The following is a 57,671-nucleotide window of genomic DNA, read 5'->3' on the forward strand; positions in this document are numbered from 1 at the left end:
TCAAAATTAAAGGTAAATTAATAGAGCGTATATTTTAAAAATACAGGTTTTTCTTTAACCCATAGCCAGCCTGATACATGTCTTTTGTAATATTATGCGTAGATTTTAATTCAATATATATTAAATAATATTCTTTAATAATATTAATCAAACTACCAACAGTAAACAACATTATTAGTTAGCTTGGAAAACCAGTGAAATTGTGTATCAAGCGTTTCTCTTTGTCGACGACATATAAAAAAACGGCCTACCCCGCGGTTTGATAATAAGAGCCGTAGCGTTTATTCAAATATCCATTGGTTAGCGGCCGTCTTAACAGCTCTTGCAAACAAATTTTATCTGACCCAACCATTACATCAGCTGCATTACGGGTATAAAGCTTGACCAATTGAATTTTTTGAAGGTCTTGGATCAAGATAAGCGCTAGGGCAGCCTAAACGCTCATACAAATCCCAATTAACCTGCGCAACGCGAAAAACATTGTCAACCAATCTACCATACATAAATTATCTTTTCTGACTATTACAAACTAGACATTTATTTATTCTTTCAAAGTTAATCTCGCCCCATGGTTTTTTCTAAGGCTCATCTAGATTTACATACTGTTTATCTATCGTTTCAAATGGTTTTATAATTCATAAATATAGGCAACAACGCCACGATAAATAGTTAATAATATTTTACAAGTTAATTTACTCCTAATAATAACTAAATAATATTTACCAGCTTATTTTTGATTGATTGCGGAGCCTTCCACCAAACCCAAGCCAGGAATAATAAAAAGTAAACTATAATATACCCAACAATAAATAAATTAATGTCACTAATTTGATGGCTAATATACATTCCAACAACCAAAAAAATCAGGGGAATAAATAGCATTCGTAAAAGTACGCTAAAACTACCTGCCAAACTGGATAGTAGAATAAAATCTATAAGCACACGAAATGTAAATGCTATCGCCGCACCCATAAGACCAAAATTGTTTAATCCAAAATATAATAGAATAAAGTAAGGAATCACTTCAAACAAGTGACACTTAGCAACCAAACCTGGTTTACCTCGCGCTTGTAATTGAGCATACGGAACTCTTGCAAAACCATTCACCCAAAATCCAAATAATAATACCTGCCCAACTAATGCTGAATCATCTGCAAATTCTTCACCAACCCACCAGATAAGAAATGGCTTAATAAAAAGAATACACAATGCAATGATGGGCGTCATAACAACAATCAAAATATTCATGGCCTGATTTGCCAGAATATTGTCCTCTGTAGAATTAACTACTGAAAACCTAGGGAAAAGCACTGAAGTTAATGCGCTAGGAATCAATGCCGTTCGCTCAGCCAACTGAAAAGGCACTGTGTAATAAGTTACCGCTTTTGCCCCTAAAGTACTCCCAATAATAATTCGATCAAGAATCACCATCAGAGGACCAACAATTGACGTTACAGTTACCCAACCGCCAAATCGGAGCAACAGCATTGCTTTTGTGTAATCGAATAAAACCGGATATCCAAGAACAATATGTCGAGTACATCGCTGAAATAATGCAATGACAGTTAAAAACCTCGCAAAAAGTACCGAAGGCAGTAGGTATCCGAGATCCACACTTATATAGTTCGCCACTATAAGAGGCATTAATTGAAATATTAACGTCCCTATTGCCGAGACCAAGTTTAACTCAAAAAAGCGTTCACGGCCTTGAAGTGCCCCTGTTAAGGTTCCAGAAAGAATTGCTATCGGTAGCGCTAGTACTAACCAAGGTATCGCATTATATATTTCGAGACGCAACCCCTCATCAACTTTAAAAAAGGCATCAAAAAAATAATAAGAAATCGGCCATACAAGCAAACCACCCAGCACTCCCAAAGCTAAATTTAATAAAAAAGCTGTCCAAAAAATATCAGCTCTTTCTTTATCGCTGGCATCACGACTTGCGGCTATTTTTTGGGCAGTTGCACGCCCCAACCCAAGATCGAATAGTCCAAAATAACCTAGTAACAACCAGACAATAGCCAAAATACCGTACCGAGCTTCTCCAATCAGTCCGATATAAAGTGGTATTGTTATTAAAGATGATAATAATGGAACAAAAGAACCCATTAAATTATAAAAAGTATTAAGTCTTATGCTCATTACCAACCCACTAAATCAGGAAACATGAATGAATTAATATGGATAAATAACTCGCTTAACAACTAAACACCAGCACATTCTAATGATTTAAATAATTTATTCATATCTCCTATCCTCATTAATTCATTAGAATATTTTTTCGAAAAATCCAAGTGATTCGACAAATAAACACCATCCATAACATTATTAAAAATATCTTCTAGCTCCATTTGTGATTCAGCAGTTAAATCACATCTTCGCATCAATTTATTTAAATAACCATTTTCAAGATATTGCACTGGCAAACCCCCATAAAAAGGCACTTCCAATAAAACAGTTGAATATAGTGAAATAACTATTAAATACTTAGACAAGACTTCACCAAGAAGACCTGCATGAATAGTAAACTTTCTATCGCCAATATAGCTCAATATATCCGGCAGAATATTGTCACTCGGATGCGGGCGCAATGCGATTGCATCATAATATTTATAACAGACATCAATTACTATTTTAAATTGTGAAAGTAACTCTTCCCTGGCTATACTAACATCTGCCGGCTGCAAAACCAGTAACGGAATCTTGTTTTTTTCTGTTGCTAAATAATTAACCTGTTCTACATAATCCAAACGACCCACACACACTGTATTTAACCCTGGAACACGCTCCTGCAAAATATTAGAATAATATTCAGACCATGTAAAATAGCGATCAACAAAAATAGGGAAATAATTTTCAACTACCGCCCCATGCTGGATACAGGAAGTCTTTATGCCATTTTTTTTTGCAGTAGACACAGCAAGCTTCGTAAAGGGATTTTTCTCGTTAAAAACAATTACATCTTTAATATAATGCGTATTATTTTCTATATATCTAGTTATACATTCAAAATTACTCATTGCAGTAACCTGAGAAATATCTGGTATCTTTTTATATTTTTTAGCGAGACATAGAAACCGAAACAACCCAAATAGTACCGTAGTAAATTGCCACCCTACCATACTATTTTTCAGAGAATTATCTGAACCCTTAAGTCGGGTAATAAAATGAGCAGACACAATACACTTGAAGTCCAATATTGAATTGGCTTCTAAAATTAACCTTGAAATAGAAATTGACGCCGGACCATCTACCACTAATAAATAATATGGCTTTGCTGGCTTCTCATCAAAAAATCTAAGATAGCGAATGAAATTTAATAGTTTGATAATTTTACGCATTTATAACCATTATCTACAAACCATTATTTTGCTTATCACACATGCATTCCATCCAGCATACGCGCATGACACTTATGCCACTCATCAGCCATGCTTGCATTCCAATAATTTTCAAAACAAGGCGTTCCAAGCGTATAGTGAATTAAATTTGCACTATAATTATCTTCATACTCAGTAGTTAACCAATTCCATTCTTTTGGCAATTCTCCTATCTCTTCATCATTCAACCAGCTAAATCGATGTAAAAAAGCACCATGTTGTCGCATCACAAACTCAGGTATTAAAACCCTATGCTTGGGATGTGAACAATTCCATAAAACTAAACTTGACCAATTTTTTCTGGGATAATCCAAATTTTTATTGCCCAAATATTTATTATGCTCTTTTGTTTTATAATCATGCTTAACACATAACAAGGCCTTACTTTCATCACGTAGAGCCCATAATTTTGCGATATCCTCACGACAAATCATATCCCCGTCTGCAAAAATAGCCCAACCCTGATAATCGCATAAAAAAGGTGTCAGAAAACGAGAATATATAAACGTATTGCTTCCATCTGTGTGAGTTTCTTTATACGCACTCAGCGAGTTTAATACTAACGGTACAAATGAAACAGGTTGTGTAGACTTTTCCAAAATACTTTGACAGAATGTGTGGTAAGCAACAGCCTCCCTCTGATCAAAACCAATTAATATACGAATCATGAAAATACCTTTGATTTTTTATTTAAACAATAAGGCCAGTCAAATAATAGCAATAATTTTAAAACCACAGTAAAAAATACAAACAGCCCATTAAAATTTAACGCCACTTTCTATCGCTTAAACTGACATATGAAAATTATTTTTAATATATACAAAAAAGCAATTTCTACTTATAAATCTATAAAATACAGAAATAACCAGATAGAATACTTCAGAACACTCAGAGTTACATTTGGTGAAAACTGCCGTCTTGTCGGTAAAAATGATTTTGGTCGCGAACCTTTTTTAGTCTCAATAGGAAATCATGTCAGCATTACCACAAGCACATTTATAACTCATGATGGAGGTGCTTGGGTCTTTCGCGAACTAAAACCCACCATCGATATCATCAAACCTATCAATATTGGCAACAATGTATTTATTGGTGCTGATTGTTTGATTCTTCCATGAGTCACAATTGAGGATAATGTCGTATTGGGTGCTAGAAGTGTAGTTACCAAAGATTTGGCAAAAATGCTGTATATGCAGGTACTCCAGCAAGATTTATTAAATCAATTGATGACTATTGGACCGGTATTGAACCATACATTTTAAATACCAAAGGTTTATCAAAAAGCGACAAAGATGCTTTTTTAATAAAGCTCTACAGAAGCACTGAAGACCAACAATAGCTTCTAACACCAGTTCAACCTAATTCTATAGCTAAAAAGTGATAAACTTCAGTGTCCCAGCCAATTAATCGTGTTCATTCCAAAAACAGCAAAATTATCACAAATGTTAGTTGCTTCACCCATGTAAATTCACCCAGAATTTCACAATCATAATTCAATCGCCGCCTTCACTATTCGTATTGAAGAAAAAACCAGCTAACCGCGATATTTTCAATCTACAATAAATTTCTCAGCTTTTACTCCGATAAAATCCTCAATGTCAATTACCCGATCAATTTATTCAGCCTAGCTCAATTCGACTAACAAGGTATTCACTGCCATAAAAGACTAAGATCACATTAATCAAATCATTGGTGGGTCAAATAAGTTATAGCCATGTAATATAATAATCGCCACTATGGAATTACCACCAACCCGCACAGCAAGCCACCTAAGCCAAAATCCTTTTATAGATAGTATTCATAAAAAAATTTTGCAATTTTATTTCTTGATCATCACTAAAACCGCCGGTCTTGCGCCAAACAAGGAACGCGGCCAGATAAGTCATAACAGACATTACGACCAAGAATGGCGACAGCACCAAAATTAAAACCGATGTCACCAGCAGCATTCGGGCGAATATAGTAGCATAGACCACCAAAATTCTCGCCCCCCCAATGCGATATGCATCCGAGGATATTCTTTAGCCATACGAGACAAATCCAGCTTTACGACAGTCGATAATACCAAGCCGCCGCAGATGTCGGTCAAAATTGATCCATAGCGATTACCAAACATTTTAATGGCAAAATAATCCAAACCGTAAGTACTGGCAAGATCACCACATTTACATGCAAGGATGTCATCACAACCGCTGTGGCTGTCGCCAACCTTTTATGACCAAATACACGGTAATTTCGGGAAGTTATTTTTGACGGAATCCTTAATATCTTGTAGCTCAATCATGTTTTCATGCATGTCAACAGTTTGCTGAATATAAACGTTGTCAGCACTGCTCATGCTATTTTGTCAGCGTCCAGACATTATCCAAAGTCGCACTTCGCTGCCTTTCTCGCCGGACATCGTTTTGCTCCCAGCCATCAATGCTGGCACGAATATCAGCAATCACTTTGCCGGACAAATAATAACTGTGCTCGACGATGCCATGCACAATCGGCGTGCAATCGATTTGCTGTACTTTGTTATGTAACAAAGCAGGATGCGCCGCACCAGTCCCGCCTAATCGCTCCGGGTTGCCTTTACTGTAGTCGGAAATCACCATCGCCGTATCTTCCTTGTTATGGTAAATCGATACGTTACGTGCAATCTGGTCGACTTTTTCCAGCCCCTGCCCTGCTTCCAAAGCATTATCATCCACATCAGCGGCGCATAAAAAAACCTGCTCAAACATACGCGGCAAACTATTCCCCGGGGTAAAATCCGTGACTCTGGCCAACGCACTTTGCAGCATATAATTACCCATGGAATGACAAAGTAAATGAATATCCTGACCGCACAAAGTCTTGCCACCTTTTTTGGCACGATCACGTAAATCCGCTAAAAAATCACGCAATTTTAAAAAACCACGCCCCACCGCTGCGCCAGAGCCATCAGCCTCAGAACGATCCGATTTATAAGATACCCAAGGCAACGCCATGCCATCTGACGGCCAACTAAACAACACCACTTTGACTTGTTGCTTGGTATCTCGTTGAGGCGATTGTTGCAGCATCAATTGCAGAGCCAAAGCAGAACCCACCGCATCACACCAGCTGACATTGAAACCATGGATATAAATAAGTATATCGCTATGGTTTTCCATATCTTTCATGATATCGGCAAACATGGCTTTTGACCCCAACTTGACTTCATCTTGCGCCTGTTGAGAAATATCGGATTTCAGAGATTCTTCATAAGCGTTGATTTTGGCTTTTTTGGCACAACCTGCCAAATAACCGGCCAGTTTTTCACCATCGCCCACCCCGCAATCTTTTAAAGGTGTGTTCAAATATTTATTGACGGTCTTATCATCCGCATTCAGCGTAACCACACCAAAACGCAGGTTCTCCATGCCATCATCACTAAATTTCTTTCCATAGCCATCCGGCTGCCAACGCGAGCCTTGGTGTTTCCGATTGGTTGCGTAATAGAGTTTATAGTCAGACATAAAACCTCCTTTGCATGTTAATGCCTAATAGTACCAAGCCTGGAATCAAATCCAGTTCATTAAATTTTTAGTCCATCATTGATAATGTACAGCCCTACTCTGGCTGAATACAGGTAAAATCATCGGCCTTTCATCTTCAACAAGCGGACTTATCGGATAGCCCAACCCTAATGGAACCTAATATAAAACTGCTACCCTATTTTCAACCTATCGTTTGCGTTGCCAACGGCAAAATTATCGGTTATGAAATGCTGGCCCGACAATTAACTTCGCAAAACAAAATTATTTCTGCCGGCCCGCTGTTTTCCTCTCCTGAAATAAATACCACGCATCGCTTAGAACTTGATCGACAAGTGCGCTGGCAAGCGCTGCAAAAATTTACGGAACTGGATAGCCAAACCTACTTAACTATTAACATCTCTGCAACCTGGATAGACAACATTAAGCATCTTAATGACTTGCCTACTTTAAAAATGCTGGATGAGCTAAATATAGACCGTCAGCGCATCATTATCGAAATCACTGAAGATAACGCTAATGTAAGCAAGCTTAAGGAAATTGTTAAACGCTATCGCAAGCAAGGCTTACGTGTGGCACTGGATGATTTTGGCGCTGGTTCATCTCAATTGCAACGCGTAATTGCGATTCAGCCGGACATAATTAAAATTGACATGCGCCTGTTCAAACAAGCCACTAAAGGTGGTATTGCCAGCGAAATTGTTGATTTGATGACCCGACTGGGTCAGCGTACCGGTTGTCAAATTATTTGCGAAGGGGTGGAAAGCGATGAAGAATTTTTGTTTGGTTTGAGTTGCGGCGCTCAATTCATGCAGGGCTACTTATTCTCAGCCGCACACCCAGATTTTAAACCCGCCAATCTTTATGAACAGCACATTACTTCGTTGCGCAATAAGTTCCTCAAAAACACCCTGGCAAAAATTCACCATAAAGTTAACAGCATTAACACCACCAAAGCGTTAATTTATCGCCTTGCCCAAGCGTTACAGGGCGATTTTAATTTAAACGAATTGGCTAGCTGGAATTTTACTCAAAGTGGTGTGATTCGCTTTTATCTGTGCGACAACCAAGGCTATCAACTGTCGGCTGATTTTAATTTTGCCGATGACAAATGGTTTACCGACCCACGCAAAATTGGATTCAACTGGTCTTGGCGACCCTATTTTTTTCAACTCTTGGCGCAAGAAGCAAGTGGCGACCATAACCGCATAGTAACCTCTGAGCGATACCGCGATTTCGGCAGCGACTTACAGTGCAAAACCTTATCATTGCGCTTGGATGCTGATCGCATATTATTAGTTGATATTTTTGCCACAGAGTAAATTTATACGGCCAAAATGGTTGCCTCAAATGCTTGGCAAAGCCTTAAAATCGGACAGTCTAATTTTTCTCGGTAGAAAAATTGCTTAAAACAGTTTATTTCGGTAGAATGGTCGAGTTGTTGGTGACTAGCTTCCAACAAAAAGCAATAAATGCCCAGGTAGCTCAGTCGGTAGAGCAGAGGACTGAAAATCCTCGTGTCGACAGTTCGATTCTGTCCCTGGGCACCACGCTTACCTGGTTTTTCAAAGAGCCCCTTATTGGGGTTTTTTGTTTTTAAGGCATTAATTAATGCCACGGGTTAACAACTGTTTATGGAAGAGCCTGAGGCTCTTTTTTTTTGGGTTTTAAAAGGCGAAACAACAATGAAACAGGCTCCAGACCATTTGGTGGAACTGATTGAACCAATTGTCGAAGGTCTTGGTTACGAGTGCGTGGGGATAGAATACAACCCTCACCCGCAGCACGGCATGCTGCGCATTTACATCGACAGCGAAAACGGCATTTTAGTGGAGGACTGCACTAAAGTCAGCCACCAACTCAGCGGCATGCTGGATGTGGAAGATCCTATTCAAGGCGAGTATCAACTCGAAATATCATCGCCTGGCGCCGATCGGCCATTTTTCAAACTCAGCCAGTTTGAACGGTTTACTGGCAGCGCAGTCATGATCAATCTGTTTAAACCGGTTGATAAACGCAGAAAAATAATTGGTCTGATTCAGGCCGTTGAAGGTGACGAAGTCGTATTGCTGGAAGGCGAACAGACAATCAACGTTCCATTTCAAGCAATGAGCAAGGCACGTTTAGTGCCGGAATATTTACTCAAAAAAGGAGGACGCAGTGGCAAATAAAGAAATTCTCTTGGTAGCAGATGTTTTTGCTAACGAAAAAGAAATCGACAAAGAAATAATCTTTCAGGCCATTGAGTCAGCACTGGAAGCTGCGACCATCAAACGCTACGAAACCCCTGTCAAAGCACGTGTTGCCATTAATCGTGTCACAGGCGATTACTTGACTTACCGTCGATGGCTGGTAGTAGAACCCAATCCCGAAATCAACGGCGATGTAGAATTCCCTAGCTGGCAAGTATTATTAGAAGTTGCGCAATTCGACAATACCGACATTCAATCAGGCGAATACGTCGAAGAAGAAATCGAATCCGTCGCCTTCTGCCGTATCGCTGCACAAACAGCGAAGCAAGTTATCATTCAAAAAGTACGCGAAGCTGAACGTAAAAAAATTGTCGAAGCCTACCGGGATCGTGTAGGTGAGCTGATTACCGGCATCGTCAAACGCCTTGAAAAAGGCAGTGTCTACCTGGACTTAGGCGGCCATGTCGAGGCTTATATCGCCCGCGAAGACATGATTCCAAGAGAACCCATTCGCATGGGCGACCGTGTACGCGGCTATCTTAAAGATGTAAGATCCGAGCCTCGTGGCCCACAATTATTTGTTACGCGAACAGCACCTGAACTATTAACCGCCCTATTCCGCCTGGAAGTACCCGAAGTTGGCGAAGGCATGATAGACATCATTGCCGCTGCCCGCGACCCAGGCTCACGCGCCAAAATTGCTGTAAAAGCCAATGATCCACGTTTGGACCCTGTTGGCGCTTGTGTGGGTATGCGCGGCTCGCGCGTACAAGCCATTTCCAATGAGCTGGCCGGTGAACGGGTCGACATTATTTTATGGAATCCTAACGAAGCCCAATTTGTTATCAACGCCATGTCACCGGCTGAAATTCAGTCCATCGTAGTAGATGAAGACAAACACAGCATGGATGTATCCGTCACCAGCGATAGTTTGTCACAAGCCATAGGCCGCGGCGGTCAGAATGTTCGCCTGGCTTCAGAGCTTACCGGATGGGAACTGAATATTCGAGATGCTTCCCTAGCCAATCAAAACCTGGATGAAAAAGCAGCTAAAGCCAAACAAGAATTCATGGACTTGCTGGACGTCGACGAAGAAATCGCCGATGTATTAGTAGAAGTTGGCTTGAGCAATATCGAAGAAATCGCCTACATCCCAGTGGATGAGATGCTCGAAATCGAAGGCTTTGACGAAGAACTAGTAGAAGCTTTGCGCAATCGAGCCAAAGATGCTTTATTAATCAAGGCAATTGCATCAGAAGAAAAAATTGAAACGTCCGTACCCAGTGCTGAGTTATTGGCAATGGACGGCATGGATGAGAAACTTGCGCACGAAATGGCTGCCAAGGGCATCGTCACTATGGATGATTTGGCCGAACAGGCGATTGACGACATTATCGAATTTACTGGCATGAATGAAGATCGAGCCGGCAAACTAATTATGAAAGCCCGCGAATCATGGTTCGCAGAGGACAAGGGCTAAAATAGGAGGATACTATGAGCGATAAAACAGTACAGGCATTAGCAGAAGTAGTCGGTATCCCTTTGGATCGATTTCTGGTGCAATTGAAAGAAGCCGGCCTAAGCGCCACAGCTGCCGATGACATCATCAGCGAAGAGGAAAAAACCCAATTATTGGCACACTTACGTAAGCGTCATGGCAAAGCTGACGCGGACACAGAGGCATCTCCCAAACGCATTACCTTAAAGCGCAGCACTAAAACTGAATTAAGACAGTCAACTGCGCCCGGCACGGGTGCCAAGACCGTCAGTGTAGAGGTACGCAAACAAAAAACTTACATCAAACGTAGCGAAGTCACCGCTAACGTAAGCGATGAACAAAGAGAAGCCGAGCAGGCCAGACAGGCATTGGCAGCTCTGGAAGCTCAAAAAAGCAAACAGGCTGCTGAAGATGAAAAGCGACGCCAACACGAAGCTCAACTAAAAGCCGAAGCTGAAAAACTCAAGCAAGCTGCAGAAGTGATTACCGAATCCAATGAACCTGTTATTGCTGAGCAAGCGCCTAAAACTGAACAGCCTCTCATAGAAACACCTATTGTCGAAGAACCGGTAGTAGAAGCAGCTGCAGAAGTCGCTCCTAAAGAACCTGAGATACCCAGATTAACTACAGAAGAACGCTTGGAGCTGGAGAAAAAAGAGCGGCTTGAAGCCGCTGTTGAACGAACCGCAGCTAAAGTCAGAAAAGCCGCAGAAGCCAAGCAACAAACCCTGCATAAGAAAAAACAGGACTTCAAACCAACCCGCGGACCAACCACTACTATCGCAGCGGCTACCAACGATGCCACTCCCCGAGGTAAGGGTAAAAAGGGCAAACCGGGCCGACGCGAGAAACCTGAGTTTGAAATTGAACTGCAAGGTAAACACAAATTTGAAAAACCGGTTGCACCGACTGTTCACGAAGTCACCATTCCGGAAACCATTATCGTTTCCGACCTTGCCGCTAAAATGAACATCAAGGCCGCCGAGGTCATTAAACATTTAATGAAACTTGGCATCATGACCACTATCAACCAGGCTATTGACCAGGAAACTGCGGTAATTCTGGTGGAAGAAATGGGTCACAAAGCCATCATGCAAAGCGAAGATGATTTCGAGCAAGAAATGCTGGCGGAAGTGTTTAGCGAGGCGGAAGAGCAAAAACTATTCCCTCGCGCGCCTATCGTCACGATTATGGGGCATGTCGACCATGGTAAAACCTCATTACTGGATTACATCCGCAAAACCCGCGTTGCTGCTGGCGAAGCTGGTGGTATTACTCAGCATATCGGTGCATACCAAGTCAAAACGGATCACGGTGCAGTAACCTTCCTTGATACTCCGGGCCATGCTGCGTTTACCGCCATGCGGGCGCGTGGTGCAGAAGTCACCGACATCGTTATTGTGGTGGTTGCCGCTGATGACGGCGTGATGCCACAAACCAAAGAAGCCATCGAACACGCTCGTGCGGCCAATGTACCCATCATCGTTGCCCTAAACAAGATCGATAAGCCAGCCGCAAACCCTGATAAGGTTATGCAAGAGATGGCAACCTTGAATGTGGTTCCTGAAGAATGGGGTGGCGACGTGCAGTTCTTGCGTGTGTCTGCAAAAGTCGGTACCGGCATCGATGAATTGATCGAAGCCTTGATCGTACAAGCCGAAGTATTGGAACTCAAAGCACCGGCTGAAGGCATTGCTTCTGGTATTTGTATCGAATCGCGTCTGGATAAAGGCCGCGGCGCTGTTGCGACTGTCTTGATCCAAAAAGGCACTTTGAGCAAAGGTGAGTTTGTATTGTGTGGTCACGAATATGGCCGTATCCGCGCCATGTTCGACGAAAAAGCCCAGGCCATTAAATCTGCCGGTCCTAGTGCTCCAGTGGAAATTCTCGGTTTATCCGGCACACCATCTGCCGGGGACGAATTCCTGGTCGTACAAAACGAACGTATTGCCCGTGAACTGGCTGCCCATCGTGAAGATCGTAAAAAATCCAGCCGTCATGCTGCCGCACATGCCTCCAAACTGGACGATGTATTCTCCAGAATGGCTGCTGGCGAAACCGCTACTTTAAATGTCGTCATCAAAACCGACGTTCAAGGCAGCCTGGAAGCTTTACGCGAATCTTTGGTGAGTTTGAGCAACGATGAAGTACAAGTTAAATGCATTTATGGCGGTGTCGGCGGCATCAACGAAGGTGATGCCAACTTGGCACTTGCCTCCAGTGCGATTCTGATTGGTTTTAACGTTCGTGCCGATGCAGTAGCCCGTAAATTGATCGAAGAAAAAGACATCGATTTACATTATTACAGCATCATTTACGAAGCCATCGACGAGGTCAAACGCGCCATTAATGGTATGTTAGCCCCCGATATTCAAGAAAAAATCGTCGGTCTGGCCGAAGTGCGCGATGTCTTCCGCTCACCCAAATTCGGTGCGATTGCCGGTTGTATGGTCACTGATGGTAATGTTAAACGTAATCTGCCAATTCGTGTATTACGTGAAAACGTAGTGATTTACGAAGGTCAACTGGAATCATTGCGCCGTTTCAAAGACGACGTCAATGAAGTCAAAATGGGCATGGAGTGTGGTATCGGCGTCAAGAACTACAACGATGTCAAACCAGGCGATCAGATTGAAGTATTCGAGCGTATCGAAGTGAAGCGAGAAATTTAAGCGATGCCTAAAGAATACGGTCGTAGCCAGCGCGTGGCATCACAGATGCAAAAAGAGCTGGCTCTGATTCTGCAAAGAGAAGTCCACGATCCGCGCGTGGGCTTCGTCACGATTAATGAAGTGATCTTGACCAAGGATCTCGCGGTAGCCAAGATCTACATTACCGTTTTAAATGCTGATGAAGCCGGCAAATCAACTAATGTGAAAGCTTTAAACGAAATATCGGCATTTATTCGCCATGAGTTAGCCAAACGCATGCGTTTAAGACACATCTCGGAGCTGCATTTTTATTACGATCATTCTTTTGACACCGGACAGCGGGTTTCTGAATTACTGCACGAAGTGGCACGCCCTCCGCAGGATGATTGATGTCTAAACGCAAGTCCGGACGCGATGTACATGGCATCGTACTACTCGATAAACGACTGGAAGTTTCATCAAATAAAGCGTTGCAAGAAGTCCGCCGCTTATTAAATGCTAATAAAGCAGGTCACACTGGCAGTCTTGACCCGCTGGCAAGCGGCTTATTGCCCTTATGTTTCGGTGAAGCTACCAAAGTCTCGGCATTAATGCTGGATGATGACAAACGTTATCAATTCACCCTGCGTTTAGGCATCATGACGGATACCGGTGATAGCGAAGGTAGCGTGATTAAAGAAATGCCGATACCGACATTAACCGAAGCCGATTTGCTCAGCTGTTTTCAGCGCTTCACAGGCCCGATTGATCAAGTCCCGCCCATGTATTCGGCACTGAAGCATCAAGGTAAAAAACTCTACGAATTAGCCCGTGAAGGCATAACTGTAGACAGGCAGCCGCGCCGCATCACAATTTATGCCTTAAATCTACTAAGTTTCGATCAAGAACAAATTACTTTGGATGTACGCTGCTCAAAAGGCACTTATATCCGCTCGCTCGCGGAAGATATCGGTCATGATTTAGGCTGCTGCGCCACAGTTACGGCATTACGCCGCACCGCTGCCGGCATATTCGACATAGAACAGGCATACACCTGGGAACAACTGCAAGCCATGAGCGAAACTGAATTGCTAAACACTCTGATCGCAGTTGATGTCCCGCTCAAGCAAATTCCTGCTATTTGTTTATCGGCCGAACAAGCTATCTGTATTAACCATGGTCAACAAATTGGCATCAGCGGACATGCGCCCGGTAATGTGCGCATGTATAGCGAGCAAACCTTTTTAGGTTTGGGAGAAATACTTTTAAATGATAAACTAGCACCGAAAAAAATATTTAACCTGGCCAATCAAACTGATTGATTTGCCTGAAAAAATCATCCGCTACTGCACCCTATTGCGGCAGCGATGTAACCATGCCATCAACCGATGGCTTTATTTTTACCTTTAATTAATCGATAGGGATTAAGAATGGCATTAACCGCAGAACAAAAAAAAACCATCGTCGAAGAATATCGTTTGTCAGACTCTGACACCGGTTCAACCGAAGTTCAAGTTGCTTTATTAACCGCCAACATCAATCAGTTGACTCCACACTTTGCCGCTAACAAAAAAGACAACCATTCGCGCCGTGGTTTATTGCGCATGGTTAACCAACGCCGCAAGCTGCTGGATTATTTAAAAGACACCGAACTAGCACGCTATCGCACTTTGATCGAGCGTTTAAACCTCCGTAAGTAATGCATTCTGGAAACGGCACTTCAAGTGCCGTTTCTTGCTTTATGGCAATTTTTAAAACACACTTCAAATACCAAGGAACCTTATAGTGAATCCTATCAGGAAACAATTTCAGTACGGCGATCGTCTCGTCACGTTAGAAACCGGCGAAATTGCCCGCCAAGCCAGTGGCGCGGTAATGATCGATGTTGAAGGCACCTCTTTATTGGTGTCTGTGGTTGGCAAAAAAGAAGCAACCGGCGGCGACTTTTTCCCGCTGACTGTGAACTATCAAGAAAAAGCTTTTGCAGCCGGCAAAATCCCCGGAGGCTTCTTCAAACGTGAAGGCCGACCGAGCGAAAGCGAAACCCTGATTTCCCGCCTGATCGACCGTCCTATACGACCGATGTTTCCTGAAGGCTTCACTAACGAAGTACAGATTATCGCTACTGTGGTTTCTTTAAACCCTGAAGTCGATACCGAAATCCCTGCTCTGCTGGGTGCATCGGCTGCTTTGGCTGTATCCGGCCTGCCTTTTAATGGCCCCTTAGGCGCAGCCAGCGTCGGTTACAAAGACGGCAGCTATTTGCTGAATCCATCTTTACCGGCCATGAAAGAATCACAATTGCAACTGGTGGTTGCCGGTACTAACCATGCCGTGTTGATGGTGGAATCGCAAGCAGACTTGCTTTCTGAAGAAGTCATGCTGGGCGCAGTATTATTCGGTCACGAACAAATGCAAGTCGCCATCAACGCCATCAATGAATTCGCAGCAGAAGTGGGCACCCCAGCCATGGACTGGACACCTGCAGAAACCAATGCTGAATTAAAGGCCGCTGTTGCCGCTGAAGCCGAAGCCGGCATTAAAGCCGCTTATCAAGTGGCGGAAAAAATGGTCAGACAAGATACCCTGAGCGCCATTCGTAGCGCAGTAGTGGAAAAACTGACTGTTGATGACCAGTATGCCGAAAAAGAGATTCGCAATGTCATCGAGCATTTAGAATACGACATCGTGCGCGGCGCAATTTTGAACGACCGCAAACGTATCGATGGCCGCGACCTCAGCACCGTCAGACCGATCAGCATCCGTACCGGCGTATTGCCAAGAACGCATGGCTCAGCATTATTCACCCGCGGCGAAACCCAAGCCATCGTGGTAGCCACTTTGGGCACCGAACGTGATGCGCAAATCATCGACGCACTATCCGGTGAATATAAAGACCCGTTCATGCTGCACTACAACTTTCCTCCATACAGCGTAGGCGAAACCGGCTTTGTCGGCTCACCAAAACGTCGCGAAATTGGCCATGGCCGTTTGGCGAAACGCGGTGTTGCAGCGGTACTGCCTAACATGAGCGAGTTTCCTTACGTAATCCGCGTGGTTTCTGAAATCACCGAATCCAACGGTTCCAGCTCCATGGCTTCAGTCTGCGGTAGCAGCTTGGCATTAATGGATGCCGGCGTACCTATCAAAGCACCAGTTGCAGGTATTGCGATGGGCTTGATCAAAGAAGGCGACCAATTTGCAGTATTGTCCGATATTCTGGGTGACGAAGATCACTTAGGCGATATGGACTTTAAAGTAGCGGGCTCCGAAAACGGCGTTACCGCACTGCAAATGGACATCAAGATCGACGGCATTACGCCAGAAATCATGAAAGTCGCACTAGAACAAGCCAAACAAGGCCGTTTGCACATCCTGGGCGAAATGAACAAAGCTTTGTCGGCAACCCGCGAAGAAATGTCCGATTTTGCCCCGCGTATCATCACTTTCAAAATTGATCCGGCTAAAATCCGCGAAGTTATCGGCAAAGGCGGCGTTACTATCCGCGCCATCACCGAACAAACCGGTGCCAGCATTGATTTAACCGATGACGGCGTAGTTAACGTCGCTTCTGTCGACAGAGCGGCCGGCGAAGAAGCCAGACGCATGATAGAAGAAATCACTGCTGAAGTCGAAGTAGGCAAAATCTACGAAGGCAAAGTAGTACGTCTGATGGACTTCGGCGCATTCGTCTCCATCCTGCCTGGTAAAGATGGCCTGGTACACATTTCGCAAATTTCTGAAGAGCGTGTTGAGAAAGTCAGCGACAAGTTATCAGAAGGCGATGTGGTTAGAGTTAAGGTGCTGGAGATTGACCGTCAAGGGCGGGTGAGATTGAGCATGAAGGAAATTGATAGCGAGTAAGGTTTGTTTCGCTGGTTGATATCTAGAGAAAGGGCCGATAAGGCCCTTTTTTAATTGTGTTTTTTGTTTATGTGTCGCTATCGCGACGGGTTAATTTAATCGGGTTCTCGCACCCGAAGGCGAGATACTTTCTTTTGCGTTGCCAAAAGAAAGTATCCAAAGAAAAAGCAACCCGGATGCCGCTTAGCTCACTCGGCACATCCCTGTACCTCGCCCTTCGGGTGCGATGCATGCAAATCGGCTATCCTGCCGATTTGTCCTGCGCGCCAAAGAGTTTGAACGGGGTTTTCCGAAGGGGCATCCCAGCCCCTTCGAAAAACGCGATGCATCCCTGCATCGCCCCTGCGGGCAAATCCGTTCAAACCCTCCGGTGCTCGGCGCGGCATAACGGGAGGAAAAACGAGTTACGCCGCATCAAAAAGCGTATTTTCGCAGAATATTGATCACTTACCGTTTCGTGATAAAGTAATACTATTATGGTATTACTACAAAAGGTATTTAGCATGCGTGTAACCAGCAAAGGCCAAGTCACAATTCCTCAAAATGTTCGCGAAAGCATGGGCATTTTGCCAGCAGAAACCGAAATCGAGTTTTTGCAAGACGATAACGGACGTTGGTATATCGCCAAAGCCCAACCGGACACACAACAAACCAGTCGCTTTCGCTCTGCACATAAAGCCGGCAAATTAATGATGTCCACCGACGAGATCATGGCTTTGACCCGTGGAGAATCATGGCCGTCATCTTGATTGACACTTGTGTCGTCACCGATTTAGCCGATCCCGACAGCGCATGGTTCGAATGGAGCACCGCCAAGCTGGAACAACTTGATCGAAACCACACCATGATCATTAATCCTATCATTTACGCGGAATGCTCGGTGGGCTATGCACGGATCGAAGAAGTTGAATGTCTATTTAAGCGCCTCGGTTTCGCCATGCACTCGATACCAAAAGAAGCGTTGTTTCTAGCTGGAAAAGCCATTTTGCAATATAAAAAAAGCAAGGGCGAAAAAGGCAATGTATTACCGGATTTTTTTATTGGAGCGCATGCGGCGGTATCGGGTTATAAGCTAATCACACGCGACCGCGGACGATTTAGCACTTATTTTCCTGGGGTTGAGTTGATCATGCCGGAATCGTTGAATGGCTTGAACTGATATGTTGCGATAATTCAGTGTTTTTAGATTGTGTCGCTATTGCGACGAAGTTTTTGAAATCGGTTCGCGGACCGACAGCCGCGATACTTTCTTTTGCTTGTCCTCGGCAATTGCTCCTGCATTGCTCTACCTCCTGCATCCATGCAGTCGAAAAGAAAGTATCCAAAGAAAAAGCAACCCGGATGCCGCGTTTATCCTGCGCGCCAAAGAGTTTGAACGGGGTTTTCCGAAGGGGCATCCCTGCCCCTACGTAAAACGCAATGCATCCCTGCATCGCCCCGATGGGCTATTCCGTTCAAACCCTCCGGTGCTCGGCGCGGCATAACGGGAGCACCCATCATCGCAATCGACGCATCTTAACTGGTAGTATTTATTATTTATGCGCTCTATCATTTCAAACCATCCCTGTTGTACTATTCATCTCTAGCCAGAAAATTTAAAAAATCATTAAAGGAATATGAATGATAACAGTGCAATTCGCAGTAATTCATGAGCTCACCAAACTAGCAGGAACCACTGAATCAAACATTAATCCAGCCAAAAAGCTTCTACCAGCTTCAGCTGATGTTGTCATTAAATTAATAAGTGAATTAGATAAACTCTACGGAACAAAGGAAAACACTGCTATCTACGGTACTTTTTCAAAAAAAGATCCAACTAATCAATTCGCTAAATATACTGAATTGTTTATTGATGACAAAATTGAATCAAAATTTCTTGAATTCAGTCAACAAGGCTTAGGTGAGATTGCTCGTGAATCAAGAGGACGACAATCAGCAACTGGTGGATATATTGTTTTTTCTTTTTACAAAAATGCCACCATGCACGAATTCTTGTTAGTTGCGATGATTAAGAATAAAAATGCTTTGAAAATTAACAAAGATCTTGAGTTAGAAGATGTCATTCAAATTGATCTTTCAAAAATTCATCAGGCTGCACGAATTAATTTAGAAAGATTCCAAGAAGCTAAAGAATTAACATTGAAGCCATCTGACGATGAATCTCCTAAATTAAATTATCTAAGTTTCGTCAGTCCCCGCTCAAATATGGACGCGTCAGGCTATTTCATAAAAGGATTAGATTGTGCTGACGGTGTAAGACCAGCAGTTGCTACTGATAGTGTATTTAAATGTGCAAAAGCTTATTGCATCGAAAAAAAAGAGCTAAAGACATTTAGAAATAAAGTACACGACTCAATAGCGGAATACCTTCAAATATGCGTGGACACAGAAAAGCCGGCTACACTGAAGGGAATTGAACATTCAATTAGGCAAGCCGTTCCTGCGAACGAACATGTTTTAATAGAGGAATTTATAGCGTTTGCAAGCAATGAGGTGTGGCAAATACCTGCTGAATTTAATGTAAGCGAGAGCAGATTAAAAAAATACACCCGGATTCGTTCTAAAACTGATAGCTGGGAACTCAATTTTAAAAGAAACGCACTCGGAATAACTGACAATAGTGATTTATTCTATGACAACAACGCTAAAAAGCTAACAATTCGCTGCTCAGATGATCTCACCAAACAGATTGTAGAAGAATTAGATTCCAGAAATGCAAATTAACCCAGACTTCGAGCATCTAGTAGAGGTTTACCGTCAACTAAATTGCCCTGCGTTACAAGGACAACAGTTTGACGGCGAGTTGATATGCTTAACAGAAAGCAAAGATTTACTGAAAAGCTTATGGGAATGTAAAAAATTTGATTTGGAAATATCTTTTGATAATGAAACGTATGATACCGAATCTCTAGGTGATAATTTTCCTCAAGATATTATCAACAAAAAAATATACGTTAAAATTAGCCTACCGCAAACAGAACAGGGTAAATTTTATGAAAACCTCCATCAATGGGTTGCGACAGCCGAATCATTGAATCGTGGATCATTAACTACAAACACTTATCTCATAAAGGAAGATTTACTCGTTAGCGACTCATGCCAGTCAACGGAATTAAAAAGTGTTGTAGCAGTTTGCAACTTAATTAATAAACTAGGCGAAATCGCTCATTACCATGATGAAAAAATAACATCCGGTCCCTTTCGCCTTGTTTTTGTTGTACCAAGCAAAGAGGATAAGTCGTTTTATCCTGTAGTATTGGAAACTCGATTATCAACTGAAATACTGGAGCTTAATCCGGACATTAGTATTATCGAAAGCATCCTCGAAGAACAAACTAATAACCGCTTACACGCTTTAGAACGTCTTGCAACATTTCGAATAGCGCTTACTGATATTATTAAAAAAGCTCCAAATGATAAAGAAGCATTTAACTACTTGGTTTTTCATTGGGAAGATGTATTAGAGAACTTCCAGAAATCCTGGGAAAGCTATATTAATGGTTTTTCATTTCAAAAATTAAAAGCAGAAATCGCAGAAAAACAGGCTTCATTTTCCCAAAAAATGACTGATGTTGTTGCTAACTTAAGCACTAAGCTTTTTAGTTTACCTGTAGCTATTGCTGGCGTTGTGCTACTTGAAAAACAAGATTCAATGATTGCAAATTGGTTTTATGTCGGAGGGAGTTTATTAACAACTGGCCTGATGCTGTCGGCTATAAAAATACAAGAAACCAATTTGGATAATATAAAATCAGGTTGTGACTTGGCTTTTTCTGAATACCATAAAGATGAAAACCAAGAGTTCACAGGCATAAAGCAAGAACTAGATATTGTAATAAAATCTTTAGATAAAACGACTTTTGAGTTAAAAAATACCCTAAGATTATACCGTAAACTATCTTGGATACCTTTATTGTCTGCAATAATTTATGTTGGATTAAAATATAATATACACTGGATGTGTATTGTTAATTATTTTAATATGCGATAAACAAGGGCAGGACCGTAGGATGTGCTGAACAAAGTGAAGCGCATCGATCGCGATTGATGCGCCTCCTAACGTCGGCACATCCTACATATTCGCCCATTATTTAACTTCAAAATTATACAACTACCTTCAAATCCACGACGGGGTTTTCTCCCGTTATGCCGCGCCGAGCACCGGAGGGTTTGAGCGGTTCAGCCCGCAGGGGCGATGCAGGGATGCATCGCGTTTTTCGTAGGGGCTGGGATGCCCCTTCGGAAAACCCCGATCAAACCTGAGGAGCGCAGGATCAACGCGGCATCCGGGTCGCCTTTTCTTTGGGTACTTTCTTTTGGCGAAGCAAAAGAAAGTACCTCGCCTTCGGGTGCGAGAACCCGATTAAATCAAGCCGTCGCGACAGCGACACAAAAACAACATCCGCCACAATCAAGCTCAAATCGCCAGAAACACCTATCGGCTTATTCTGGCCTACGGGCTTCAAAAACTATCCAAGCACTTCCAATCCATCGACGGAATTATTCCCGTTATGCCGCGCCGAGCACCGGAGGGTTTGGGCAGATTTGCCCGCAGGGGCGATGCAGGGATGCATCGCGTTTTACGTGGGGGCTGGGAAGCCCCTTCGGAAAACCCCGCTCAAACCTGAGGAGCACAGGATCAACGCGGCATCCGGGTCGCCTTTTCTTTGGGTACTTTCTTTTGGCGAAGCAAAAGAAAGTATCTCGCCTTCGGGTGCGAGAACCCGATTAAATCAAGCCGTCGCGACAGCGACACAAAAAAACAACATCCGCCACAATCAAGGGCCGTAGGATGTGCTGAACAACGTGAAGCGCATCGTTCGCGAATGATGCGCCTCCTAACGTCGGCACATCCTACATATTCGCCCCACATTCAACTTCAAAATTATCCAACTACCTTCAATTCCACGACGGGGTTTTCTCCCGTTATGCCGCGCCGAGCACCGGAGGGTTTGAGCGGTTCAGCCCGCAGGGGCGATGCAGGGATGCATCGCGTTTTTCGTAGGGGCTGGGATGCCCCTTCGGAAAACCCCGTTCAAACACTTCGGCGCGCAGGATCAACGCGGCATCCGGGTGTCGTTTCTTTTGGGTACTTTTCTTTGGACAAGCAAAGAAAAGTACCGCGGCTGTCGGTCCGCGAACCGACTTCAAAAAACCGTCGCGATAAGCGACACAAAAAAAACATCCGCCACAATCATACTCAAATCGCCAGAAACACCTACCGGCTTATTCTGGCCTACGGACTTTTTCAAACAGGAATCACCATGGCGAATATTGAGCCAGTCGCCAGGGTATGCGATAGCATAGCTAGCCCCGCAATCAAAAGGACAACCGAATACCGCCCTCGACAATATGATCAGAAATGGCTGACTGACCTAAGCGGGTTTCGTATCGAACGAAACCCGCGCCGCCATTAGGCAACGTAGCACTCAAAGAGCCGCCTAGATTGACGTAATCGCGATCGGGAGCACCAGTTTGAATGACAAAATTACCGAGACCGGCACCCGCTTGTGTCAAACGCATCTGAATAGCACGATTATCATTCAGATATTGATGCTCCCACTCCACCCGCGCAGCCGGAATTAAGACCCCCCAATTCATACTGGCTGTGTAACTGAATTCAGCGCCTAAGCTGGTGACAAAGGAATCATTGCTCTGCGCAGCTGTGGTCGTATCAAAACCGTTGCCGCCTTGCTCCTGATATTGGCCAATGTGCATATTCAGAAACTCCGCTCGCACATAGGGATTAACGCCCCACTCCTGAAAATTAAAACTCTTGCCACTACTCAAGGCAAAATTATATTGCTCACCACTTGGATTAGCCTGGGTTTGGCCGCTGAATCCGGTGTATCGATACTGCCGATTGAAGGTGTATTCATTGCTGCCGTAATTGGCGACCCAATCAATGTAAAAGTCCTGCGGCAGGAAATAACTGCCATAAACAGCGCCCATATAAGAATTGGTTTCCGTGTAACCTGCAGATTGATCGTAACTCAACGATTGATTGGTGTAATTAAAGGCAAGCCCCGCCACCAACTGTTCCGTAAAACGATAGTCTGTGCCGAGAGTGACTGCCCGGGATTCTGAACTAAACCCTCTGTCCCATAATGTGTTTTGTTGATCGCCGAAGGTAAAACGTGTTTGCAAGAAAACACCCAGTGGACTTTCACCAAACAGGCTATCATCGTCACCCGCAGCACCTCCGAGAGCGTTGCGGCCTAATAGATTAGCTACTTGCACCCCATTGAAATTAAATGACAAGGGCGCAGTGCCGTTACCACTGCGTAAACTAGCCAGTCTCGAAAAAGGCGCATCCATGCGAGTCATGCTAAATTTGATGGGGCCGGCCATCTGACCAGGGACTTGGTCGGGGGTTAATGAGGCGATAGCGGCCTTTTTTCCCGCATCGCTTAAGCCTTGCAATTGCAAGCAGCGGTTAACTAAAGCACCTGTGGGCGCGGTACAAGCTTCAGCCAATGCGGCCCCAAATCCTTGCTGGTTAGGTGTCAGACTTTGATCATTGACCAGATCAGTAGCGAATGGCACCAAACTCCAGGGCAACAACTGCCCACTACCGCTACCAAAGCTACGCGCAGCACCCAGCAGATATTGGTTTTCTGCTAGGGTGGGGTCGAAATAAATATTGTAGTTACTGCTGATGCCATTCAGCTGACTCAGGCCATTCGGCAAAATCAGCCGACTGGCGTAAAGCGCAGCGCCCGGCGTCGTATTGCCATCAACCATGCTGAGTAGGTTGCCATTATTCAGTGTCATTGAGCCCCAGGCAAAGTTGTCAACACTGCCGGCATCGGTGACACCTCTATCGACACCAGTTAATCCCATCACATGCTGAGTACCCGCGGGGCCTGCGAATATCAAGTCGGCATTTGCGGTATTCCAAAGGGTATTTTGCGTACTGGAATTATTAAAATCACCAGTGACGATGAATTGGTCGCCAGCCCCGCCGACTAAATAACCACTACTGCCCACATTCAGATTATTGAATTGACTGGTAGATGGGTCACTCAGATACGCGCCGTTATTAGTGAAATTCCCAGTGTATTGCACAGAGGTATCGGTTAGTTTGAAGGTGCCAGTATTGGTTACATCTCCCATAACCCTATGCGAACCTGAACCACTAATATTGATGACACCCTGGTTGTTGATCGATTGCGCGGCAAGTTGTGGCGCGGATAAATTCAAAGTGCCATTGCCGTAAATATCGATCTGGTTTAGTGCGGTCAAACTACCGGCATTTAAATCAAGCTTTGCTGTACCGGTTCCTTGTCCAACGCTGAGGCTTTTCACCATGGTATCCGAGGCCGGACCACTCACCTCAACATTGCTGCCATTGCCCTGAATCACCGCTGGCAATAAGGCATTGGGGGTAAAGCCCAGACTAGAATCCCAATTATTAGTATTGTCCCAGGCACCCGAGCTTGCGTTCCATTTTAAGTTACCGGTTGGGGTGGCGATAAAACCGTATGTCGTTTCAGACAGGTATCCTTCTCCAACGATTTGACCTAAGTTATTGATTGAGAAAGCTCGTGCTAAACTGAAACTGCTAGCATTTGAGAGCGTATTCAAATCGATGGGATTACCGTTTTTATCCCAAAGTAATGCTGTGTCACCTTCGCCGCTGTAAAAACCAACGATTTGACCAGCGTTGTTAATATCCGTAGGTTGGCCACTGGTAAAGCTTCCGGGAAGCAGCGTCGGTAAAGCTCCAGGGGCAATTTGCAAAAGATAGTAATCCCCATCTTGCTCTATGATGGCTTGGCCATTGGTATTAACCGATATAACCTGATCGCCTGGCGCAAGAGTTTGAATTTCAACGCCATTTTGTAAGAGATGAACAGACTCTGAATCGCCTGTATAACTTTCCCAAACTTGCCCAGAAGCATTGCTAGCCAACGCAGTTGCATTGCTTCCACCGAACGTACCGAGATCTGTCAGTGAACCATTTTGCCAGATAAACGCATGCTGCTGTTCTTCGCCGTAATTACCGACTACCTGTCCCACCTCGTCGATATTGGCTACATACCCACCAGAACCAATTTGACCTTCAGGTGTCAGAGTGCTTTGTAATGGTGTAAATTGACCATCTTGCCAAGTAAAACCAAAACTCTGGCTGTTATTAGCATCGGAATAACCGGCAACTTGCCCCAAATCATTGATTGCTTGGGCATGTGAGGAATAATAACTATCGGAAGGAAGGCCTATGTTCGTAATCTCATAGCTTATTTCCGCCAGTACGGACTGCGTCATTAATAATAACAACCCCGGAACGGCAACCCGCCAAGTAAATTTTTCGATAGTCATTATTGTGCTCATGATAAAAATCCCAGCTTAAAAACAGGGGTGACTGATTACGTAACTAAGGATACACTGAACAGAGTGAAACATATCGACTACTACAAATGCGCATCTTAATGTCGGCACATTATACTTCGCTCCTGATCAATAAGATTAAATCCGACGCCTCACTGCGAAGGCCTATTCGGCGTCAAAAAAGCAAAATAGAGATAATCATAAAGCTGCTTGGCTTCTTCATCAGATATACCCTTTATAGTAAATAGCGGCATAGCACCTACCGATCCATCGGGCATACGTGGGTTGCGGATAAAACTCAGAAAGCCCTTATAATCATGCAACTGCGGAGCATTACGTAGCGGCATATTAGGTTCGATGAGATTTTCCCCCCGCCTATGACAGCCTGCGCAATTGCTTTCGAAGACATGCCTGCCAACGTTAAATTGTTCAGGCGCCTCAGGGGTAAAACCTTGATAGACCAATTGCCCGCCGAAAAACCCCAACCCCATGACCGTCAATACGCTAGAAAAATAAAGTACCGGCATGACAGGGGAATCATTATGCCGCCGCCCGACAATCACTGCCGCCGCCACTATAACGAAGAACAGTGCGGCCAAAGCCATCTTCATCTTAATTTCAAAAAGCCATGCCTCGCCATAAAAGCGCTGCCAATCGAAGATGCCTACCGGTATGGTGAAAAAAGTAGATATGAAGGCAAATACTATGAGTTGATAGGCGGTGGCCCGATAAATCGGTTGCCCGCTGATGAAGGCCATCAGCCAAAAGCAAACAGCGCCAATCGACATACCCACCGGCAAGTGGACAAAAACGGGGTGTACGGGATGCGAATAGCCCACCGAGGCAAGTAAATCGTACAAAAGATGACTCATTGGACCTTATCCTTGTCGTACAAAATTTGGATTTATAGCCATAAACATCTATACAGGCAACGCTTTTCTGACGAGCAAAGCCGTAAGGCTTTGAATTAACTTTTGAAAACTTTGTTCAAACTGATTTTAGTAGCAAATGAGTATCACGCCCATCTTTGCCAGTGCCGACTTCAAAAAATTCGTCGAATTGCGACACAAAAACCGATACCACTCCCAATCAGGTAAAATCCCCATGATTTAAACCTGACACCTTCACCATGCCGCACTCATCTTATTTCAAGCAAGAATGCCGTCTATGCCCCCGCTTGGCAACATTTCTTGATGACGTCAAACAAAAACATCCGCATTATCATGCCCTACCCGTTGCCCCATTCGGCGATGTTAACGCACGATTACTCATCGTAGGTCTGGCCCCCGGCATGCATGGTGCCAATGCATCGGGCAGGCCATTCACCGGCGATTACGCTGGCTTGCTACTGTATCAAGCCCTGTACGATTTTGGCTTTAGTAATCAATTGGAATCGACCGCCCTAACCGATGGCTTAAAGCTTAATAACTGCCGCATTACTAACGCGGTCAAATGTCTGCCGCCGCAAAACAAACCCACCGGCGACGAAATCAAGCAATGCAATCCATATCTGGCAGAGGAAATCAAAACCTTACCGGAAAAATCGGTGATTCTGGCTTTAGGCAATATCGCTCATCAGGCGGTATTACGCGCTTACGGCTTAAAAGTCAGCGCTGCCAAATTCGGTCACCATAAATTTTTCGATTTACCGGATGGGAATAAACTGGTCAGTTCTTATCATTGCAGCCGCTACAATGTGCAAACCAAACGCCTGAGCATGGCCATGCTGGCCGAAGTATTTGTCGACATACAAAAATTATTGACTAAATAAATCGTGACTGACGCTGACGAAACCCCGGAATTCGATGTTAAGGCTTTTTTAAAGAGCCTCACCCAGCGGCCAGGCATTTACAAAATGCTGAATACCAAGGGCGAAATCATTTACATCGGCAAGGCCAAAAACCTGAAAAACCGGGTATCCAGTTATTTCAGAAGCAACGCAGTGTCGCCCAAACAATCAGCGATGGTGGCGAAAGTTGCCGGTATCGAAGTGACCGTCACCCATACCGAAGGCGAAGCCTTATTATTAGAAAGTCAGCTGATCAAACGTCACAAACCTCGCTATAACATTAGCTTGCGAGATGATAAATCCTATCCTTATGTTTTTATTTCCAGTTTTCACGACTATCCGCAATTGTCTTACCACCGCGGGGCCAAAAAACGCAAAGGTAAATATTTTGGCCCCTACCCTAGCGCCAGCGCAGTCAAAGAAACCCTAAAGCTGTTGCAAAAAATATTTCCAGTCCGCCAGTGCGAAGACTCTTATTATAACGCCCGCTCCCGCCCCTGCTTGCAACATCAAATCGAGCGCTGCACTGCACCCTGCGTGGGCTTGATCAGTCAAACAGACTACCAACACGATGTTGATAGCACTATGTTATTTCTGGAAGGTCAAGGCGGTAAACTGATAGACCAGCTGGTAGAAAAAATGGAAACGGCTGCCGGCAAACTGGAATTTGAGCAAGCCGCCGCCTACCGGGATCAGATTCAACGTTTGCGCGCGGTGATGGAAAAACATTGCGTCGAAGGCGAAAAGGGCAATGTAGATATTATTGCCTGTGCAACTAAAGCCGATTTAGCTTGTGTGCAGGTGTTTTTCATCCGCAACGGTCAAAATTTGGGCAACCGACAGTTTTTTCCGAAAATAGTCGACGACAATGAACCTGGAGTCGTTTTACAAGCCTTTATAAGCCAATATTACCTGGATAAAACACTACCGCACGAATTGATCGTCAGCCATCCATTGCCGGAAACAGGCTTATTGATTGAAGTATTAAGCGATCAGGCTAAACATAATATAGCCATCAGCCCTAACGTGCGCGGCGAACGCCAGAAATGGCTACAAATGGCTCTCACCAATGCGGATAACGCACTGATGTCTAAACTGGCTGACAAACAAAGTCTCTATGCGCGTTTTCTAAGTTTACAACAGGAGTTTGGCTGCTCTGAAGTACCAAAACGACTGGAATGCTTTGATATCAGCCATACCCAAGGTGAACAAACTGTGGCATCCTGTGTCGTGTTCGACCGTGAGGGTCCGGTTAAATCCGATTATCGACGCTTTAATATAGAGGGAATAACCGGTGGCGACGATTATGCCGCAATACATCAAGCGGTGTTAAGACGCTACAAGCGCCAGCAGCAAGGTGAGCACCCAGCCCCAGACATCTTACTGATAGACGGTGGCAAGGGTCAGGTTGCCGCTGCACAAAAGGCACTGGCGGAATTGACGATAAACAATGTTATGATAGTTGGCGTTTCTAAAGGACCTGACCGTAAAGCGGGCATGGAAAAGATTATTCTGCCTGATTGCGATCAACCTTTGGATGTAACGCCGGGTGCCAGCGCTCTATTACTGATTCAACATATTCGTGATGAAGCGCATCGGTTTGCCATTACAGGTCACCGACAACGCCGCGGCAAACTAAAAAAACAATCCGCGCTGGAAGATATCGCCGGACTAGGGCCCAAACGCCGGCAAATTTTGCTAAAACAATTTGGCGGTTTGCAGGGTGTTTCCAGCGCGGGTGTTGATGCGCTGGCTAGCATCGATGGGATTAGCAGACAATTAGCACAACGAATTTACGATATATTCCACCATCAAGATGGCAGTTAAATTTAATTTACCCACATATCTGACATTTCTGCGCATCGCCATGATTCCTTTATTGGCGATCGTTTTTTATCTGCCGTGGGAATACAATCGCCTTGCCAGTACCGGCATTTTTTTATTTGCAGGTTTTACCGACTGGCTGGATGGCTATCTGGCTCGCAAGTTAAACCTGGAAACCGCCTTTGGCGCATTTTTGGACCCGGTGGCTGATAAATTAATGGTGGCTTTTGTATTAGTACTGGTGGTTCAAGCAGAAGCCAGTCCTTGGCTGGCGATACCAGCAGCCATTATTATTGGCAGGGAAATCACCATTGCTTCTTTGAGAGAATGGATGGCAGAAATTGGTCAACGCGCCAAGGTCAAAGTATCACAACTAGGAAAATGGAAAACCAGCGCACAAATGTTGGCCATTGGTTTTCTACTATATCGGGATGATTTATTAGGCATGCCCGTCAATCAGATGGGCTACTGGCTGTTATACTTATCCGCGGTTTTAACGTTATGGTCGATGGCTAATTATTTAATTGCAGCCTTTTCAACCATCACAGAACAATAATAATTGCAGCTTTATACCCTGCACACCTAAGAGAGCAAAACAGCAGGTAAAGCTGTAAATAAAAACATGGAACAAGAAGAATTAGAATTAGAACCAGAAAAAGAATCAGCTCCTAGTAAACCCCTCGGCCAAGATGATGTTTTGCAGGCCGCCTTAAAACTATTCGCTGAAAAAGGTTATTTCAATACCTCTTTAATCGATATTAAGGACGCGGTGGGCTTAAAAACCACCAGCGGGGTTTACCAGTTTTTTAAAACCAAACAATCGATTGCGGAAACATTACGAGAAAATATCCTCGACAGTTTAAGTATCTCTATAGACGACATTCGCCGCAGAAATCGCAAAGCATCCGAACAATTACGCGAAATTGTCGACCTGATGTTTAAATTAACCGACGATGCTCCGGAAATTATCCAGTTTTTATTGTTTGTAAAAGCAGAAGACTTTTTGCCGGACTCAACGCCATTATTGGAAACAGCGGCTTTTAATAAAATAAAACGCATTATTCAAAATGGCATTAAAGAGGACGAAATAAGATCTATCGATCCCATCCTGGCTTTTGGTTATTTTTTCGGCATCATCAATCAAACTTTATCCCTGGTTTTAAATGGTGCACTACCCAAATCAGCTGACAGCTACCAATCGCAAGCCTGGTTAGCCGCTTGGGGTTGTGTCGCTAAAAAATAGATTTCTTAAACTTACACTTTGCATGCGGAATATACAGGAGTTACAACAATGCTAAACAACATCAAAATTGGCATGATAGGTTTGGGTTACGTGGGCTTGCCACTAGCAGTGGAATTCGGCCAAAAATATCCTACCGTAGGTTTTGATATCAATCAGCACCGCATCAAAGAATTACAATCCGGCAATGACCACACCCTGGAAGTCAGCTCGGATGAACTGGCTCATGCCACCCATCTTACCTATAGCGCCAGCATTCAGGATATTGCTGATTGCAATGTCTATATCGTTACGGTGCCAACCCCGATTAACGAACACAAACAGCCCGATCTAACCCCACTGGAAAAAGCCAGTGATTTGCTTGGAAAAGTGCTTAAAACCGACGACATTGTCATTTACGAATCAACTGTTTATCCCGGCGCCACCGAAGAAGTCTGCGTACCGATTTTAGAAAAAGTCTCCGGCTTAAAATTTAACCAAGACTTTTACGTTGGTTACAGCCCTGAGCGCATCAACCCCGGTGACAAAGAACATCGGGTGACGACTATTTTAAAAGTTACATCCGGCTCTACGCCTGAAATTGCTGAAAAAGTCGACCAAATCTATAAAAGTATTATCACCGCCGGCACCCACAAAGCCAGCAGCATCAGAGTAGCTGAAGCCGCCAAAGTCATTGAAAATACCCAACGTGATGTCAACATTGCTTTAATTAATGAGCTGGCACTGATTTTCAACAAACTCGGCATCGATACCGAAGAAGTATTATTAGCCGCCGGCACCAAATGGAACTTTTTACCGTTCAGACCCGGTTTGGTTGGCGGCCATTGCATTGGTGTCGACCCTTATTACCTGACGCATAAAGCCCAATCCATCGGCTACAACCCAGAAGTCATATTATCCGGTCGCCGTATCAACGACGGCATGGGGGCTTATGTGGTTTCACAATTGATTAAGCTGATGCTGAAAAAGCGTATCCAGGTACAAGATGCCAAAGTTTTGATCATGGGCCTGACTTTCAAAGAAAACTGCCCGGACATCCGCAACACCCGGGTGGTTGATATCGTCGCTGAATTAAAAACTTACGGCGTGAATATTGATGTTTATGACCCTTGGGTCAATGCCGCAGAAACAGAAGCGGAATATGGTATAAAACCGATTATGCAACCGGCCAAAGGCCAATACGACGCAATGATACTGGCAGTCGCCCACCAAGAGTTTAAAGATATGTCGATCAGCGAAATCCGCGCGTTGGGTAAAGCACAGTCTATTATTTATGACCTGAAATATTTGTACCCTGCCGACCAAACCGACGCGAGACTGTAAGCAATGAAAATCATGGTGACCGGTACAGCCGGCTTTATAGGCAATCATCTGGCTTTAAGACTGCTTGAGCGGGGCGACGAAGTCATTGGTATCGATAATCTCAACGACTACTACGACGTTAACCTAAAAATTGACCGCCTGGCTCGCATCAAAGATCACCCAGGCTTCACCGATCTGCGTCTGGATATTGCCGACCGCGCCGGTATGGAGGCTGTTTTTAAACAGCATCAGCCGCAAAAAGTTGTCAATCTGGCAGCGCAAGCCGGGGTGCGCTATTCCATAGAAAACCCACATGCCTACATAGACAGTAATATCGTTGGTTTCATCAATATTTTGGAAGGCTGTCGGCATCATAAAGTTGAGCATTTAGTTTACGCTTCCAGCAGTTCTGTCTATGGCGCCAACGAATCGATGCCATTTTCCGTGCATGATAATGTCGACCACCCTTTGAGCCTCTACGCGGCATCAAAAAAAGCCAATGAGTTGATGGCGCATACCTACAGTAATCTCTATCAATTACCCACCACCGGTTTGCGCTTTTTCACCGTTTACGGACCATGGGGCCGCCCGGATATGGCCTTGTTTTTGTTTACCAAAGCCATTTTAGCCGGCGAAAAAATGGATGTGTTCAATTACGGTAAACATAGACGCGACTTTACCTATATCGACGATATCGTCGAAGGCATAATCAGAACACTGGATCACACAGCCCAGCCCAATCCTGACTGGAGTGGTGCAAAACCGGATCCCGGCACCAGCAAAGCCCCTTGGCGAGTTTATAACATCGGCAACCAAAGCCCGGTAGAGCTGATGGCTTATATCGAAACCCTGGAACGTTTTTTAGGCAAAACCACCGAGAAAAACTTATTGCCTCTGCAACCGGGTGATGTGCCTGATACCTATGCTGATGTCGAAGCGCTGGTTGCCGATGTCGGCTACAAACCCAGCACCACGATCGAACAAGGTATCGAACGTTTTGTAGCATGGTACAAAGACTACTATCGGCTCTAAATTGCGACGTTCATTCAGAGCAACCACCAATACCTGCGACGACAATCCCGTCGCGGGTATTTGAGTATTTAATCTCCACTGAAACTGACCCGCTGTAAAGGCTTTTTCTAACCTTCCTCTATACATCACTCCACCCCTAACAACCCGTGGTTGCGCGCTATGCGAAAAGTGATTGACAACATAATTCAACCCAAATAGCAGAATATTTTTGCTTGTTACGCGGCAAACAATAAGCAAAAATTTAGCCAGCTTAGTATGTTCGCCAGAAATCAGTTTAGTCCTTAAATCTTTTATTAGCCTTTATGTCTATCTCTAGTATCAATGTCTTAATCATTGAAAATTCCAGACTGTTTACCGATTTATTAACAACCCTCATGAAAAGCCATGGCTTTGACACTGTTAGCTGTACAACTGGCAAAGAGGCTTTGGAAATCAGTAAAGACTGCAGTTTTAATCTGATTTGCGTGGCTTATCATTTACCGGACTTTTCAGGAGACGTGCTTTGCCAGGCCATGCGCAGTAATCGAGCACTGATAAACAGCCGCATCATCTTATTTACCGCAGAAGACAATAACGAATTGCTCAAAGATGCTTTATTGGCAGGCGTTACCGACATTTATAACAAAAATGAATTTGCCCAATTTCAAACTTACATTGCTCGTTATGCCAATTTTGTCAAAGCCAACCTGGTCGGTCGCGCCTTACTAATTGAAGATTCGTCTTCTCAGCAGCAATGGTTAAAAGCCCAACTGGAATGCTCAGGTCTTGAAGTGGATGCTTTTTTAACCGCTGAAGAAGCCATGGATGCATTTATGCATGTTCAATACGACATTGTGATCACCGACATGATACTGGCAGGCAAAATGTCGGGCTTGCATTTAGTCAGAACCATACGTCGCTTAGGCTCCGAAAAAGGTTTAATCCCTATTTTTGCCATTACCGCTTACGATGAAATATCAAGACGCATTGAATTATTCCAGGTCGGTGTAAGCGATTACATGGCCAAACCCATCAATCCGGAAGAATTGCTGTTCCGTATTTCCAGCCTGATCAAAGCGTATCAGATTCATCATGAATTGATCAACGAACGCAAGATGCTGCAGGAAATGGCTTTGCTCGATCCGCTGACACATTTATATAACCGTGCTGCGCTTAATCAGCTGTTACCCAAAGCCATTGCTAATGCCAAACGTGAACAAACACCTGTCTGCCTGGTGGTCATGGATCTGGATTTTTTCAAACGTATTAACGATGAGTGTGGTCACGACCAAGGCGACCAGGTATTGATTGAAACCGCCAACTGGCTACGCAATGCATTCCGCAAAGGCGATTTAGTGTTTCGTTGGGGTGGTGAAGAGTTTGTGATTTTCCTGCACAAATGCACCTTGAACGAAGCCAAAGAATTAATGGAAAAACAAAAAGATCGTTTTAGCAAACGTCAAATGGCCAATTACCCAATAACGGCCAGTTTCGGAATTAGCAGTTATGCTAACTTTCAGACCGAAATCTGTCATGAAAACTTGTTTAAACAAGCAGACAAAGCGCTTTATAAAGCCAAACAAAGTGGTCGAAATTGTGTGGTTTGTGCGCCAGATTAAATCAGTTGTTATGACATCAATTGCAATGCGATTTGACAATTTTGCAGGCAATGACTGAACAGTTATACCCACATGTAAAGAATAGTGGATTATTAATCACGAGAACAAATATTTAGTCAGCAACACAACTGATAAAAAGCTATTTTGCCGATCAACATCAATTACGGTAGCATCGAGCTAATTCTCAATACGGAGCCAACCATATGGAACAACAAGACATCGATTTGCATAGCGCCATCACTGCCTTGAGTTGTTCGCTGGACCTGGTTGGCATCGATGAGGTTAAACATGGCAAACGGGTGGCGATGATGGCCTATCAAATTGCCGAGGAATTGAATTGGCCGGATGATGAACGCTTGAGTATTCTGCATGCCGGCATGCTGCATGATTGCGGCGTGGCGAAAATCAAGGAACACAGACAACTCACCGAAACGCTGGAATGGGATGGAGCCGAAGCCCATGCCATTCGCGGTGCCGAATATCTATCCGCTTGCCCACCTTTGGCACAGCTTGCGCCTGAAGTGCGTTATCACCATACACGCTGGGAACAACTACTACTATTGCCGCTGGACCAACGCACTCGAATGCGCGCCAACCTGCTGTTTCTGACCGATCGTATCGATGTATTGCAGTTTCCTTATTTAAACAGCGAACAAATTTTGACCGCAGCACCCAACATCGTCGCCCGGCTAAAGGGTTTCTCCGGCAGTTTATTTGCGCCCGAATTACTGGATGCTTTTACCCGCATCGCCAAAAGCCAGGCTTTCTGGCTAGCGATGGAGCCGGATTATCTGGATGAAGATTTACGCACACTGGGTCAAGCACTACCTCTGGTTGCACTGAACTATCCATCCCAACGCGAACTAGCACGTTTGTTTTCTCGGGTGGTGGATGCCAAAAGTCCTTATACCGAACAACATTCTGAGCGAGTGGCCTTGATCGCCAGGCAACTGGCGGCAGATTTCAACATCTCAGGTCAGGAATTGGAACAAGTTGAAATCGCCGGTCTTTTGCATGATATCGGCAAACTGCGGGTGTCCGAAGACATTATAGATAAACCCGGCAAATTGACTATGGATGAACAGGCCAGCATGCAACGGCATAGCTATGATACATACCGCATTTTGCAGCGGGTATTTGCCCACAGCAAAATTCCAACCTGGGCCGGTTTTCATCACGAAAACCTGCGCGGCGAAGGTTATCCGTTTAAAACCAGCGGTGTATCGCAAGATTTGGAATGCCGCATTATCAGTGTGGCGGATATTTTTCAGGCTCTGGCACAATCCAGACCTTACCGAAAAAGCATGGATTTGCAATATATTCTGGATGACTTGCAGCATCGTGTGTCGTTGGGCGAACTGGATGCTACGGTGGTGGATAAGCTGGCTGAACACGCAGCAGATTATTATCATCTGGCCTGCGGTTGAAAGCTAAGCATCATCAAAATCAATTCAGCTGATGCGGTATAATTGCCGGCCAGTCATTAACCCGCAATTGTCATAAGCCACTGATGTCCGAAGACTATTATTACCCCACCGATTACGCCATCGAATCATTAAAAGTACCACCAAACTCCATCCAGGCAGAACAATCTGTGCTGGGTGGCTTGATGCTGGACAATCAAACCTGGGATTCGGTAGCCGACAAGGTTGTAGAAACCGATTTTTACCGCCGCGATCATCAATTAATTTTTCGCTCCATTGCTCAACTGGCTGATAAACAAGATCCTTTCGATGTCGTGACGCTATCCGAGGTTTTGGAAAGCACCGGCCAACTGCAAGATGTTGGCGGCTTGGCGTATTTGGGCATGTTGGCTAATGACACCCCCAGCGCAGCCAATATTGTTGCTTATGCCAACATCGTCCGTGACCGTTCAGTCCTTAGACAGCTGATTCATGTCGGCACCGAAATTTCCGACTCTGCATTTAGTACCGAAGGCCGGGAAACTGCTGATTTACTGGAAAACGCCGAGCGTAAAGTCTTTGAAATTGCCGAACAACGCCAACGCGGCCAGGGTGGCTTTAGTTCAATCAAATCTTTATTAGCTCAGGCTGTCGATAAAATCGAAACCCTGTACGAACTGGATGGAGACATTACAGGCGCCAGCACCGGTTTTACCGATCTGGATGAAAAAACCTCAGGCTTACAGCCTGCGGACTTAATCATTGTCGCCGGTAGACCTTCGATGGGTAAAACCACTATCGCGATGAACATGGCCGAGAACGTCGCCCTTAAAAGCGGCATGCCAGTGGCTGTATTTAGTATGGAGATGCCCGGCGAATCACTAGCGATGCGGATGATGTCGTCCCTGGGACGTATCGATCAACACAAGGTACGAACTGGTAAATTGGACGATGATGATTGGCCGCGTCTGACTTCCGCCATCAATCTGCTGGCCGAGACCAAGCTGTTCATAGACGACACCCCTGCCCTGACCCCCACCGAAGTTCGCTCGCGCGCCCGCCGTTTGACCCGCGAACACGGCCAACTGGGTTTGATCGTATTGGACTATTTGCAGCTGATGCAATCGCCTTCCAGCGGTGAAAACCGGGTGCAACAAATTTCTGATATTTCCCGCGGTCTAAAAGCCTTGGCCAAGGAATTGAATGTACCGGTGATTGCTCTGTCGCAGCTCAATCGTAATCTGGAGCAACGCCCCAACAAACGCCCGGTAATGTCGGATTTACGTGAATCCGGCGCGATTGAGCAGGACGCGGATTTGATTATCTTTGTCTATCGCGACGAAGTGTATAACGAAGACAGCCCGGACAAAGGTATCGCCGAAGTCATTATCGGTAAACAGCGGAATGGTCCGCTAGGCACCGTAAGACTGACGTTTCTGGGTCAATACACCCGCTTTGAGAATTTTGCCGGCGTTTACACCGGCAACGAGGATTACGAATGACGCCAGCGGCTTATGTGCAGCTGGATTTGGAGGCGGTGCGGCATAATCTGTCCCAGGTTAAACGCTATGCCCCAAATAATAAAATCATGGCGGTGATCAAGGCTAATGCCTACGGCCATGGTATTACGCGAGTCGCTCGAGCGCTGGATCAGGCCGATGGTTTAGCCGTAGCCCGCGTAGATGAAGGCGTAAGATTACGCAAAGCCGGCTTCAATCAATCCATCACCGTACTGCAGGGCTTTGTTTGTATCGATGAATTACAGTTGATGCTGCAACATCAACTGGATGCCGTCATCCACACCTCGCAGCAAATTGACATTTTGCAACAGCAAACCGGCTCTGCATCAAGTTTATCGGTATGGTTAAAAATGGACACCGGCATGAATCGGCTGGGCTTTAAGGGCCATGACTTTAATGCAGCATACAATCAGCTATTGCATTGCACCATTGTTAAGCAACCGATTAATTTAATCACCCATTTTGCCAACGCCGACGATTTATTGGACGACAAAACCCGCCGCCAAATCGATGTATTCAACCATGCCATTCAAGGCTACCCTGGCCAACGCAGCATTGCTAATTCCGCCGGCATTATCGGTTGGCCTAATGTGATCAGCGATTGGGTTCGTCCCGGTTTGATGCTTTATGGTTGCTCACCGTTTGCCGGTAAAACCGGGGCTCACTTTGGCTTAAAACCCGTCATGAGTTTACACTCACGTTTGATTGCAGTAAAAAATGTTGCCGCTGGCGAAACCGTGGGCTATAGCGGTACTTGGGAATGTCCTGTCGACACGCGTTTAGGGGTCATTTCGATCGGTTACGGCGACGGCTACCACAGACATACGCGATGTGGAGCACCTGTATTAGTGAATGATCTACGCGTACCTTTGATCGGTCGGGTTTCAATGGATATGATCACGGTGGATTTAAACAGCCAACCCACTGCCAAACCCGGCGATCCGGTTACACTATGGGGCAACCAGTTACCGGTGGAAGAAATTGCCCTTCATGCCGACACTATCCCCTACACCTTGTTATGCGGTATTACCCAGCGGGTGCAAATAGTCGAACGTTGAGAATTTCCGTTATACAAGTTTGATTATATTTTTAAACCTGCAATCTCTCTCATACAGATTAACTGATGGTTGCAATTTGATTGAGTAACCTGCTTATTTTTTGCCTGCGCACTGATACAGAACGCATTGAAAATATAGAGCTATTAATAGTTAAAAAAGGAAAAAAATAGTGATGTGGCTACGTACCCATTGTGAACTTACTTTTGATGTCAACGTCCCCACGCCTTTTATTTTGATGTTGCGGCCACGTAATGGCGCTAATCAATGGGTGGCGAGAGAGTCGTATACTTTGCGACCCAGTGTGCCGGTATTCGAATTTACCGATGACTATGGTAACCTCTGCCAACGCTTAATTGCGCCACCCGGCATGTTTCTGGTTAAAACCAGTGCCGATATTCACACGAATGAATATATTGAAATGTGTGCCGGCGCCCCATTTGAAGAGGTGCAAAATCTGCCGAACGCAGTGCTGACCTATTTATTGCCTAGCCGCTATTGCGAATCAGATCGTTTTATTGAATTGGCTCAGGAAATCGTCGCTGGGGTTTCATCAGGCTATGATCAAGTCGCGTCAATTAATCAATGGCTACGTAATAATATTCGTTTCAATCCGGATTCGCCGTATTTTCAGATGTCGGCAGTAGAAGTTAATTTAGCCGGCGAAGGTGTTTGTCGTGAATTAGCACATTTGGGAATCGCACTCTGCCGAGCACTTTGCATTCCGGCACGGATGGTAGTGGGTTATTTGCACGGTTTAAAACCCATGGATTTTCACGCTTGGTTTGAAGCTTATGTCGGCGGGCGCTGGTACACGTTTGACCCTACTCAAGCGGAACCGCGGGGTGGCCGAGTCGTGGTAGCCTACGGGCATGATGCTGCTGATGTAGCCATCTTTACCCAGTTTGGTCCGGCACTACCGCCTTTGCATATGGCGGTTAAGGTTGAGCGATTGAACGGTCCACCGGAGTAATCGCTATGCATAGAATCCGTATTCAACATGTCACGGAGTATTTTTTCGCCAATTTCGTCACCCTGAACCAACATCAATTATTGTTGCGACCGCGCGAGGGCCATGATGTCCGCATCGAATCGTCACGCTTGGATATCAGCCCGGCTTATAACATTAAATGGTATCGCGATGTGTTTGATAATTCAGTGGCATTGGTTACTTTTCTGCAGCCGGCAAACAAACTCAGGATTGCCAGCGAAGTCGTGATTCAGCATTATGAAGAGTCACCGATGAATTCCTCTGTGGAAGACTATGCACTGCATTACCCCTTTGTATACCATGAAAGCGATCGAATAGACCTGGCGGCCTTTCAGCAACCGGTTTTTTATAATGATCAGCCGGCTGTCATCAACTGGTTACACAACATGGGCTTGCACACACGCAACATGGCAACCTTGAGTCTGCAAAACAAATTAAATCAGACCATACACAGCCAGTTTCGTTATCAAATGCGGGAAGAAGCGGGTGTGCAATCGCCTACACAAACTTTGCAGATGGGCAGCGGTTCCTGCCGTGACTATGCCACCTTATTTATCGAAGCTTGCCGCAGTCTGGGTTTAGCCAGTCGCTTTGTCAGCGGCTATTTGCATGCCCCCGCCACTGAAGTCGGTAATGCCTCAACTCACGCCTGGGCCGAGGTTTATCTGCCCGGCAAAGGCTGGCAAGGCTTTGATCCCACCATCGGCGAAATCACCGGCAACCGGCATATTGCGGTGGCTGTAGCCCGCAACCCGGAAGCCATTCCACCTGTATCCGGCAGCTTCACTGGCCCCGGCTTTACGATACCTAACATGGCAGTCAACGTACAGGTTAATCTACTAGATTGAGTCAACCAACGCTCAAGGCATGATCAACAAATACACGCCTAAACCCAGCATAACCAATCCGCTAATCAATTTTAGTCGGCGACCAGCCTTTTCCTGTAAACGCTGCTGACTGAGGGTCACCACACCAATGCCTAAAATAATAAAATCGTCAAACATATAAGCTAGGTTGTATAGCAACAAATAGCCGTAATAACTCAGGCTATCCAATTGACGTAGGGTCAGAATCCGGGTGTATAAAGCCGGAAAACCGGAGGTGCAAAGCAGTTCGACTATCTGGACTAAAATCGCCAATACCATAGCGCCAATCATCGCCGCCAATAGACTCTCGGCTTGCAATATTTTACGGATTTGATTGTAAATTCCTGGTTTGGCGACTTGCGGAATCGATAAGGAAATACCACGCCCATACGCCCAAAAATCTTTTAAGTTGATAGCACCTGCCACGATGGCGATAACCGCAATGATCATTTCCGATAGGCGTGAAAGGCCTATCAATAAAAATAGATTAAGCCAGGCTGCCATAAAAACAAAATAGGCCACCCCTTCGACAGCCACGAATACACCTGCAACCGCAAGCATACGCATGCGATTCTGCATGGGCGCCAACATGGAAATCATTAAAACCAACACCCATATCGAACAGGGATTGAAGCCATCCAGCAAACCCATAGCTAGAGTAAACAGCGGCAAACCGACTTCTTCCAGTGATATTGTCTGGCCCAACAGATTCACCTGAAACGACTCGGCTTTACTGTCTGGTGCAGCCTGATTCTCAGTGGTTTCACAGCTAACCGGCTTTTCCGCTTCGCAACTGCCAAAATCCTCCTGCACTGGCGGCGTTTCTAAACCAGTTGCACCTAATGCATTGCGAATTAATTGACCATTGCTCATTTCATCTGAATAGCCAACTATAAGTTGATCATTCAGGTAAAAAGCCGGCACTCTTAAAGAGGGATTGTGAACTTTTTGCGCGATTTGTTTTAACCGCTGCAAGTATTCCGGGTTTTGCTTAAGATTGTAATAAACAATCTGCAAAGCCGGCCTTTCCTGCTGCAGTTTATGCAGAAATTCTTCAGCCTTGGCACAATGCGGGCAACCATCCAGAACAAAAACCTCAATATCCGCTGCTGCAGCCAGCGTTGATATGGCTGCTGGCTTGTCGATATCTTCCGCAGCCGCCCTCGGTATAACCCCTAATATCAGCAGAAGCAGTAAGCCAATAGTTATTAAGCTGCAACAGCTATTTTTCGCAAAGCCAAAAGATATCATCGAATTTTGTTCAGATTTGTATCATTAAAAAGTAGCTTAGATAATTCCAAAGGCGGTCAGGCTGCCACTACAGCAGCCTATTCTTCTAAGCTACCAAAGCGCTACTTACTTTTTTTAACAATTAAAGCCAGCATCTCCTCCCGCTGAATAACTTCTTTTTCCTGCAGCAAATCAGCCAATTGATTCAAAAGTTTGCGTTTTGTGCTGAGTATATCCAACGCTCGTTGCTGAGCATCCTCAACCAGGGCTTTGATTTCGGCATCGACAATGCGAGCGGTTTCTTCACTGTAATTGCGTTGCTCGGATAGTTCACCGCTTAAAAATTGCAATTGCTGGCGTTGCCCATAAATCAGCGGACCCAGTTTTTCACTCATACCCAAATAACACACCATGTTGCGAGCAATTTCACTGGCTTTTTCCAGATCATTTTGCGCACCGGTAGACACACTATCCAATGCCAGTTGTTCAGCGACGCGCCCGCCCAACAAAATGGCCAATTGATCTTTCAACTCGGCTTCAGTAGATAGATATTTTTCTTCAACCGGTAATTGTAAAGTAAAACCCAGCGCCGATACACCACGGGGAATGATGGAGATTTTATGCACCGGTTGACCGGTCGGCACGGTTTCCGCCACTAATGCATGACCAGCTTCATGATAAGCAACACGGCGTTTTTCTTCCGGTCCAAGTAATCGATTTTTCTTTTCCGGCCCAGCCATGACTCGATCGATGGCTGCCTCAAAATCAGCCATGCTGACTGAATCACGTTCTCCACGCGCAGCCAAAATCGCCGCTTCGTTAGCGATGTTGGATAAATCGGCGCCGACGAAGCCGGGTGTTCGTTTGGCGACGGTATCCAAATCAACATCAGGGTCCAATTGCATGGCTTTACTATGCAACTTGAGGATGGCGATACGGTCGATCAAATCAGGTTTGTCGACCACAATTTGCCGATCGAAACGACCGGCGCGTAACAAAGCTTTATCCAAAATTTCCGGCCGATTGGTAGCTGCCATCACGACGACGCCTGCAGTCGGATCGAAGCCATCCATTTCGGTCAGCAATTGATTCAAGGTTTGTTCGCGTTCGTCGTTGCCACCCATGATTGCCGGGCCACCGCGTGATCGACCGATGGCATCCAGTTCGTCAATAAAAATGATGCAAGGCGCTTTTTGCCGGGCTTGCTCAAACAAATCCCGCACCCGAGCTGCGCCAATACCGACGAACATTTCGATAAATTCAGAGGCACTGATATTAAAAAATGGCACGCCAGCCTCGCCGGATACAGCGCGCGCCAGCAGGGTTTTACCCGTACCAGGCGAACCAACCAGCAACACACCTTTGGGCATGCGGCCACCCAGCTTTTGCAGTTTTTCGGGGGATTTTAAAAATTCGATGGTTTCCTTCAACTCTTGCTTGGCACTTTCTGCACCGGCCACATCGTCAAAGGTAATTTTGCTGGCTTCCTGCTGAATTTTGATTTTATTACCTATATTCAAAAATCCACGTCCTGCACCTCCAGTCATCCGGGGTAACAGCCACATCCAGATGCCGGCAAAAATAGCGATAGGGATAATCCAGTTGAACAGCAAATTGCTAAGCCAGTTATCCCCGCTTCTGACTACGTATTCAACTTTGTGATCCTGCAGGTTTTTGGTGAGTGGCTCATCCCACAACGGAATGGTAAAGAAATGCTCACCTAGTTCTTTGTCTGCTTGCTTGAGACTGCCATTAATAAAGTGTTGGGTGACGACGGCTTTGTCAACTTTGTCTGCATTAACCAGTGTCAAGAACTGGCTGTAGGGTATCTCCTGCCCCTGCGGTTTTTCGCCACCAGCCAATAGGGATAACAGCAAAATGCCAAGCCAAACATATAACCAATAACGAGTCGGTTTATTGGCAGGTGCTTGAGAGTCTTCCGATTTAGCCCCCGTATCTGTTGGTGGCTTGAGTAATGTTTTAAGCGATTTATCCAGCCAGCGCCAGGCTAGATAAAGCCAATCGAGTAGTGTTTTAAAAATTTCGGTCAGTTTTTGCTTATCTAACATAACGTGGCACGCCTCCAGATCAGAATAAAACTATCTGCTTAAGCTACTCCTGCTAATCCATTTTGTCGACTAGTTCACGCTTGGGTCAATTCTCGATAGGCTCCGCTGTAATACAGCAGCGGCTCGCCACTGCGGCAGATGACTTTTTGCACTTCACCGATCACGATCCAATGCGTACCCGCCAACACTTGATCGACGACTTTACATTCCAGACTAGCCAAAGATTCTGTTAACAAAGGCGCGCCGTTCTCGCCAACTTCCCAGCCCACATTAGCAAACCGTTCTTCCTGAGTACTGCCGCCGGCAAATTGATTCGACACATCCCGCTGTTCAGCACCGAGTATATTCACAGCAAACTGTTTTTGTTCCAATACTACTGTACCGGTATCGGTATTCTGATTCAAGCACACCAAAACCTGCGGTGGGTCCACGGAAACACTGCTAAACGAGGTAGCCGTCATCCCTTTCAAACCTTGTTGTTCGGATTGAGCTGTCACTACGGTGACGCCACTCGCCCATAATTTCAGGGCATTTTTAAACTGACTTGCATCAACACTCATAAATTTCTCTTAGATTATTATTGCCCAACTTATGCTTTTAACAGCTTTTTTAAGTCGTAGTGATAAATAAATCCGGGCAATGCAAAAACTGTAAATAAACAGAGGGTAGCCACATAAAACTCCCACTGCTGACCATGTAAACCACCCGTCAGTTTATTTTCCAAAGCCATAGCCAGCAAACCGACCAAACCATAACACACCAGCCACTCCATCCAGCGCCAGCCTGCGGTTTTGTTTAGTCTTACGACCAATACAAAACGCTCGCTTAACCAGGGTAAATTGGCAGCTATAAAAGCCACTGCCAATAAAACGCCGTATACGCTGGTTGCTGCCATTAGTTTTTAGGGCGCATATGCGGAAATAGCAACACGTCGCGGATGCTCGGTGCGTTGGTAAACAACATCACCAATCGATCGATACCGATGCCCTCACCGGCGGTCGGCGGCATACCATGTTCCAAGGCGGTGATGTAATCGGCATCAAAATGCATGGCTTCGTTGTCGCCGGCTTCTTTTTCTTCCACCTGTTTTCTGAACCGCTCGGCTTGATCTTCGGCGTCATTCAGCTCGGTAAAACCATTGGCAATTTCACGGCCACCAACAAAAAATTCAAACCTATCGGTGACATGCGGATCGTCATCATTACGGCGTGCCAGCGGAGACACCTCTACCGGGTAGGCTGTAATAAAAGTTGGATTCATTAAACGATGTTCCACCGTTTTCTCAAAGATTTCGATCTGCACCTTGCCTAGACCATAACTGTCTTTGAGCGGAATTTTCAGATTTTCCGCCACTTTGACAGCCGCTTCGCGGCTATTTAAGTCCTCAAGCGTCAATTCCGGATTGAAATGCAGAATCGATTCCAGCACCGTCATGCGGGTAAACGGTTTAGCAAAATCATAATGATCGCCCTGATATTCGATAGTTGACTGGCCAACCACATCCTCAGCAATCCCTTTCAACATAGCTTCAGTCAAATCCATCAAATCACCATATTCAGCATAGGCCTGATAGAACTCTATCATGGTAAATTCCGGATTATGTCGAGTCGACAGACCTTCGTTGCGGAAATTACGATTGATCTCGAATACCCGTTCGAAACCACCCACTACCAGCCGTTTTAAATACAGCTCCGGTGCGATACGCAAATACAGTTCCATATCCAGCGCATTATGAAAAGTGGTGAAGGGCCTGGCGGTAGCGCCACCGGGGATGACTTGCATCATCGGTGTTTCCACTTCCAAAAAATCGCGTGCGATCAAAAATTCGCGGATATAGTTGACGATTTTCGAACGCATCAAAAAAGTTTTGCGGGTTTCGTCGCTCATAATCAAATCCAGATAACGCTGGCGGTATTTGATTTCTTGATCGGCAACACCATGGAATTTTTCCGGCAACGGACGCAGGGCTTTAGTCAATAACCGGATTTCGTCAAGCTTGACGCTGAGTTCGCCGACCTTGGTTTTGAACAACACGCCTTCGGCACCAATGATGTCGCCAATGTCCCATTTTTTGAATTGGTCGTTATAAACGCCTTCCGGCAGATTATCACGGGCAACATACAATTGAATTTGGCCGGACATATCCTGCATATGACAAAAGCTAGCTTTACCCATGATACGACGTGTCATCATGCGGCCGGCAATTTTCACCCGTATAGGCTCGGCTAATAATTCTTCTTCGGATTTTTCGCCGTATTCGGCCAATACTTCGCCGGCCACTACATTGCGGCGAAAATCGGTCGGGAAGGCAATACCTTCTTCGCGAATGCCGTTAAGTTTTTCGCGGCGCTGTTTAATTTGTTCTTGTTCGTCGTGTTCTATTTCTGACATGATTGACATATACTAAATATAATTAAAATTACTACAATATGTGACTAAAATAATATTAAATCACGCATTATAAATTACTTATTATCGATACTAGAAGGTGCATGCAATTAATAAACAGAATTTATATAAGCTAAAAACCAAGTGTAGAGACAGAAATCCCAAGCGACTGCGGAATAGTATGAGTATTAACGACATCAACCTTAATATTACCTAAAACCATCAATTTTTGTTCTAAAGCCTTTTTTAAACTAGAAGCCATTGGTTTAAAAAATTCTGGATTATTTAATTCCTGGTTACGCTCCAAAAAAATAATAACAAAAATCGGCATGTTTTCATCAAAAACACGTCTATTATAGTTAACAAGATTTGAATCATTATTACGATTACTTGCCAAAAGCCCTAACAAAGTGTCTCTTACTTTTTTATGGATTTCATCTATTAAGTATGGCCTCTTATTACTGAAAGAAACAGCATTAATCTCTTCATTACTTAATTTCTCTTTCAGCCCCTGAAGAATTTCTGCATATCGGTTATCTTCAACGACAAAACGGATAGAACTTCGTTCATCATCAGCCAAAACATATTTGACTTCGATCAATAGAAAAGCATTATCTGAAACTGCAATAAAATCTACAGCTTTATATCCATTTCCTTTAAGCTTATTGTAGAAATTTTCTGGACTAATCTCGTCATACTTACACACTTTCCATTTATCGGAAAATTCAAACACTAATTCACGACTTCCTTCACCCTCTGAAATTATAGTTGGCATATAATTAATGCAGTCCTATATGTTGGAGTAAAGTGCTTCCTGCTCTTTATCATATAAATCCAATTCTTCGTTCAAAGCCACAACAGTATTTAGCTCACTCAGCCGACCACCCTGCTCAACATTTACTCCATGTCCAGTGCGCACCAAACTAAAAAAAGCAGTTGGTATTTGTGTTTGAGCATTAGCGATAAGGTAGTCGAAATACTTCATCAAAAAAAGATTATGGGTAGCAATTACAATCTGGACATTATACTTAGTCAACTCAAGCAAAATAACAGCTAATAGCTTTATTAGCTGTGGATTCAAATTGGTTTCTGGCTCATCCCAAAACAGAATACTATCTTCTTTAAGCGAATCGTTAGCAATCAAATAGGAAAGCATACCTAACTTTCGCCATCCTTCCGCCACCATAAATATATTAATTTCACCCTGATCCGTTTGTAGATAGAAGTTATTATCTTTAAGAACAAATTTACCACCAATAATTTCTTCTATTGAGTCTATAAGAGATTGATTTGGCTTTTTTAACAGTGGACTATCTATTGCCTTACATAAATCATAATAAGTTTCATCAAAAGACAAATGATATTTCTCATATAACGTGACAAAGTTTGGAAAAAGTGAAAGCACTTCTTTTGCTGGAAAAAAAAGTGGCAATTTCATCAATGGTGCGGTGGGATGTTGTTTCACATTGATACTATCGACACCCAAACTAATATCTAATATCTCAGATTCTCTACTTTTGTGATTGACTGAAAACTCTAAAACCATACGAGTTACACAATCCTGACTAGAAGCATCATGTAAAGACTGCAAGTCTTTAAGCTTTGAAACTTTAAATACTTTATATAATTTATTTTTTAGACTACTTTTCCAGCCTTCTTTCCCACATTGATTCCATACACTTGCAATACTATAAGCCAGCTTTAGAATATGACTTTTACCGCTAGAGTTCTCACCTATAATAATATTGATGCCGGGAACAAAGTTAAACTCGGCCTTATCAAAATTAGTAAAATTCTCTATGGTCAATTTTTTCAGCATATGCAGATTCAGTCTTAAATTGCGTTGAACTCTATTGACGGCTTACCCGCAATCAACCCAAACACAGAAATATCTTCATCAATCTGCGGCCAATATACACCTTCACCATCGCCCAATATCTCAAAATCGGCTCTTTGCTTGGCATCGGCTTTGGCTAAACGGGGAAACCAGACGATAGGAACCGAAATATGCCTTCCATCGGTAAGAAATACGATCAACTCCTGATCGGTACAATTCACCGCGCATGCTCGGGGAAGTTCAACGGCTAAAGAATTCATTCCACGCCTCCAATAATATTGGTTGATTATCTTCTACCAACTTGCTGAGTTTTGATAGATCATGCGCTGAAAAGCCACTACTTTTTGCATACGCAACAGGTTTAAGCCAGAACTTCGCCAATGCTTTTTCATACTGAATATGGATATGGGCTGGCTCAGCATTTTCATTGCTATAAAAGAAAAAGCGGTATCCGCCAATTCTTAATACGGTGGGCATGTACTTATCAATACTCAAGCAGCAAAAAATTACAAACCGCTCTTCAAACTAGCCTCAATAAACTGATCCAGTGCGCCATCCAGTACCGCTTGGGTATTGCCGGTTTCGACGTTGGTGCGCAAGTCCTTGATGCGGGATTGATCCAGCACGTAGGAGCGAATCTGGCTGCCCCAGCCGATATCGGATTTGGAGTCTTCAATTGCCTGCAAACCTTCGTTGCGTTTCAGCATCTCCATCTCGTAGAGCTTGGCTTTCAATTGCTTCATCGCGGTATCTTTATTCTTGTGCTGCGACCGATCACTTTGACACTGGGTGACGATGCCGCTGGGATTATGGGTAATCCTGACCGCCGATTCGGTTCTGTTGACATGCTGACCACCGGCACCGCTGGCCCGATAAACGTCGATGCGTAAATCGGCCGGATTAATGTCGATCTCGATATCATCGTCAATTTCCGGCGAAACGAATACCGAAGCAAATGAAGTATGTCTTCTGTTTCCGGAGTCAAAAGGCGATTTGCGCACTAAACGATGCACACCGGTTTCGGTACGCAGCCAGCCAAAGGCATATGGACCTTCGAATTTAATGGTGGCACTCTTGATACCCGCCACATCGCCGGGTGACTCTTCGATCAACTCGGTTTTAAAACCTTTGGCCTCGCCCCAGCGCAAATACATTCGCTCTATCATGGACGCCCAATCCTGTGCTTCAGTCCCACCGGAACCAGACTGCACATCTAAAAAAGCATTGTTGGCGTCCATTTCACCGCAAAACATGCGCTGGAATTCCAAATTGGCAACTTTCTGTTCATACTGTTCCAAATCGACCGCAACGGTATCCACGGTGTCTTCGTCGTTTTCTTCCACAGCCATCAACAAAAGCTCTTCGGCGTAGTTCAGGCCTTGCTCTAAATCTTTGATCGTCAGCACAATGCCTTCCAACATTGCCCGCTCCTTACCCATGGCCTGCGCCTGTTCCGGCTTGTTCCAGATCGACGGATCTTCCAGTTCGCGTAGCACTTCAACCAATCGTTCGCTCTTGGTATCGAAATCCAAATAGGTTTTCAGCCCGGCGCCACGTTCGCGCAAGTCAGCTATTTTGTATTTAATCGGATTAATTTCTTGCATGAACCCTCAAAACCCAAATGCAAAACGCCGGCATGACCCGGCGACTTAAAAAGGCGTGATTATAAACGATTACGTCGTAGGGTTGGGCTGATGGTTTCTTAAAGACCAGATCACACAACCAATTCCGGCCAATACAAATGGAATACTGAGCAATTGACCAGTGGTCAACGCCACTCCGGTGTCATACATGGCTTGTTCGGTTTTGAAATATTCCAGAAAAAACCGCACGGTAAATAACATGCTGATAAAACATCCAAACACGAAACCCGGCTTATCGCCGTGTTTTTTGTAAAGCATCAGCGAAACACCGTATATGACTAAGTAACAAAGCGCTTCGTAAAGCTGTACCGGATGACGCGGCTGCGGATCTATGCGTACAAAAATAACACCCCAGGGTTCTTGAGTGGGAATACCCAGAATTTCAGAATTTAAAAAGTTGCCGACCCGGATGCACGCACCCGCCAACGCGGTCGGAATACTCACTCTATCCAGCAACCAGAAATAACTGTCACCAAATTTTCGACTATACAGATACAAAGCCAGAATGATCCCCAGCGTAGCACCATGACTGGCCAGCCCGCCTTCCCAAATCGCCAGTATTTTGATCGGATTCGACAAATAATAAGCCGGATCGTAGAACAAGGTATGCCCCAGACGAGCGCCAACAATGGTAGCAATCACCATATACCACAGCAAGGTATCCAATTCCTCGACATTCTTGCCTTCACGTTGATAGATCCACTGCATGGTCAAAAAACTGCCGACAAAACCTGACGCAAACATCAGGCCGTACCAGCGAATTTTTAGAAACCCAATATCAAGCAGGATGGGGTCGAGATTCCAGATTAGGTGTTGCATAATAAAATGATACGAATTGATTGAATATATTCGTCACAGAGTACAAGGTTCGGAGGCAGGCGGCAAACGCATATTCCAAAAAATCAGGCTGACCGCTTTTACAATAATGTCGCGTTAGAATCCGCCTTCCCTATCCATCACATTGATTTTAAAAAATTTACGAAATTAAAAGCATCAATCCGCCTGCCATGCCAGCAAACTGAAATAATAATAATTTGATTTTTTGCCAAGCAGTCAGGCTTTGCCAGGTTTCGATAGCTTGGTATTTTATGTGTGAGCCAAATAGTATTAATCTGATTTTAATTGACTGCAAAAGCCGCGGCAGGCGTTTCCATAGCCAATAAAGCACCAAACAAGCCAGGGTCAAAAATAGATAAAACACCAACATCTGCGCATAATACTTTTGCATACCCAGACCATGCATTAAACTCTCTTCCAGCAGGAATGAAATGGTTTCGTATAAAAGATGTAGCAAAATCCCGATATGATGAAAAACAAAGCTCAACTTATGCCACAGCAATTCCGGCATGATGATCCAGGTGGCAAACAGGCTGAGCAAAAACAATTTTTTAGCGCGTTTTGCGCTGATATTGGCTGGGTTGGGTAGGAAAAGTTTTGCCGAGGGTTTGGGCAACATGCGTTTCATAGCGATAACCTGCCTTACTCGTTGATAATGTCGTTGGTTGATATGGGTATGCCAAGCGCTGCTTGATATTCTGCATGAGCTTTGAACAAATTGGCTTGGGCGTCGGCTGCCATCAAGGCCGCGTCGCCATTGGCGATTTCGCGTAAATTCACAAATAACAAGGTGCTATCACCCAGTTCGAAGCGGCTTTGCTCGCCTTGTTCCAGTTGTTGTGCTGCTTGCCATTGTTGACGACTAAGTTGCACACGCTGGCGAGCAGCAGATAATGCTGACAACACGTCTTGGACTTCGTTGGCTATGCGATCATTCAATAATTGTTGATCATATTTCAAGCGCTGCAGATTAGCCGCAGCCACTTGCAAACGACCGCCTGCGACACGTTGTTGCAGCGGGATGTCTACGTTAAGCCCCAGATACAACTCATTCCGGTTGACTTTATTGTCACTGTAGCCGACGTCTTTAGCGCCTATTACCGAAAAATCCACCCCTGGCGCTTTTTGATTAGCTTGTAATGCTATTTCGGTTTCGGTTTGGCGTTTTTGTAAATCCAGACGCTTCAACTCCGGACGCTGGTTTTGTGCAGCCACTAAAGCTTGCTCAAAATTGATGTCTATTGGCGGCTCCTGCTGCGGAAATCCGACGGGTAGCAAATCAGCGCTAGGCAATTGAGGTTGGTTTTCGGCATCACGCCAATATAAGGACAGTTGAATGGCGCTTTGTTCCAGCAGGCGTTGGGCTGCAACCCGTCTTTCACGACGCTCTAAAATAGCCCGCTGATTATCCAGGGCTTCAAAATCAGCAATATCGCCCGCTGCAGCGCGTTCTCGAATACCGGCGTCGCGTTGTTCGGCAATTTGCAACAAACGTTCTGCAACCTGTAACCGTTGACCAGCCAAAACCCAATCCCAATAGCGCAAGCTAGTCAAGCGGCGAATTTCCAGCAAAGCTTGGTCATAATCATGACTGGCGATGATTTTACCCAGTTCGGCCTGCTGCAGCTTGGCACGGCGGCTATCGATTTCGCGGTTGCGCCACAAAGGAATATTCACACCGCCGCGAAATTCACCATCATTGGAAGTCTGGCTTTTGCCTTCGTAAACCGGATAATCGCCCACACCCCGGCGCCAGCCGCCAAAAAAAGTCGCCCCCCAAAGACCGGTGGGTTGTTCGATGCCGAGATCATTCATTTGGTTTTCGTAAACCCCGACCACCGACCAACGATTTTTAGCTGTTAACTGGGTATCAAAGCCACCTTCGGCAACTTGATACTCACCTGCCGCGACGTTCTGGCGCTGACCGGTAGCCAACAAACCCGGGAAAGCCCTCAAAGCCGCAGACAGCACCTCGTCCAACATCAAGGGAGCCGGAGCCGGAGGGGCCGCAAAAACTAACTGGCAACAGCCAAATATCATGACTAAACTCAGAATGATTTTATTCATGAGTCTTTTTTCTCACTGCTGCTGAGTGTTTTGCTGTCGTCTTTAAATTTTTGCATTAACTCGGGCTCTGGCAATACCAAAGGCGGAAAGCCGTTAAAGATTCGCCATAATTCGTAACCCAACGTCACTTGCCCCAGCAACACCCAACCATTCACCCGCACACCCTGCCTTAAAAAACGCGCATCCGGCCAAGGAATATCGTCGTCCGCAGGTGTCACCAAAATCCGAAAATGCCCTTTGCCATCGTCGCTGGCGTCGATTAAAACAACTTGCCCGCCAAAGGAACCCACGGAAAACTCCGGCCAGCCGCCAAATTGGACGGCCGGATAACCTTCGAATTGCAAACGCACATGACTACCGGTAACAATCAAAGGCAAGTCGTTGCCGTCCACCCATAATTCCACTGCACGCGATTGAGTATCCGGCACCAAAAGCGCCACGGCTTGGCCGGGTTTCAGCAGCTCAGCACCCGGATTAGCCAGCAAGCGTAATATGGTGCCCTCCTGCGGTGCGGTGATGGTTTGGGTTTGTTGCCGTGCCAGGCGGGTTTGCAGTTTTAACAGATCCGCTTGCAGGTAGTTTTGATCTTCGATGGCTTTATTAAGATCGGCGCGGGTTTTTTCGATCAGCGATTGCGTGTCGGCAGACAGTTTTTGCCAATCGGCTTGCAGGGCGGCAATCTCGCTGTCCGCCGCGGATAAGCCAGCTTGGGCGCGATTACGTTCTGCATCGCGCTGGGCGCTGTCCAGTTGCGCCAGTTCCAGCGTGCGTTGCGATGACAAGCCTTTGCCGCGTAATTGCTGCTGGCGGTTTAAATTCAAGTTGGCGGTTTTATTCGCGGCTTTGGCAGCATCCAGGCTTTGCATGGCAGCACTGCGTCGCTGCTTGGCCATCGCAATGCGTGATTCTGCTGCGCTCAACGCTTGCGGGCGGGCTTGCTCCGCCATGCGTAATTGGCTGCGGAAAGTCTCAACCCGACTTTCGACTGCAACTTGACGTGCCAGCATGGCCTCTTGTTCACTGGCCAGCCGTTGTAACAACAGGGGATCATTGTCCAGCAATTCGGCAATCACCTGACCTTGTGTGACCTGGCTACCTTCTCTAACCAGCCAGCGGCTGACCCTGCCTTCGACCGGTGCACTGATCACTTGCTGGCGTTCAGCCGGGCTGTATGCTACTACCCTGCCTAAGCCGCGCACGTTTTGCTGCCAGGGGGTCAGGCTCAGCAGGATTAACAAGATGAACAATATCAGCAGTAACGAGCGGGCGATACGGCTGGCCGCTGGCAGGGTTTGAGCATGGGCCAGGGCACGGATCGAAGCTGTGGTAAATACACTGGTTTGATCGGTACGCATTACCAGGCCTCCGCTGGCGAATTGATCTCAACCAAAGCGCCCTGTTCTATGCGGCAATGCCTTGAACAGGCTTTGATGACCTGATCTTGCTGGCTGCTAATCACTAAGGTCCAGGGCGACTCATCGGCCACTAAATAATCTAGTATCCTGGGTAGGTAATTGCTGTCGATATGATCCAGGACTTGATCCAACATCAACAAGCGCGGATTTTGAGACAGAGCACGAGCCAGACTCAGGCGCAGACACTGCTCCCGACTGAGCGGCGCTCCCTGTAAACCCAATGGCGTGTTCAGTCCCATCGGTAAATCGGTGATAAATTCCAGCAGCCCAACCTGTTGCAGAGCCTGTTGTATGGCATGTAAATCTAGCGGCCTACCCATATGCACATTTTCAGCAATCGTGCCCGGGATGGTCTCCGGTTCGCGCACCAGGGCAATGGTATCGCGCAGCAAACCCACATTCAGGTCACGTAAATCCTGATTATCCAGACTGACCGAACCGCTGGTGGGACTGCGTAAACCATACAGTAGGTCAAGCACACTACCGTGTTGCGTGCCGCTGCTAATGACCAGCCGCTCGCCGGGCGCAATCTGCAGATTCAGATGGAGCAAGGTGTCGAGTTGTGGGTTTTGCGGCAGGCTAACGTTATCCAGTACCACGCGGTAGGCCGAGGTTTTGACTGCGGGTGAGGTGCCAAGCTCTTTTTCCTGCGGCAAGTCTAGCAAATGGCCTATTTTGTCGATGCTGGTCAACAGTTCGTAAAAATTATCCAAAATTTTGCCCAGCCGAGTCAGGCCATACAGCATGGCATTGACCACCAATTCGGCGGCAATCAGTTGTCCCAGGCTCAATTGTCGCTCGATGACCATCCAGCCACCCAAGCCTAGTAATAAAGTGTTGGCGACCGCGTGCAAAGCCAGTGCAGCGATGTTTTGTCTAGCCAAAATACGAAAATGCTGGGTACAGGCATACAGATAATCCACGGCAATTTGTTCGGTACGCTGCCGAAAAAAGTTCTGGGTATGTGTCGATTTACCTAGTAAGGGGTTGCCGGCAATGTTTTCCAACCAGGCCGCGGCGGCATATTTGGCTTTGGATTGTTCAATTGCTGTGCTGACGCCATGTTTTCCCATCACGAATATAATCAAAATCAGCATGGTGATTAAAAACAAGTCGAACGCCAGTAATATCGGATGATAAAACGCCAGCAACAACATGCCGATCAGGGTTTGCAATACATACCCCAGGCTTTCCAGCAGCATGACGGCGGCTGTTTTTTGCAATGTCACTACATCGAAAAAGCGATTGCTCAATTCAGGTAAATAATGGCTATCGTGTGCGGCAAAATCGGTCTGTTGCAGGTTGTTTGCTGCCGTACCGAATAAGCGTACAAATAAACGCCGCTGCAGCATTTCCACCACATAAAACTGCCAGGCTGCCAGCGTATTGCTAAACGTCATCAGCACAAACAAAATCAGCGTCAACACCAGCAATGGCTGAAACAAGGCACCAAAGGCTATGGTGTTAACCAGCGACTGCACCGCAATCGGCGTAGCCAGCGACATCAAACCTATCCCCAAACCGTAAATAATCAGGGTGGTAATATCCTCGCTTTCCAGTTGCACCAACTGATACAGGCGCTGCAAAGGCGTCGGATGGCTAGACATGTAAAATCACTCCTGATGATTGTCAAAGACTAGAGCAAGCTTCTCAATGTTTCACGCTGTCTGCTGCATATAAAGCCTTGATATCCTCAGGCTTTGCAAAATCGACACCTACGCTAATCACAAAGCTGGAGACTTCTTCGATATCCATAGTCGAGCGCCTCACTTTTGACTGATCCACCATGACGGTAAAACCGGAGGTTGGGTTGGGTGAAGTCGGCACATATAATATGTAGCAAGCACCAATCCGATTAGTTACATAAGCGGGCACCCACATGCCATCTTTGGGGTATTCGACATAGACCACTTCCCTCACTTGCGACTCTTCCGTAGCCAGGAACAACTTTAATAGCTTACGTGCCACTCGATAAATACTACCTAACAGAGGGATACGTTGAATAAACGATTCCAGGTAATACAACACATGTGCCCTGTCATGTTTGAGCAGCTTACCGAAATAAGCCAACAAGGCAATCGCAGACACAAACAATAATATGGTAACTAACGGATTTTCATATCGACCATGCACGAGTAATACAAAGTCCTTTAAAAAGCGTTCCACATACATAATGATCTGAAATATCAACGCAATAGGCAGAAAACCAATTACGCCGATAATCACATAATCTAGTATTTTTTTGAGTGTATTTTTCATCTGCGTATCCTCTCGATATTTTTATTAGAGCGGTCGAGTCTACAGTAATCGACTCGGATAATTAGCGGCTTATGCTCTAGCTAAAATGACTATACACAGTCCAGGACCAAGTAATACCGCCCCAGGCTTGTCTAGCGAGAACGCTTGAAACAGCGTGGGTGTTCAGCCTAGTCTGCTGGTTGAGTGCAATCATTCAGCGAGCTTTTGGTGTTGTGTGCTGATGGTTATTGATGCTGGGTCAGTCCTCATAAAACATGACTTCTCCAGTGCTGATGTTATGCATGCCGCCGACAATGCTGCAGGCACCTGACTCAATCAGCTGTTTTAAAATCGGGCTACGTTCCTGTATGGCTTTGACAGTGCGTTGCACGTTGATTTCAGCGACGTTCTGCACAAAAGTGCCGTTGCTGGAACTGCGATTAGATTGTTCGGTTTTTTCGTCAAAAACCGCAGGCTGAATTTTGCTGAGCAGAGCGGTTAAATTGCCCATTTCCACATGATCGCAAGCGCCTTTGATGGCGCCACAATTGCTATGGCCTAATACCACGATGATTTTGGCGCCTGCTAGCTGGCAACCGAATTCCATGCTACCCAGGATGTCTTCGTTGATAATGTTGCCGGCTATGCGAATACTAAACACGTCGCCTAGACCCTGGTCGAAGATCAGCTCCACCGAGGTGCGGGAATCGATGCAGCTTAAAATCACCGCAAACGGATGTTGACCATCAGAGGTTTCGTTGGCCTGTTGCAACAAATTGCGATTGATTTTTAGATTGCTGATAAAACGCTGATTGCCGGCTTTTAATAAGGACAAAGCCATGTTGGGCGTGATGGCGGCTTGCATTTCTTGAGTTAAGGTTTTCATAAATGCCTTTTGGGGTCAATAAATCAACTTAACGCTGTCAACCGGATGACTAAAAGTAATCCGGCTGACGATCTAATTTCTAAATTATCCCGTGTTGCGCATGCCTGCCGCAATAGCATTGATAGTGCGTAACAATGGCTTCATCCATCGACTTTGGCCGTCCTCGGTATCTTCGTTTAAGGCTCGCAATAAACCGGCCTGCATATAATTTAACGGTCCAAGGTAATCGTTACGACGGCGTAACGAGGCAGCAAGTTCCGGATTTTCTGCCAGTAACTGATCGCATTCGGCAATCTCCAAAACCCAGTCCACACAGCGGCGGTGTTCACTGGCAATCAGGCTGTGGATGCGTTTACCCACTTCCGGATCAACACACAGGGCACTGTACTCTTCAGCGATGCTCATGTCAGATTTGCTCAAAGCCATTTGGGCATTGCTGAGTAAATTGCGGAAAAACGGCCAGTTTTTATACAACTCACGCAAGGCATTCAAGCGCTCCGGATTGCCAGCACAATAGCTTTCCAGACTGGAACCAATCCCATACCAGGCAGGAAAGGTTTGTCGTGATTGCGCCCAGGCAAACACCCAGGCAATGGCTCGCACCGAATATTTGGATCTATCCTGTTTTTTGCGGTGCGAAGGTCGCGAGCCTATATTAAGCTGGCCGATTTCCGCTACCGGAGTGGCTTCGTAGAAATAATCCAGAAAGCCAGGGGTATGCTCGGTTAATTGTCGGTAACTGCGTTCGCCCAGTTGAGCGAGTTCACTCATCACCGCCAAATTATGCGTTTGATCTTGCTCTACCGGCTGAATCAAACTCAAGCTGGCTTTCATCAAACCAGTGGCCCCCATGGTCAGCTCATAAATGGCAGTTTCCATGTTGTTATAACGGTAAAAAAGTACTTCGCCTTGCTCGGTAAATTTGATTTGTCCGCGCACAGTCGCTGGCGGTTGCGCCAGAATCGCTTCGTGAGTCGGACCGCCACCGCGACCGATGGTGCCGCCGCGACCATGGAACATGCGGCAAGGGATACCTTCGTCAT

Annotated in this window: 50 protein-coding genes, 1 tRNA gene and 1 pseudogene (1 of these 52 running past the window's edge); 27 read left to right on the forward strand and 25 right to left on the reverse strand. The window is 45.3% G+C overall.

Going from position 1 to position 57,671, the window contains the following annotated elements:
• Nucleotides 1–708: 708 nt before the first annotated feature.
• The 3 genes from A1359_RS12300 to A1359_RS12310 all read right to left on the reverse strand — a co-directional run bounded on the left by A1359_RS12300 (nt 709) and on the right by A1359_RS12310 (nt 4,048).
• A complete protein-coding gene (locus tag A1359_RS12300; protein WP_083960619.1) occupies nt 709–2,142 on the reverse strand; it encodes a flippase in 1,434 nt (477 codons plus the stop codon).
• A gap of 62 nt (nt 2,143–2,204) precedes the next feature.
• The gene (locus tag A1359_RS12305) at nt 2,205–3,341 is read right to left on the reverse strand and encodes a hypothetical protein (RefSeq protein WP_066983149.1); all 1,137 of its coding nucleotides are present in this window, start codon (nt 3,339–3,341) and stop codon (nt 2,205–2,207) included.
• A 35-nt stretch (nt 3,342–3,376) separates the two neighbouring features.
• Nucleotides 3,377–4,048, reverse strand: a complete 672-nt coding sequence (locus A1359_RS12310) for a glycosyltransferase (protein WP_066983152.1) — start codon at nt 4,046–4,048, stop codon at nt 3,377–3,379.
• 129 nt (nt 4,049–4,177) lie between these two features.
• Here A1359_RS12310 and A1359_RS12315 point away from each other — a divergent pair, with 129 nt between their 5' ends.
• Together A1359_RS12315 and A1359_RS23190 are read left to right on the forward strand one after the other, a co-directional pair.
• A complete protein-coding gene (locus A1359_RS12315) occupies nt 4,178–4,498 on the forward strand; it encodes an LbetaH domain-containing protein (RefSeq protein WP_066983154.1) in 321 nt (106 codons plus the stop codon).
• A gap of 618 nt (nt 4,499–5,116) precedes the next feature.
• Nucleotides 5,117–5,308 carry a hypothetical protein gene (locus A1359_RS23190; protein WP_232322200.1) on the forward strand — a complete coding sequence of 64 codons (192 nt, stop codon included), beginning with the start codon at nt 5,117–5,119 and terminating at the stop codon, nt 5,306–5,308.
• Between the two features lie 8 nt (nt 5,309–5,316).
• On the opposite strand, the gene A1359_RS23660 is transcribed toward A1359_RS23190, so the two are convergent.
• Nucleotides 5,317–5,517 carry a DUF4010 domain-containing protein gene (locus A1359_RS23660; RefSeq protein WP_408606555.1) on the reverse strand — a complete coding sequence of 67 codons (201 nt, stop codon included), beginning with the start codon at nt 5,515–5,517 and terminating at the stop codon, nt 5,317–5,319.
• A gap of 202 nt (nt 5,518–5,719) precedes the next feature.
• Nucleotides 5,720–6,865, reverse strand: coding sequence for an alpha/beta hydrolase (locus A1359_RS12325; RefSeq protein WP_066983160.1), 1,146 nt, complete (start codon nt 6,863–6,865; stop codon nt 5,720–5,722).
• Nucleotides 6,866–7,035: 170 nt separating this feature from the next.
• On the opposite strand from A1359_RS12325, the gene A1359_RS12330 reads away from it, so the two are divergent.
• The 13 genes from A1359_RS12330 (at nt 7,036) to A1359_RS12390 (ending at nt 21,058) form a co-directional block, all read left to right on the forward strand.
• Nucleotides 7,036–8,205 (forward strand): EAL domain-containing protein, encoded by a 1,170-nt coding sequence (locus A1359_RS12330; protein ID WP_066983163.1) that lies wholly within the window; start codon nt 7,036–7,038, stop codon nt 8,203–8,205.
• A 152-nt stretch (nt 8,206–8,357) separates the two neighbouring features.
• Nucleotides 8,358–8,433 (forward strand) — tRNA-Phe (locus A1359_RS12335).
• Nucleotides 8,434–8,568: 135 nt separating this feature from the next.
• A complete protein-coding gene (gene rimP / locus A1359_RS12340; RefSeq protein ID WP_066983451.1) occupies nt 8,569–9,054 on the forward strand; it encodes a ribosome maturation factor RimP in 486 nt (161 codons plus the stop codon).
• Nucleotides 9,044–10,555: a transcription termination factor NusA gene (gene nusA, locus A1359_RS12345; protein WP_066983166.1), complete on the forward strand. Its 1,512-nt coding sequence runs from the start codon at nt 9,044–9,046 to the stop codon at nt 10,553–10,555. The genes rimP and nusA overlap by 11 nt, the downstream gene beginning before the upstream one ends.
• Nucleotides 10,556–10,569: 14 nt before the next feature.
• The gene (infB, locus tag A1359_RS12350) at nt 10,570–13,245 is read left to right on the forward strand and encodes a translation initiation factor IF-2 (RefSeq protein WP_066983169.1); all 2,676 of its coding nucleotides are present in this window, start codon (nt 10,570–10,572) and stop codon (nt 13,243–13,245) included.
• A 3-nt stretch (nt 13,246–13,248) separates the two neighbouring features.
• Entirely contained in the window at nt 13,249–13,614 is a 366-nt protein-coding gene (rbfA, locus tag A1359_RS12355; protein WP_066983171.1) for a 30S ribosome-binding factor RbfA, read from the forward strand.
• Entirely contained in the window at nt 13,614–14,525 is a 912-nt protein-coding gene (truB, locus tag A1359_RS12360; RefSeq protein ID WP_066983173.1) for a tRNA pseudouridine(55) synthase TruB, read from the forward strand. The genes rbfA and truB overlap by 1 nt, the downstream gene beginning before the upstream one ends.
• A 108-nt stretch (nt 14,526–14,633) precedes the next feature.
• Nucleotides 14,634–14,903, forward strand: a complete 270-nt coding sequence (gene rpsO, locus A1359_RS12365; protein WP_066983175.1) for a 30S ribosomal protein S15 — start codon at nt 14,634–14,636, stop codon at nt 14,901–14,903.
• A gap of 85 nt (nt 14,904–14,988) precedes the next feature.
• Nucleotides 14,989–17,067, forward strand: coding sequence for a polyribonucleotide nucleotidyltransferase (pnp, locus tag A1359_RS12370; protein ID WP_066983178.1), 2,079 nt, complete (start codon nt 14,989–14,991; stop codon nt 17,065–17,067).
• 503 nt (nt 17,068–17,570) lie between these two features.
• The gene (locus A1359_RS12375) at nt 17,571–17,816 is read left to right on the forward strand and encodes an AbrB/MazE/SpoVT family DNA-binding domain-containing protein (protein ID WP_066983181.1); all 246 of its coding nucleotides are present in this window, start codon (nt 17,571–17,573) and stop codon (nt 17,814–17,816) included.
• On the forward strand, nt 17,801–18,226 hold the full coding sequence (locus A1359_RS12380; protein WP_066983183.1) for a type II toxin-antitoxin system VapC family toxin: 426 nt from the start codon (nt 17,801–17,803) through the stop codon (nt 18,224–18,226). Before A1359_RS12375 ends, A1359_RS12380 begins: the two co-directional genes overlap by 16 nt.
• Nucleotides 18,227–18,687: 461 nt before the next feature.
• A complete protein-coding gene (locus A1359_RS12385) occupies nt 18,688–19,791 on the forward strand; it encodes a nucleoid-associated protein (protein ID WP_066983186.1) in 1,104 nt (367 codons plus the stop codon).
• On the forward strand, nt 19,781–21,058 hold the full coding sequence (locus tag A1359_RS12390; RefSeq protein WP_066983189.1) for a hypothetical protein: 1,278 nt from the start codon (nt 19,781–19,783) through the stop codon (nt 21,056–21,058). The genes A1359_RS12385 and A1359_RS12390 overlap by 11 nt, the downstream gene beginning before the upstream one ends.
• A gap of 1,328 nt (nt 21,059–22,386) precedes the next feature.
• On the opposite strand, the gene A1359_RS12405 is transcribed toward A1359_RS12390, so the two are convergent.
• On the reverse strand, nt 22,387–25,401 hold the full coding sequence (locus A1359_RS12405; protein ID WP_083960620.1) for an autotransporter domain-containing protein: 3,015 nt from the start codon (nt 25,399–25,401) through the stop codon (nt 22,387–22,389).
• A 149-nt stretch (nt 25,402–25,550) separates the two neighbouring features.
• The gene (locus A1359_RS12410; RefSeq protein ID WP_066983202.1) at nt 25,551–26,270 is read right to left on the reverse strand and encodes a DUF2231 domain-containing protein; all 720 of its coding nucleotides are present in this window, start codon (nt 26,268–26,270) and stop codon (nt 25,551–25,553) included.
• Between the two features lie 257 nt (nt 26,271–26,527).
• On the opposite strand from A1359_RS12410, the gene A1359_RS12415 reads away from it, so the two are divergent.
• From A1359_RS12415 to A1359_RS12470, 12 genes are all read left to right on the forward strand, one after another.
• Complete coding sequence (locus A1359_RS12415; RefSeq protein WP_066983204.1) at nt 26,528–27,169, forward strand: uracil-DNA glycosylase; 642 nt, start codon at nt 26,528–26,530, stop codon at nt 27,167–27,169.
• 3 nt (nt 27,170–27,172) lie between these two features.
• Nucleotides 27,173–29,014, forward strand: coding sequence for an excinuclease ABC subunit UvrC (gene uvrC / locus A1359_RS12420; RefSeq protein WP_066983207.1), 1,842 nt, complete (start codon nt 27,173–27,175; stop codon nt 29,012–29,014).
• The gene (gene pgsA, locus A1359_RS12425; RefSeq protein WP_066983210.1) at nt 29,004–29,567 is read left to right on the forward strand and encodes a CDP-diacylglycerol--glycerol-3-phosphate 3-phosphatidyltransferase; all 564 of its coding nucleotides are present in this window, start codon (nt 29,004–29,006) and stop codon (nt 29,565–29,567) included. Before uvrC ends, pgsA begins: the two co-directional genes overlap by 11 nt.
• A gap of 66 nt (nt 29,568–29,633) precedes the next feature.
• Nucleotides 29,634–30,254 carry a TetR/AcrR family transcriptional regulator gene (locus A1359_RS12430; protein ID WP_066983213.1) on the forward strand — a complete coding sequence of 207 codons (621 nt, stop codon included), beginning with the start codon at nt 29,634–29,636 and terminating at the stop codon, nt 30,252–30,254.
• A 48-nt stretch (nt 30,255–30,302) separates the two neighbouring features.
• Complete coding sequence (gene tviB / locus A1359_RS12435; protein WP_066983216.1) at nt 30,303–31,574, forward strand: Vi polysaccharide biosynthesis UDP-N-acetylglucosamine C-6 dehydrogenase TviB; 1,272 nt, start codon at nt 30,303–30,305, stop codon at nt 31,572–31,574.
• A gap of 3 nt (nt 31,575–31,577) precedes the next feature.
• A complete protein-coding gene (locus A1359_RS12440; protein WP_066983219.1) occupies nt 31,578–32,585 on the forward strand; it encodes an NAD-dependent epimerase in 1,008 nt (335 codons plus the stop codon).
• A gap of 302 nt (nt 32,586–32,887) precedes the next feature.
• Nucleotides 32,888–34,183 (forward strand): response regulator, encoded by a 1,296-nt coding sequence (locus A1359_RS12445; RefSeq protein WP_066983222.1) that lies wholly within the window; start codon nt 32,888–32,890, stop codon nt 34,181–34,183.
• Between the two features lie 203 nt (nt 34,184–34,386).
• On the forward strand, nt 34,387–35,610 hold the full coding sequence (locus A1359_RS12450; protein WP_066983225.1) for an HD-GYP domain-containing protein: 1,224 nt from the start codon (nt 34,387–34,389) through the stop codon (nt 35,608–35,610).
• Between the two features lie 83 nt (nt 35,611–35,693).
• On the forward strand, nt 35,694–37,088 hold the full coding sequence (gene dnaB, locus A1359_RS12455) for a replicative DNA helicase (RefSeq protein WP_066983227.1): 1,395 nt from the start codon (nt 35,694–35,696) through the stop codon (nt 37,086–37,088).
• Nucleotides 37,085–38,164 carry an alanine racemase gene (alr, locus tag A1359_RS12460; RefSeq protein ID WP_066983230.1) on the forward strand — a complete coding sequence of 360 codons (1,080 nt, stop codon included), beginning with the start codon at nt 37,085–37,087 and terminating at the stop codon, nt 38,162–38,164. Before dnaB ends, alr begins: the two co-directional genes overlap by 4 nt.
• Before the next feature lie 172 nt (nt 38,165–38,336).
• Entirely contained in the window at nt 38,337–39,134 is a 798-nt protein-coding gene (locus A1359_RS12465) for a transglutaminase-like domain-containing protein (RefSeq protein ID WP_066983232.1), read from the forward strand.
• Nucleotides 39,135–39,139: 5 nt separating this feature from the next.
• Nucleotides 39,140–40,000, forward strand: coding sequence for a transglutaminase family protein (locus A1359_RS12470; protein ID WP_066983234.1), 861 nt, complete (start codon nt 39,140–39,142; stop codon nt 39,998–40,000).
• A 12-nt stretch (nt 40,001–40,012) separates the two neighbouring features.
• Here the strand turns inward: A1359_RS12470 and A1359_RS12475 are convergent, their stop codons facing one another.
• The 18 genes and pseudogenes from A1359_RS12475 to ppc all read right to left on the reverse strand — a co-directional run.
• Nucleotides 40,013–41,269 (reverse strand): glutaredoxin family protein, encoded by a 1,257-nt coding sequence (locus tag A1359_RS12475; RefSeq protein WP_066983238.1) that lies wholly within the window; start codon nt 41,267–41,269, stop codon nt 40,013–40,015.
• A gap of 101 nt (nt 41,270–41,370) precedes the next feature.
• Nucleotides 41,371–43,317, reverse strand: coding sequence for an ATP-dependent zinc metalloprotease FtsH (gene ftsH / locus A1359_RS12480; protein ID WP_066983241.1), 1,947 nt, complete (start codon nt 43,315–43,317; stop codon nt 41,371–41,373).
• A gap of 74 nt (nt 43,318–43,391) precedes the next feature.
• A complete protein-coding gene (locus A1359_RS12485) occupies nt 43,392–43,877 on the reverse strand; it encodes a flavin reductase family protein (protein ID WP_066983243.1) in 486 nt (161 codons plus the stop codon).
• Nucleotides 43,878–43,906: 29 nt separating this feature from the next.
• A complete protein-coding gene (locus tag A1359_RS12490) occupies nt 43,907–44,212 on the reverse strand; it encodes a DUF2818 family protein (protein WP_066983247.1) in 306 nt (101 codons plus the stop codon).
• A complete protein-coding gene (gene lysS, locus A1359_RS12495) occupies nt 44,212–45,708 on the reverse strand; it encodes a lysine--tRNA ligase (protein ID WP_066983250.1) in 1,497 nt (498 codons plus the stop codon). Before lysS ends, A1359_RS12490 begins: the two co-directional genes overlap by 1 nt.
• Nucleotides 45,709–45,838: 130 nt before the next feature.
• The gene (locus A1359_RS12500) at nt 45,839–46,480 is read right to left on the reverse strand and encodes a hypothetical protein (RefSeq protein WP_066983253.1); all 642 of its coding nucleotides are present in this window, start codon (nt 46,478–46,480) and stop codon (nt 45,839–45,841) included.
• 15 nt (nt 46,481–46,495) lie between these two features.
• Nucleotides 46,496–47,524 carry an AAA family ATPase gene (locus tag A1359_RS12505; protein ID WP_066983256.1) on the reverse strand — a complete coding sequence of 343 codons (1,029 nt, stop codon included), beginning with the start codon at nt 47,522–47,524 and terminating at the stop codon, nt 46,496–46,498.
• A 14-nt stretch (nt 47,525–47,538) separates the two neighbouring features.
• Nucleotides 47,539–47,802, reverse strand: a complete 264-nt coding sequence (locus A1359_RS12510; RefSeq protein ID WP_066983259.1) for a DUF2442 domain-containing protein — start codon at nt 47,800–47,802, stop codon at nt 47,539–47,541.
• Nucleotides 47,783–48,019: a DUF4160 domain-containing protein gene (locus A1359_RS12515; RefSeq protein ID WP_066983262.1), complete on the reverse strand. Its 237-nt coding sequence runs from the start codon at nt 48,017–48,019 to the stop codon at nt 47,783–47,785. The genes A1359_RS12510 and A1359_RS12515 overlap by 20 nt, the downstream gene beginning before the upstream one ends.
• Before the next feature lie 29 nt (nt 48,020–48,048).
• A complete protein-coding gene (gene prfB / locus A1359_RS12520) occupies nt 48,049–49,146 on the reverse strand; it encodes a peptide chain release factor 2 (RefSeq protein WP_066983265.1) in 1,098 nt (365 codons plus the stop codon).
• A 69-nt stretch (nt 49,147–49,215) separates the two neighbouring features.
• Nucleotides 49,216–50,004, reverse strand: coding sequence for a prolipoprotein diacylglyceryl transferase (gene lgt / locus A1359_RS12525; RefSeq protein WP_066983267.1), 789 nt, complete (start codon nt 50,002–50,004; stop codon nt 49,216–49,218).
• A 157-nt stretch (nt 50,005–50,161) separates the two neighbouring features.
• Nucleotides 50,162–50,650, reverse strand: coding sequence for a hypothetical protein (locus A1359_RS12530; RefSeq protein ID WP_066983270.1), 489 nt, complete (start codon nt 50,648–50,650; stop codon nt 50,162–50,164).
• Between the two features lie 14 nt (nt 50,651–50,664).
• Nucleotides 50,665–52,089 (reverse strand): TolC family protein, encoded by a 1,425-nt coding sequence (locus A1359_RS12535; protein WP_066983274.1) that lies wholly within the window; start codon nt 52,087–52,089, stop codon nt 50,665–50,667.
• A complete protein-coding gene (locus A1359_RS12540; protein ID WP_066983276.1) occupies nt 52,086–53,444 on the reverse strand; it encodes an HlyD family secretion protein in 1,359 nt (452 codons plus the stop codon). Before A1359_RS12540 ends, A1359_RS12535 begins: the two co-directional genes overlap by 4 nt.
• Nucleotides 53,444–55,111: a peptidase domain-containing ABC transporter gene (locus A1359_RS12545; RefSeq protein ID WP_066983279.1), complete on the reverse strand. Its 1,668-nt coding sequence runs from the start codon at nt 55,109–55,111 to the stop codon at nt 53,444–53,446. The genes A1359_RS12540 and A1359_RS12545 overlap by 1 nt, the downstream gene beginning before the upstream one ends.
• 43 nt (nt 55,112–55,154) lie before the next feature.
• Nucleotides 55,155–55,763: a DUF502 domain-containing protein gene (locus A1359_RS12550; RefSeq protein WP_066983282.1), complete on the reverse strand. Its 609-nt coding sequence runs from the start codon at nt 55,761–55,763 to the stop codon at nt 55,155–55,157.
• Between the two features lie 238 nt (nt 55,764–56,001).
• Nucleotides 56,002–56,631, reverse strand: a pseudogene (locus A1359_RS12555) (carbonic anhydrase family protein); the annotation flags it as partial.
• A gap of 81 nt (nt 56,632–56,712) precedes the next feature.
• A protein-coding gene (gene ppc, locus A1359_RS12560; protein ID WP_066983291.1) for a phosphoenolpyruvate carboxylase crosses the window boundary here: on the reverse strand, nt 56,713–57,671 show its 3' portion. Its footprint extends 1,840 nt past the window's final position; 959 of the gene's 2,799 nt are visible here — the last part of the coding sequence; its start codon lies beyond the right edge, outside the window; its stop codon occupies nt 56,713–56,715.

This window comes from Methylomonas lenta, from assembly GCF_001644015.1.
GTDB classification, from domain to species: Bacteria; Pseudomonadota; Gammaproteobacteria; order Methylococcales; family Methylomonadaceae; genus Methylomonas; species Methylomonas lenta.

Coding starts and splice junctions, on each gene's coding strand:
- A1359_RS12300 (WP_083960619.1), bottom strand. CDS start 2,142: ATGAGCATAAGACTTAATACTTTTTATAATTTAATGGGTTCTTTTGTT.
- A1359_RS12305 (WP_066983149.1), bottom strand. CDS start 3,341: ATGCGTAAAATTATCAAACTATTAAATTTCATTCGCTATCTTAGATTT.
- A1359_RS12310 (WP_066983152.1), bottom strand. CDS start 4,048: ATGATTCGTATATTAATTGGTTTTGATCAGAGGGAGGCTGTTGCTTAC.
- A1359_RS12315 (WP_066983154.1), top strand. CDS start 4,178: ATGAAAATTATTTTTAATATATACAAAAAAGCAATTTCTACTTATAAA.
- A1359_RS23190 (WP_232322200.1), top strand. CDS start 5,117: ATGGAATTACCACCAACCCGCACAGCAAGCCACCTAAGCCAAAATCCT.
- A1359_RS12325 (WP_066983160.1), bottom strand. CDS start 6,865: ATGTCTGACTATAAACTCTATTACGCAACCAATCGGAAACACCAAGGC.
- A1359_RS12330 (WP_066983163.1), top strand. CDS start 7,036: ATGGAACCTAATATAAAACTGCTACCCTATTTTCAACCTATCGTTTGC.
- rimP (WP_066983451.1), top strand. CDS start 8,569: ATGAAACAGGCTCCAGACCATTTGGTGGAACTGATTGAACCAATTGTC.
- infB (WP_066983169.1), top strand. CDS start 10,570: ATGAGCGATAAAACAGTACAGGCATTAGCAGAAGTAGTCGGTATCCCT.
- rbfA (WP_066983171.1), top strand. CDS start 13,249: ATGCCTAAAGAATACGGTCGTAGCCAGCGCGTGGCATCACAGATGCAA.
- truB (WP_066983173.1), top strand. CDS start 13,614: ATGTCTAAACGCAAGTCCGGACGCGATGTACATGGCATCGTACTACTC.
- rpsO (WP_066983175.1), top strand. CDS start 14,634: ATGGCATTAACCGCAGAACAAAAAAAAACCATCGTCGAAGAATATCGT.
- A1359_RS12375 (WP_066983181.1), top strand. CDS start 17,571: ATGCGTGTAACCAGCAAAGGCCAAGTCACAATTCCTCAAAATGTTCGC.
- A1359_RS12380 (WP_066983183.1), top strand. CDS start 17,801: ATGGCCGTCATCTTGATTGACACTTGTGTCGTCACCGATTTAGCCGAT.
- A1359_RS12385 (WP_066983186.1), top strand. CDS start 18,688: ATGATAACAGTGCAATTCGCAGTAATTCATGAGCTCACCAAACTAGCA.
- A1359_RS12390 (WP_066983189.1), top strand. CDS start 19,781: ATGCAAATTAACCCAGACTTCGAGCATCTAGTAGAGGTTTACCGTCAA.
- A1359_RS12405 (WP_083960620.1), bottom strand. CDS start 25,401: ATGAGCACAATAATGACTATCGAAAAATTTACTTGGCGGGTTGCCGTT.
- A1359_RS12410 (WP_066983202.1), bottom strand. CDS start 26,270: ATGAGTCATCTTTTGTACGATTTACTTGCCTCGGTGGGCTATTCGCAT.
- A1359_RS12415 (WP_066983204.1), top strand. CDS start 26,528: ATGCCGCACTCATCTTATTTCAAGCAAGAATGCCGTCTATGCCCCCGC.
- pgsA (WP_066983210.1), top strand. CDS start 29,004: ATGGCAGTTAAATTTAATTTACCCACATATCTGACATTTCTGCGCATC.
- A1359_RS12430 (WP_066983213.1), top strand. CDS start 29,634: ATGGAACAAGAAGAATTAGAATTAGAACCAGAAAAAGAATCAGCTCCT.
- tviB (WP_066983216.1), top strand. CDS start 30,303: ATGCTAAACAACATCAAAATTGGCATGATAGGTTTGGGTTACGTGGGC.
- A1359_RS12440 (WP_066983219.1), top strand. CDS start 31,578: ATGAAAATCATGGTGACCGGTACAGCCGGCTTTATAGGCAATCATCTG.
- A1359_RS12445 (WP_066983222.1), top strand. CDS start 32,888: ATGTCTATCTCTAGTATCAATGTCTTAATCATTGAAAATTCCAGACTG.
- A1359_RS12450 (WP_066983225.1), top strand. CDS start 34,387: ATGGAACAACAAGACATCGATTTGCATAGCGCCATCACTGCCTTGAGT.
- dnaB (WP_066983227.1), top strand. CDS start 35,694: ATGTCCGAAGACTATTATTACCCCACCGATTACGCCATCGAATCATTA.
- alr (WP_066983230.1), top strand. CDS start 37,085: ATGACGCCAGCGGCTTATGTGCAGCTGGATTTGGAGGCGGTGCGGCAT.
- A1359_RS12465 (WP_066983232.1), top strand. CDS start 38,337: ATGTGGCTACGTACCCATTGTGAACTTACTTTTGATGTCAACGTCCCC.
- A1359_RS12470 (WP_066983234.1), top strand. CDS start 39,140: ATGCATAGAATCCGTATTCAACATGTCACGGAGTATTTTTTCGCCAAT.
- A1359_RS12475 (WP_066983238.1), bottom strand. CDS start 41,269: ATGATATCTTTTGGCTTTGCGAAAAATAGCTGTTGCAGCTTAATAACT.
- ftsH (WP_066983241.1), bottom strand. CDS start 43,317: ATGTTAGATAAGCAAAAACTGACCGAAATTTTTAAAACACTACTCGAT.
- A1359_RS12485 (WP_066983243.1), bottom strand. CDS start 43,877: ATGAGTGTTGATGCAAGTCAGTTTAAAAATGCCCTGAAATTATGGGCG.
- A1359_RS12490 (WP_066983247.1), bottom strand. CDS start 44,212: ATGGCAGCAACCAGCGTATACGGCGTTTTATTGGCAGTGGCTTTTATA.
- lysS (WP_066983250.1), bottom strand. CDS start 45,708: ATGTCAGAAATAGAACACGACGAACAAGAACAAATTAAACAGCGCCGC.
- A1359_RS12500 (WP_066983253.1), bottom strand. CDS start 46,480: ATGCCAACTATAATTTCAGAGGGTGAAGGAAGTCGTGAATTAGTGTTT.
- A1359_RS12505 (WP_066983256.1), bottom strand. CDS start 47,524: ATGCTGAAAAAATTGACCATAGAGAATTTTACTAATTTTGATAAGGCC.
- A1359_RS12510 (WP_066983259.1), bottom strand. CDS start 47,802: ATGAATTCTTTAGCCGTTGAACTTCCCCGAGCATGCGCGGTGAATTGT.
- A1359_RS12515 (WP_066983262.1), bottom strand. CDS start 48,019: ATGCCCACCGTATTAAGAATTGGCGGATACCGCTTTTTCTTTTATAGC.
- prfB (WP_066983265.1), bottom strand. CDS start 49,146: ATGCAAGAAATTAATCCGATTAAATACAAAATAGCTGACTTGCGCGAA.
- lgt (WP_066983267.1), bottom strand. CDS start 50,004: ATGCAACACCTAATCTGGAATCTCGACCCCATCCTGCTTGATATTGGG.
- A1359_RS12530 (WP_066983270.1), bottom strand. CDS start 50,650: ATGAAACGCATGTTGCCCAAACCCTCGGCAAAACTTTTCCTACCCAAC.
- A1359_RS12535 (WP_066983274.1), bottom strand. CDS start 52,089: ATGAATAAAATCATTCTGAGTTTAGTCATGATATTTGGCTGTTGCCAG.
- A1359_RS12540 (WP_066983276.1), bottom strand. CDS start 53,444: ATGCGTACCGATCAAACCAGTGTATTTACCACAGCTTCGATCCGTGCC.
- A1359_RS12545 (WP_066983279.1), bottom strand. CDS start 55,111: ATGTCTAGCCATCCGACGCCTTTGCAGCGCCTGTATCAGTTGGTGCAA.
- A1359_RS12550 (WP_066983282.1), bottom strand. CDS start 55,763: ATGAAAAATACACTCAAAAAAATACTAGATTATGTGATTATCGGCGTA.